Origin of the sequence: Pseudomonas fluvialis, from assembly GCF_014207935.1 — a bacterium.
GTDB lineage: Bacteria > Pseudomonadota > Gammaproteobacteria > Pseudomonadales > Pseudomonadaceae > Aquipseudomonas > Aquipseudomonas fluvialis_A.
This window is the reverse complement of sequence record NZ_JACHLL010000004.1, coordinates 169,340-224,338: the sequence shown is the minus strand read 5'-3', so window position 1 is coordinate 224,338 and position 54,999 is coordinate 169,340. Positions and strand designations below refer to the sequence as shown.

Here is a 54,999-nt window from a genome sequence, read left to right as displayed (position 1 = left end):
TCTTCTCCAGCGGCTTCTACAGCTGGCAGATCGACCCCTACATGCTCGAACGCATCGAAGTGCTCAAGGGCGCCGCCTCCGTGCTTTACGGCCAGACCCCGCCGGGCGGCCTGATCAACCTGCAGAGCAAGCGGCCAACTGCCGAGGGCAAGAACGAGATAGGCCTGCAATATGGCAGTTTCGATCGCAAGCAGCTGAACTTCGATGTCGGCGGCCAGCTCGATAGTGAAGGCAATGTGCTCTACCGCGTGGTCGGCCTGTCCCGCGATACCGGCACCCAGGTCGATGACGTGAATGCCGAGCGACTGCTGCTGGCGCCCTCGATGACCCTCAACTTCAACGAGGACACCTCGCTGACCCTGCTGGCCAGCTACCAGAAGGACAACTCCGATCCACAACTGCAGTTCCTGCCTTCCAGCGGCACCATCGCCGGCAATCCCAATGGCGACATCGACACCGATACCGCCGTGGGTGATCCGGGTTATGAGAAATTCGAGCGCACCCAGCTCACCCTGGGCTATGAGTTGAACCATCGCCTGAACGACACCTGGGACTTCCAGCAGAACCTGCGCTACGGCCACATGGACCTGGAGGTGCGCCAGCTGTACAGCCTGGGCTTCGTCAACGAATACATCCCCGTGCTGGACCCGAACAAGCGCCTGCTGGCGCGTGGCCTGACCTACGACGATGGCCAGGCCGACAGCCTGTCCACCGACAACCGTCTGCTGGGCAGCTGGTTCGGCGACGACTGGGAAAACAACCTGCTGCTGGGCTTCGACTACCAGTTGCTGAACATCGACGCGCAGAGCCCGGCGCGCGACCCGAGCACCTTCACCGGCGCGATCCCGGCGCTGGACATCTACAACCCCAAGCGTTCGACCCTGACCTTCCTGGGAAAGCCCAGCACCTATGGTGCGCCGATCGGCGACTTCGCAGTGCAGGACAAGGACACCCGCGCCGACCAGTTTGGTTACTACCTGCAGAACCAGTACAAGGTGGATAACTGGGTACTGCTGCTGGGCGGTCGTTATGACGAGACGCGCACCGACTTCGACAACCGCACCACTGGCGTGGACTACGACGTCAATGATCAGCAGGTCACCTGGAGCAGCGGCGTGGCCTATGTGCTGGACAACGGCCTGACGCCCTATGCCAGTTACTCGCAGTTCTTCCAGCCGGTGACCGCGCTCAACAGCAGCACCGGCAAACCCTTCGAGCCGGAGGAAGGCGACCAGTACGAGCTGGGCCTGAAGTACCAGCCCATCGGCCTGGACGCCAGCTTCAACGCCGCGCTGTTCGAACTGACCCAGGAAAACGTGCGCAAGACCCTGCCCGACGGCATCCAGACCCAGCTCGGCGAAGTCCGCAGCCGCGGTCTGGAACTGGAGGCCCAGGCCAACCTGACCGAACAGCTCAGCCTGCTGGCCAGCTACACCCTGCTGGACCCGGAAACCACCAAGAGCACCCGCCCGGCCGAGGAAGGCAAGACCCCGGCCAACGTCGCCGACGAAATGGCCTCGCTCTGGGCGCACTACCAGTTCCGCGGCACACTCGATGGGCTCGCCATCGGCGCCGGTGCGCGCCACACCAGCTCCAGCTACGGCGACAACACCGAGACCCTGGAGGTGCCGTCCTACACCCTGCTCGACGCCATGGTCAGCTACCAGCTGCAGGACGTAACCCTGCAGGTGAACGCCAACAACGTCACCGACAAGGAATACATCACCGCCTGCGACTACTACTGCTGGTACGGCAACCGCCGCAATGTCATCGCCAGTGTCAGCTATGAGTTCTGATTCGCTGAAGCTGCTGCCGCTGCCCTCGGGGCAGCGGTTGGTCGGTCGTGACGATGGTGTCAGCCTGGCCCTGCATCTGGACGAACGCGCGCTGTTGCGCGCCCGGCGCCAGGATGGACGGCTGGTGCCACTGGAACTGGCTGTCGAGGAGCAAGCCGAGGCCTTATGGGCTCTCGCCTACTGGTATTTTGCCAGCGACCCGCTGCAGCAAGTCGTGCGCCTGAAGCTGGATACAGTCGCCCCGGCCCTGCTCGCCAGCGGTCTGCTGGTGGGCGAGGGCAGCGAGCTGCGCATCGAACGATCGTTGTTCTGGCAGCTGCCAGGCCCTTTCCTGCGCACTGCCGGCAGTGCCTGCTACCCGCAACTAATGGTCATGCATCCGACGGGCCGCCGTCACCCGCGCCGCGCACCCAAGCCGGTGGGCGAGGTCTACCGGCGTTTCGATGCCACGCTGGGCGCCTGGATATCCCTGCGTACCCTGGATATCGACGCAGACCTGGAGCGCTTCAATCGCTGGCAGAACAGTGCCCGTGTGGCGGCGTTCTGGCAGGAGGAGGGCGATTTGACCAAGCATCGTCGTTACCTCGAGGAGCTGGCCTGTGACCCACGTGTGCTGACCCTGATCGGTTGCTTCGACGACGAGCCGTTCGCTTACTACGAGGTCTATTGGGCCAAGGAAGACCGCATTGCGCCCTTCTATGAAGTGGGCGACTACGATCGTGGCATCCACATGTTGGTCGGCGAGGAAAACCATCGTGGCCCGCATAAGGTGGCCAGCTGGTTGAGCGCGCTGACCCACTACCTGTTCCTCGAGGACCCACGCACCCAGCGCGTGGTTGCCGAACCCCGTGCGGACAACGCGCGGATGATCGGTTACATGCAGGCACAGGGTTACCACAAGGCCAAGGAATTCGATTTCCCGCACAAGCGCGCAGCGCTGATGGTGCAGAGCCGCGAAGTGTTCTTCGAATGCAGTCGCCTGGCATGAAGACAACAGAGCCGTGCGCAACGCGGCCGCCACTGATGAGGTTGGGCAGGGGGCTGTCGCCCCATTTATCACGAGCCACCGCTAGGATGATCGGAGCCTGACATGAGCATTGAAACGCTAGAATACGATGTAATCGGACTGGGATTTGGCCCAGCCAATCTTGCCATCGCCGTTGCACTTGAGGAGGATCGCCGCGTTCGCGAGCAGGGGTTGCGTTACTGCTTCCTCGAGAAGAAGCCGACCTTCGAGTGGCACGGCGGCATGCTGCTGAGCGACAGTCGCATGCAGATTTCCTTCCTCAAGGATCTGGCGACACTGCGCAACCCGGCCAGCCGCTACACCTTCATCAACTATCTGCACCAGAAACGCCGCCTGGAGGCCTTCATCAACGTCAGCACCTTCACGCCCTCCCGACTTGAGTACAACGACTACCTGGGCTGGGCCGCCGGACACTTCGCCGAGCGCGTGCACTACGGCGAGGAAGTGATTGGCGTCGAGCCGGTGCTGGAGACAGGCGATGTACGCAAACTGCGTATCCTCTCGCGCCAGGCCGACGGTCGGGTGCGGACGCGGATTACGCGCAATCTGATCGTCAGCCCCGGCGGCGAAGCGCTGGTGCCGGAACTGTTCCGCGAGCTGCGAGATGATCCGCGCGTGGTGCACTCCTCGGCGTACCTGGCGCGCATCGAGCAGGCCTGCTCTCCCGTCTGCGCCGAGCCGCGACTGGGCGTTATTGGCTCGGGACAGAGCGCTGCGGAAATCTTCACCGACCTGTGCGCCCGTTATGCCGACGCGCGGGTATCGATGATCATGCGCAGCCTGGCCATGCGTCCGGCCGATGACAGCCCCTTCATCAATGAAATCTTTGACCCGGGCTTCACCGACGTGGTCTTCGAACAGTCGGAACAAGCCCGCCGAGCCTTTCTCGCGGCCCACAGCCAGACCAACTATTCGGTGGTTAATCTTGACCTGATCGAAAGCATTTATCAGCGCTTCTACCAGCAGCAGGTTACCGGCCAGGCACCGCACAGCCTGCTCAACCAGCGCGAGATCATCGCGGTGGATGCCAGCGGCGAGCAGCTTGTGTTGACCCTGAAGGGGCCGGGCGGAGAAGAGCGTCACCTGTTCGATGCCCTGGTGCTGGCTACCGGCTACCGCCGTGACGGTTATCGTCACTTGCTGTCGGGTCTGGCGCCCTATCTGCTGGGCGGTGTCGAGCGCGACTACCGCGTGCGTGGCAGTGAGCAGTTGCAGGCAGGCATCTATCTTCAGGGCTGCTGCGAGGACAGTCACGGCCTGAGCGACACCCTGTTGTCCGTGCTGGCCGTCCGCTCCCAGGAGGTGGTGGACTCGCTGCTGCGCTCGCGTAAACGCCAGACGGAGCCAGCCAGCGCATGTGCCTGATCCTGGAGGGGACATGATCCCCGCCCTGGCCCCCCTGTTTCAGGGGCCCTTCGCGCAGTATCGCGAGGTACTGACTCTGCTCGACGACCCGCGCCCGGCCTTGTCCGGGCGAGAGTTCGTCAGCCCTGAACGTCTGGAGCAGCAGATGCTGCGCTTCGCTCCGGAACATGCCGAGGGTGACCGGCGAGCGCTGCTGTCGCTCTGGTCCAAGTACTATTTCCTGCGGCTGATACCGCCGGTGCTGGCGGCAGGATTGATCCTCAACTGGCGGCTGCCGCTGGATTTCGACGAGATCCAGGTGGTGGTCGGCGCTGACGGCCTGCCCGAGGCCTTCAAGCTCCCGCATGGCGGCGAGCGTTGGAACTGCCCACCCCAGGATGGCTTCGAGCGCTTCGGTGACCTGCTGGACGCTAATCTGTTGCCCTTCATTGAGGGATTGCGCGCGCATCGCAAGATCGCCGCGCGGGTGCTTTGGAGCAATGCCGGCAACTACTTCGAATGGTTCATGGCGACGCTGGGTGGCTTGCCCTTTCCCAAGCCGATGTTGGCGCCGGGCTTACAGGTGCTGGAGGCGCGGTTGCGGCCCGATGGCGCGCGCAATCCATTGTTCGACCCCATCCGCTATGTGCCCCAGGGCGAAGGCTGTGCGCCCTGGCGGCAACGCCGGCAGTGTTGCATCCGCAACGAGCTGGGCATGACGATGTGCGACAACTGCTCCTTGCTCGATGCGCCGCCTGTCGAGGCCAGCGGCGCGCCGGACTGAGCCCGTCTGGCTCAGTGTCTGCGCAGGCAGAGCATGAAGTAGGCGCCACCCACTAGCGATGCCAGCAGGCCTGCCGGCAGTTGCGCCGGAAACAGCAGATTGCGTCCCAGCCAGTCGGCTAGCACCATCACCAGCGCCCCCAGCAATGCCGCCCCCAGTAACTGGCTGCGGGCCCGCACCAGGCCGAGCAAACGCGCCAGATGCGGTGCCAGCAGGCCTATAAAGCTGAGTGGGCCTATCACCAGTGTTGCACCGGCGGTCAGCAGGGCCGCCAGTCCGAGCAGCAGCATGCGGCTACGCACCAGTGGGACGCCCAGGCTGCGGCTGCTACCATCGCCCAGCGGCAACAGCTCCAGCCAGCGACATAGCGGCAGCGCCGCGAGCAACAGTACGATCGAGCAGAAACCGACACCCAATGCCTGGCCGGGGCCGACGAAGTAGGTCGAGCCCGACATCCAGCTCAACAGGTTCTGGCCACGAGGATCGCCACCGGCCAGCAGAATCACCTGCAGGGCGTCGAACAGGGCGGTGATGCTGATACCAATCAGCAAGACGCGCTCGGGGGCGAAGCCTGAGCGGTGACTTATCGCTACGATCAGCAATAGCGTCAGGCCGGCCCCCAGTCCGCCGAGCCCCAGCTGCAGCGCTAGGGTCGAAACCGGTAGCAGAAAGAGCAGGGCGATCAGCCCCATGGCCGCACCGGCACTGATGCCCAGCACTTCAGGGCTGGCCATGGGGTTGCCGGTCAGCCGCTGGATCAGGCAGCCCGCCAGCGCCAGCATGCAACCTGCAGCAGCAGCAGCCATGACGCGTGGCCAGCGCCAGTCGAATAGCTGTGCATCACTGACGCGCCAGTCCCAACCGTCGACGCCCTGGCCGATGGCCAGTGCCAGGCCGGTGGCGACCAGAAACGCCGCGAACAGCGCTAGCAGCAGGGGCAGAGGTCGATCACGACGGGGCGCCAGTACCTGGCTACGTGCCGCCGGCTGGCCGGCAGGCAGGTTCAGGCGGGGCAGCAGCCAAAGTAGCAGAGGCGCACCGAGCAGGGCGGTCGCCGCTCCGGTCGGCAGCAGTTCGGCCAGGGGGCCGGCCAGCAGCTGGATGCCCAGGTCGGTGCAGCTCAACAGTCCTGCGCCTAGCAGCGGTGACCACAGCAGGCGCTGGTTGAAGCGCCGCGCGCCGAGCAGCCGCACTAGGGCAGGAGCCGCCAGGCCGATGAAACCGATCACCCCCACTGTGCTCACCACAGCAGCAGCCAGATAGACGGCCAGCGCCAAGGTGATCAGCCGCAGGCTGCGCAGCGGTACGCCCAGGCTGCGCGCTCCGTTGTCATCCAGCTCCAGCAGCGCCAGCGGGCGCAGTAGTGGTGCCAGCAGGAGCAGCACCACTGCCAGGCGCGGCAGCAGGAACTGCAGGCCCTGCCAACTGTTCTGGCTCAGCGAGCCCGAGCCCCAGATGAACACCGCATTCATGTCCTGCTGCTGGATCAGCATCAGGCTGGTGTTGAGCGCGGAGAGATACAGCGTGACCACCAGACCGGCAAGTATCAGGGTGAGTGGCGCCAGGCCCCGTCGCCAGGCGAGGGCGAAAACCAGCGCCGTGGCCAGTGCTCCTCCGACCAGTGCTACCCATTCTCGCCCCAGGTCCAGCAGCCAGGGCGCCCAGAGGGTCGCCACCAGTAGTCCCAATTGGGCTCCGCTTGCCACACCAAGGGTGGTTGGCGAGGCCAGCGGATTGCGCAGTACCTGCTGCATCAGGGTTCCGGCCAGCGCTAGGATGGCGCCGCACAGCAGTGCCATCAGCAGGCGCGGCAGCAGGCTGAAGTGGAACACCAACTGCGGCATGTCATCGGCGGCCGGTTGCCAGGCGGCCTGCATCCATAGGGCCGGCGGCAACCGCTGAGCCAGCAGGATGAGGGCAAGCAACCCGGCGAGCATCAGCAGGCCTAGGGTCAGCGAGGCCGGCGACGATCGACGCGACGGTGTAGTGGCCAGATTGCCGGACAACGGCAGGCGCGCTTCATTCATGGACACCTCCCAGGTGCTGGTCGAGCAGCATGGCAAAGCGTTCTGCGGCCAGCAGACCGTTGAAGCTCCACACCGGTGGCAGCGGCGTCAGCCTGCCATCCCGAACGGCCGGTAGTTGTTGCCACAGCGCACTGGCAGCTAGGTTGCGCTCGACGCCCGGCGGTAGCGGCTCAAGATAGAGCAGGCGAGCCTCAGGCTCGGCCGCCAGTCGGTCGATGCCCTGCTGGGTGAAGCCCCAGTAGTTGGTATGGCCTTGCCAGGCGTTGCGAAGCCCAACTCTGTCGAGCACACCCTGATAGATGCTGCTGCGCCCGAACAGGCGAACATGGCGAGCGTCGAGAAAAGTCATCACGAAGACCGGCGCCTGTGGGCGAGTCGCCAGGCGGGTAGCAACATGCAGCAATGCCTGGTCGACCCGCGCGATCAGCGTCTCTGCCTGACCCTCGCGCTGTAGCAGTTGACCCAGCTCGCGGGTTACCCGTTGGGCACCCAGGTAGGCCTCCTGTTCTTCGCTGTAGATGGCCAGGCTCTTGACCGGCGCGATCCGTTCTAGTTGCGCGCGGCTGGCCTCGAATTGGGGGGTGATCAGGATCAGTTCGGGCTTGAGGCGAGCCAGCAGCTCCAGGTTGGGTTCGACGCGCAGCCCTAGGTCAACGGTGGTATCGGGCAGCGCGGGTTCGACCACCCAGCGCCGGTAACCGCTGGTCTGGGCCACGGCCAGGGGCGCCACGCCCAGACCCAGCAGGGTCTCGGTCAGGCCCCAGTCGATTACGGCGATACGCGTGGGCGCTGCTGCCTGTGCCAGGCCCAGGCAGCAACTCAGGATCACGCCAAGCAGCGCGCGCATCAGGCCACCACCGCAATGCGCTGCTCGCCCTGCGGATGCTGCAGCACGCGCATGGGCACCCCATAAATAGCTTCCAGGCGCTCTTCGCACATTAGCTCATCGGGGCTGCCATCGAACAGCAGGCGTCCACTGCCCAGTGCGATCAGCCGATCGCAGTAGCGGCTGGCCATATTCACGTCATGCAGCACCACCACCACGCCCAGACCCAGTTCGGTGCACAGTCGGCGGACCAGCGCTAGCACCTCCACCTGATGTGCGATATCCAGTGCGGAGGTCGGTTCGTCGAGTAGCAGGAAGCGGCTGTTTTGCGCCAGCAGCATGGCCAGCCAGACACGCTGGCGCTCGCCGCCTGAGAGGCTGTCGACCAGGCGGTCGGCATACTGCAGGGTGTCGGTCAGCAACAGGGCCTGCTCAACCTGACGATGATCCTCGTCGCTGAAGCGTCCCAGCAGTCCGTGCCAGGGATAGCGTCCAAAACCCACCAGTTCGCGCGCCGTCAGGCCCTCGGCCTCAGGCAGTTGCTGTGGCAGGTAGGCCACCTCGCGGGCGAAGGCTCGATCCGCCCAGTGCTCCACGGGTTTGTCGCGCAACAGCAGTTGGCCTGCGCTGGGCGCGTTCTGCCGCGCCAGCAGCTTGATCAGGGTGGACTTGCCTGAACCGTTATGGCCGATCAGACCGACCATGGAACCTTCGCTGAGGCTCAGCGAAAGAGGATGCAGCAGTGGGCGCTGGGTCAGTGAAAAAGACAGCTGATCGAGGGTGAACACGCTACATATCCGTATGCTTTCGAGATGTGGCAATAATACGGATAAGCATTATCATTTGGAAAGGGTGAGATCGTCGATACACTGCTGAACACCCCAGAGTCGAATGTCTTGTGATTTCTCGCGGTATGAGCCTGAGCGGACACTCCCGATTAGCTCTGAGCGCATCAGTTTTTTGCGTAGCGCAGGTACTGTTCAGCTCATGGAGGCTACTTTCAGGGCTAGCTAGAATCATAATGGCCACAATCAACAGGGCGCCTTCAGCTATCTAGCCGCCGAGATGACACAGTTGCGGTTATTGTTTGCGATTCATTCAGGCCTTTTCGGTTTTTGGGGGCAGGTTAGACGCCGCACGGCGTTCAGGCTGGCAGCGCCTACAGTCTGCAGTTGCGGGTGCGACGTCGGGTGTGTAGCGAATGGTCAAAAAAATAAGGCAGCTAAGCGCTGCCTTATTTCGTTTCACTCGAAAGTGAATGCGTAAGCCCCATCATCCGTAGCCACTTCAACCTCTTTGATGTTGCAGTTGGAGGCGTAGGCGTCAATGGTTTGGCCGAAGCCCAGCTGCTTGGGCATGTTATTTCCCCCGGGCTTGCAGTTTCCTCGGTTCACCGTCAGTCCTGTGATGGTCACCTGATCGGTGATTGCGGCCACCGTGATTTTGTATTGGTTGGGGTACATACCGCTGGGCGCGATGTGTACCTCAACGGTTGGCTCGCCCGAACCACAGCCGGCCAGCACAGCACTAGCCAGCAGCATTGCATAGATGCGCATAGGTAATTCCTTGCAGGATGGAGTTATTCGTCAAACAGGTGTGAGCCAGGGGCCACCGGAGTTTCATCTGGGTCGGAGTAGGGGGCTTCCGGGTCTTCTTCGGCGAGCAACGGGTTATACGGCGGAGCACCGTGCTGCGGACCAGTACCGACGCGGTAGGCGACAGCTTTACCCGAGGCATCGGTACCGATGTACCAGCCATAGGTCACCTGGTAGTAACCGGTGGGGGCGTCGCCAATGTACTCACCATCAAAACCCGGAGTGCCGTAGATGGCACAGGTGTTCGACTCGTCGCACTTGATGGTGGCATAACCGTGCGCGCGCTCCACCATGATCCGCCCGGTTTCCGGCTCCCGTACTTTGCGGTTGATGAAGCGTTGGGTGCCGGGGATGCGGCAATCGTGGATGTCGGCCAGGCCACTGGGGTTGTAGGTGTGTTCGTCACAAGGACGGACGGTCTCATTAAGGGCATAACCAGCATGCGCGGCTGCGCTGGCGAGCAACAGGGCTGTTGCTAGTAGTGTGGTTCTCATTGAGCAGATTCCTTTCTGATGGGGGGTTACTTCGCGTATTTGGCGGTGATTTTCATGTTCACGTAGTCCTTCACGATCTCGTAATCCGGGTCGTAGGTGGCAAGCTTGTGCGCTGCGATACCGGCAGCAGTCAGTGCCACAAGCGGTAACGTGCCGAGTGAGATAGCCCCGGCAAGGACTCCGACTGCTCCGGCCTGCGCCATCGTGCCCTTCATGTCGCTCGAGACTCTGCACTTCAGGCCCTGAGCTTCGATCTTCTTCTCAATGGTCCGTACGCTGGCCATGAAGTTTCCGCGCAAGCCAATGACCTCGAAGGACTCCTTGCGGCTGACCAATTGGGTCAGGGTGGATGTGGCCAGGTCTTCGAACTGAATTGTTCTCATGGGGATTCCCTTCGCTGCTGAATTTGAATGGGTCGTAAATGCCGTGGTCGTTTTGGCAGCATATCGGAACGATTCACGGCATGCCAAGAATCTCCGCGACCCACGACAAAGACCTCAGCCTTGTTCGCCTAGGACAGGCAGTGCGTGCACGTCGTAACCTGCAAGGGCTCTCGCAGGAGTCCCTTGCAGATGCAGCTGAGATTGATCGATCCCATATGGGCAAGATCGAGCGAGGGGAGCGCAACGTGACCTTCCTGAATATCGCGCGCATCGCGAGGGCTCTGCAGTGCAAGCCGTCTGACCTGCTGCTGGATGCAGATCTGTAGAACTGCCCTATAGCCCTAGCCTGTCGGGGTAGCAGAAGCCGCGGCCTGCTTGTCGAGTTTCTCGGCCAACGTCATTCCTGTTGGCGTCCCATCTGGTTCGGGGGTAGTGCAACCAGGTAAGGCGCTATAGAACTCCTCGACGATGGCGCCCGCGTCTTCCTCGCTATCCTCGAATGCCCCGTTGCTGAACCCACGGCGTGCCGCTTCATCCAAGGCCACTTGATCGAACCTCGCCGCTTGGCGCTGAGCATCAAGCTCATTTGCCACCTGGAGCGCTTCGGCCATATCCATGCCACTACGCACTGTGAGGTCTGCATAGAAGATCGGTGTGCCATGACTCTGCCGAGTCGACTTGCCGCGCAGACGCAGCTCCAGCGGCAGACACGCCAGACGGTTACCGGAGATGGCCTGGAAGTAGTGCAAGCGAGCCGCCAAGGTGCGGATGCTGTTGAAGCCGGTGGTGCGAAATACGAAGCTGCCCAGCGGATCCTCATCACCAATGACCACATTCAGCCGGCCATAGGGCTTGCAGGCGCCGCCCTTGGCCAGAGGGCAGGCATCCGGTGAGGGACAGGGCAGTGACTGCATACCGTCCTGGGTGATCCGCTTGCAGGTCTCACCATTGCCCACGCAGATGGGCCGCCCGGACTGCCGATCGAACAGCGTGTAGTCGGCGCGGAAATTCAGCTCCGGCTCGTTGAACAGCAGGCGCACCGGAATGCTGCGCAGCTTGTCTTCCTGGCCTTTGCGCAGGTCCTCATTGAGCGGGTGCAACAGCCAGCCGTCTTTGCCTTGCACCTGGGATGTGATGGTGAACTGGTCATCTTTCTCCGGCAGGCGCTTACCGTTCTTCTCAATGACCTTACCGATGGAAATCCGCCCGAGTACCGGCGGGGTGATAGCCAGACCTTTGAGCATGGTGACTCTCCTGGAAATGAAAAAAGGCCAGCCACGCAGCGCGAACTGCATGGGCTGGCCAAAGGGGAAATGGTTGATAAGGGATGGAGTCAGCCGACCAGGAAACGCCGTGCACCGGGTTTCAGTAGCGGGTACTTGGCTTGCAGGTAAGGCTTGTCCTGGAGCATTTGAGCGACATCGAGGCCGATGCTGTCCTTGGCCTTGCGCCAACTGACGTAGCCATTGGAAAACTCCGCGCGGCTGGCATCTCCCATGGCCTGTTGCAGCATCTGCTTGAGCTCGGCCTCACGCTTTTCCTTGTCGGCCATCGACTGACGCAGTGCCTTCAGTTCGATGTAGACGGCAGTCAGCCCCGCATGACTGCTGAAATCAGCCACCTGGCCGTTGTCCTCGGGGTAGAGACAGCGCAGGGCCGCGTCAGCTGATGCTGTGCCATCGGCTGGCGGTGGCGTATCTGTTTCGACGTAGTGCCAGAACTTGCGCTCCAGCTCGATCAGGCGAGTGATCATCTGCTCATCCCGTTCGATACGGTGGATCTCCAGCGTCTGTCCACCGAGCAGTACCGCCACATCCGCAGCCTGCTTACCGGTGACGGCAAGCTGGTGCATCACCTGCAGTTGCACATACTCGGGCACGCCTTCCTTCCACAGGCGTGCGCCGTTTATGCCGGCGGTCTTGCATTCGAGGATCTGCACATCGTCGGCCCCGATCACCTCGCGGTCGATGTTGGCGAGCATCCAGGGCAGCTCCGGGTCCGGGTGCTGCAGCACGGCGTTGATGCGGCGGACCTTATTCTTGGTGCGCTTGCTGTAGTGCCAGGCCACGATGGGCTCCAGGACGTTGCCCCAGTACATCGGGCTTTCCTCATCCTGAGGATCGACCTTGGGCATGCCGGCATCACGGCCGGTTTTCTCCAACCACAGCTCCAGCTGCGACTTGTAGGGATTCAGGCCGACTGCCGCCGCCGCATCCGAACTGCCGATGCCTTGTTTTCGTATCTGCAGCCAGTCCTCGCGCGGCAGCTCCTTGGTGCTAATTAGGCGCAGGGCAGGGCGGTTCTTGCTGGTGCTGCCGTTCAATGACGTTGCTTTCATGCTGTTCACCTGCAGACATAAAAACGCCCGATCAGCACAAGGCTGACCGGGCGCGAGGGTGGATGTGTGGAAAGGGTTAAGCAGCGAGGCGCAGAGCCGCATCCAGGGCGCGTTGTTTGATCTGCGCGCCCTGGCCGAACCAGGCCGAGTCCATGCGGTACTCGTTGCTGCGCGCCCGGCGCTCGTGATCGACGTACTCGGTCACGGAGTTGAGTAGGCCCCAGGCGGTGCCGCGTGCCGAGTCCAGCTGGCTACCGCGGCCACGGCCTTCGTACAGCTCCTGAACCTTGCGCAGAGCGCGCTCGTTAGGCAGTTGCTCGGGCAGAGCACCGGTCGGATTGGTTTCGCACAGCACGTTCATGAAGAAGCCCAGTGCCTCATGCCACTGCACTTTGCGCTCGGCCAGCGCGCGCATGCGGTACATGAAGTCGTCCCATTGCGAGACGGCGATGCCGAGCTGCTTCTTCACCGCCTTCGGATCGAAGCGAGTGTTGTGCGGCACTTTGATCGCGCGGCTGGTGCCATCCAGGGCGATGGTCAGGGTGTTGTTGCACACCACCCGTACCGTGGTCGGCGTTGCCGTGGTGGCCAAAGTGCCGTCGCAGGAGGTGGCCAGCAGCAAATAGCCATTCACCTGATCATTGCCCTTGAGCGCGGCCCCTTGCCCGGTACGCGCCAGCGCCCAGAACTTGCGGCCACCCTTGAGCACACCAGCGGTTTCCAACTCGTAGCCGGAGACCTCGGTGAGATCGCGGTAGAACTCCAGCACCTCGCGAGGCTGTACGGTGTGATAGCGATTGGAGACCACCGACAGTGGCGCCTTGGTGTCGGAGCGGAACAGTACCTTCTGCTCAGGAAAGGAGTGGATGGCGCCTAGGTGGCCGACGGCATCCGACTTGAAATGCACGGGACTTTCCTGGATCTGCCAGTTCATACCGGCCTCTCGCTGCCAGACTTCAATGGGTTGTTTCTGTGTGAGCTGATTGCCCAGGCCGTGCCAGGGAGTAGCGCCAGCGTAGGCCATGGTTTCGACGAGATGTGCCATGAGAGTGATTCCTGTGGGGGCAAGCCGGCATAAAGCACTGCGCGAGACGCAGCACCGACCGGACGAATGAAATGAGAGAGGAGGGCGCCGGTCAGGCCGGCAGGTTGAAGCGGTGACCGCAGAGCAAGCAGAGGTTGTGAGCCAGGACGTGACGATCCAGCTTGTCGCCAAGCTGAGCCCCCAGGGTGCAACCGCCAGCGCCACCGACCAGACCGCCGAGGATCGCGCCTGATACCGAACCGAGCGTGATGCCGACAGGTCCAGCAAAGGTACCGAGCGCTGCGCCGGCCTGACCACCAGCCAGTGCAGCGCTGACGCCGCGCGCCGCACCGCCCACGGTGCCGATGGCGGCGCCGACTTTCATTGCGTGATGGAAGGAGGCGACTTTGGGGGAATGACAGCTAGGGCACTGCAATGACATGGAATGAAGCTCCAGAGTGGGGATGTCATGGCGGTGATGTAGGAGTGAGATTTATTGGAATCGTGAGCCGCCAACGGGGCGAGGTCGGCGTCAGCAATGGCAGAGAGCCTGGCTTTAATCTCGTCGCTGCACTAGTGTCTCGGTACTGGCTTGGATGGCCGCACTCAGAAGGGACTCTGTATGCACCGTTACTTCAAATACCTGCTCATTGCCCTCGCTTCAGCCTTGGGCACCAGTTATGCCGTGTTGTGGCTGGTCCAGCCATCACCTCTTGAAAACACTACGATCCCGCCGTTGCTCCTGAAGGAACAGCAGGGGGAACTTGTACTTTGGGGCGGCTGGAAGACGGTGGAGGGCTACCAGGCTCATGGCGTCAACGCGGTCGAGGTGCGTTGCAATCGTGAACGTGGCACCTGCAGTGAAGCCTTCGCCACGATCCTGCATCACGATGCGGGTGAAGATCTGGAAGCCCAGGCATTTCACTATCAAGTCACTCGCTGGGATGAGACCAGATTGGAAGCGATTGCCGCGCGGGCCATGGAGCAGTGTCTAGACCGGCATCTGGTCATTCACCTGCAGGACAAGTCGGCGGACTTGCGCTGGTCGCCCTCTGCAGGCTGTGAAGCTGACCAGGGCCATGCAGTTCTGGTCGGTGACCCATTGTGAGCCTGTTGAATCAGAGAGCCTGAACAATGCACCTCTACAAAACCTGGATATTCCGACTATTCGTGGTCGTATCGGCAGCATTGGGTGCGCTCCCTCATAGCGCGATGGCGGCCAATACGCCGTGCTCTGGCAGTAAAGGCGGGATCGCCGGTTGCGATGGCGACTTGTTCCTGTGCAATGACGGATCCATCAGTGGTTCAAAGAAGAGCTGCGCTGCCTACATGGGCACGGGCGCTACGTCATCCCAGGCGCGTCCACAGCGGATGCTCGACAGCAGCGGTGACTGCCTCTGCGGTACCGCCACTTTTTGCACGGGGCCCCGGGGCGGTGTCTACTGCCTGACCCCGGCAGGGAAGAAGAGCTATGTCCGACAGTAATGGCTCATCTCAGACCTGAAGCTGCGAGTCATGCAGCCCGGTGCTTTCGTCCGTGAGGGGCACGCAGTACAGTTGCGCAGGCTCCCCACCCTCCTGAACAAAGGTTAATCCATGTCCAAACTTGCTGAATTCAAAGCGCTTGAAGCTCAACTGGCTGCTCAGCTGAAGCAACTCGACGAGCTGAAAAATGATGGTGCGCTGAAGCGCGAAATCGAGTTCGAGCAGAAGCTTCGCGACCTGATGGCTGAGTATGGCTTCAGCTTGAAAAGCATCATTGCTCTTCTGGATCCGCAAACCCGTCCGAGCGTGGCGACCTCGGTGTCTGCACGCGGCCAGCGCCGTCAACGTCAGGCCAAGGTGTACAAGAACCCGGAAACCGGTGAGGTAGTGGAAACCAAGGGCGGCAACCACAAAGTGCTGAAGGCTTGGAAGGAGCAGTACGGTGCTGAGAAAGTAGAGGGTTGGCTACAGTAATCAGCATTCCGCGCTAAAGATTAAGCCAGGCAATGCCTGGCTTTTCTTTTGTGTCTCGGCCCCTTTCGGCCAAAAGCGGACATCGCGTGTCTGCTAAAGCCAAGACGATTCATCGACCGTCCGGTTACGGCCAGCCAGCTTGGCTGCATACAGGGCCCTGTCTGCCGCCTGAATGAGACTTTCGGGAGTTTCAGCTGGCCCTGGAAGCACTGAGCAGAGACCGATGCTGGCGGTTACCTTCACCGCCTCGCCGCGCACTTTGAGGATATCGCTGGACTCGATCGCTTTTCGGATAGCCTCCGCAACGACCAATGCACCACTGGCGTCGGCCCCCGGCAGTACCACTGCGAACTCTTCGCCACCATAACGAAAAGCCATGTCGCCGGGACGTTTGATGGTCTGTCTGATCCTGCTGGCAACAATCTGCAAGCATTCATCACCGGCCAGGTGGCCATGCTGGTCATTGAAGCGCTTGAAGTGATCGACATCGATCATCAGCAACGCCAGCCTCAGCTGTTCCCTTCTGGCTCGCCCCATCTCATCCAGCAGATACTGATCAAACAGGCGTCGATTCGCCAATCCGGTAAGGCCATCCTCCAGCGCCTGAGCCTGGAGTTTCGCGGCATTATCCAGCAACTGTTCTTGAGCCAGAAAAAGGGCAAGTTGCACGTAATTCTGCCGCCTCATCAGACGAATCAGCCGATAGCTCAGGGCTCCGAGAATCGATAGGAGCAGGAGCATCAAGCCGACGCTAAAGAGCGTTTCTTTGCGCCAGGCCGCCAGACTCTCCTCGCGATCCAGTGCCACGAAGGTGATCAGCGGGTATTCATCCACGCGTCGGTAGCCCACGATGCGCTCGACACCATCGACTGCTGATCGGGCAGTAGCTGTCCCATAAGGTGCTTTGGGCAATAGTTCGGTGAACAGCGGTCCATTGGAGAGATCCTTGCCGATGTCGCCTTCATTGAATGGCCTGCGTACTAGAACTCGGGCATCGCCTGAAATGAGGGTAACGGCGCCGTTCGTGCCAGTATTGATGTTCCGGTACAGCGACAGGAAATGCTCAAGCGTGATGGTGGCAACTACCACACCGCCAAATCGCCCATCGGGATGATTAAACCGGCGGGAGATGGTCATCACCCATTCACCGGACGTTCGACTGCGGATTGAGTGCCCGATATGAGGCAGCCGATCATCGTGAGCCCTGTGGTGTTTGAAATATGCGCGATCGGCATAGTTCAAGTTCGCCGGCATATTAGCCACGGTAGTGACCGAGGGGATGCCTTTCGCATCGATGATGAACAACCCCTTCAGTTGTTCCAAGTGAGTCAGTTGCAACTCCAGAAGCTGACGGATTTGCTGAGCGTCGGCGGGGAGCGTACCGGCAGACTCCAGCTCGCTAACCAGCCACAGCAAGCTGGTATCCGTCTGTTTGAAGGTTGCATGTACCTGTGAGGAAAGCGCCTGAGCGAGGTTCGACAAGGCGACTTCGCTTTCATGCAGGCGGTATTGCCTGGAATTCCAGCTTCCCCACAGGGTGAGTGTGACCAACGATCCGCATACAGCCAAAACAAAGCCAATGGCCTGCCAGGTTCTGAGCTTGGCCGCGCGAGTTGGCAGAGATGCAGGTGGAAGGCTGGGATTCATAGAAGGCTGTGGCTTATGGATAGTCGCACTTTCAAATTCCATTTGAGGTTAGTCGAGTCCTTTCAACTCTCGGCTGCACGACTCCAAATGGCAGATCGGCTCGAAAAGACACCGCATCTTCCGCGTGGGCTATTCTGCATGAGTAACATGGCATTCTGCTATCGCCCCGTCGAAGCCAATTACGCTCGGATGTCTGCAATAGAGCGGCACAGGATGTAGTCGCCTGGTTAGAGATGCCGCCATGTCGAAAATCGATCTGCGCAGATTGATCCTGCTGCTGGCCCTGTCGACGGGGGTAGTGACCTTCGCCAATGGGCTCTATTCCAGTTACCTGACGCAACGTGACCTGCTCATGAACCAGGCACTGGCCGCCAATCGCGTCTATGCCGCCAAGCAAGCGCTTAATACCGACAATTTCATCCTTTCGGCACAGGCGCATCTGGCCTTCAGTGCCCAGCAGCTCACCCATCGCATGCGCCAATCCGAACGCCTGAGCGAAGAGGTTGATAGGCTTCGACTGCAATCGAATGACTTCAACTCGGCATTCGTTGTGGGCAATGACGGCCGAGTTCTCGCCACATCCCCCGCCGGTCTGGGGCTGGTCGGTGTAAAGCTCAAAACCGAAGGGGGCCGGGCCATTCTCGGCAAGAGGGAGCCGGTCATCACAGAACCATACGTCGGCAGTACTCGGCACTTGCTGATCGTGATGTCGCACCCGATTCTCGGAGCGAACGGTGAGTATCAGGGCTACATCAGCGCCTCGATCTACCTCCAGGAGCGGAACATCCTGAAAGCACTTCTGGATGAGGACTACAGGAATGACGGTTCCTACGCCTACGTCGTGGATAGGCGCGGACGTCTGATCTACCACCCTGAAGCCTCGCGCATAGGCGAGATGGTGATTGCCAATCCCGCCGTGCAACAACTCATCAAGGGCAAGGAAGGAACCCTGCGACTAATCAACCTTAAGGGTGTGGACATGCTGACGGGCTACGCCATCATGAAGTCTACCGGCTGGGGCATTGTGGCGCAGACGCCCACGGCCTCGACGCTAGCAGTGCTGGACCAATTGATGCTCGATACCCTGTTACAGACGCTGCCACTCTCGTTGCTCACGTTACTGGGTATCTGGTGGCTGTCGCATTGGATTTCACGCCCTCTCAGAAGGCTTGCTCAGAACGTGCAAGCCTGGGAAGAGCCCGAAGCACTCGACCGGCTACGCGAGATAAAGACCTGGTACTTTGAGGCCGACCATCTCAAGTCCGCCATCATTCAGGGTCTAAGCCTGCTCCAACAACGTCTGGGGAAGTTGAACCGTTACAGTCTTACGGACCCACTCACCGGACTCAACAACCGCCGTGGCCTGCGCTTTGAATTGGACAAGATGCTTACTGCCGGCAAAGGCTTCTCGGTCATCTCGCTGGACATTGATCACTTCAAGGAGGTGAATGACCTGCATGGGCACGACGTGGGCGACAGTGTCCTGAAGTTTCTGGCTGAGCAGATGCAGGCGTGCTTCCGATCAGATGACGTCCTGTGCCGTAGTGGCGGGGAAGAATTCGTTGTACTGCTGCCAGGCCTGCCGATAACTGACGCCCACAGGATCGCCGAACGCCTTCGACTCGACATGGCGACTCAGCCCAGTCCATCTGGTCACATAGTCACTATTTCGATCGGTGTAGCCTACATGCCCGCAGGCGGAGCATCGGTGGAGTCGGTGCTAAAAGAGTCCGATGCCGCTCTGTACAAAGCGAAATGCAGCGGAAGGAACTGCGTCATATCTGCTGCTCATCCGTCTACTTAATAAGTCGCCTCTGGCTTGATAGACACCATTGAGCGACAGCTTCTGGCCGGTAGCGACGGCCTAATTTTGACCGTCGCTATTCAAGGTCAAACCTCGGTCTGTTCTGCCATCTCTAGGGCGTCATCTACCTCAATCCCTAGATATCGAACGGTGCTCTCCAGCTTGGTATGGCCAAGCAGCAGTTGAACTGCCCGCAGGTTTTTCGTCCTGCGATAGATCAGTGATGCTTTCGTACGTCTCATTGTGTGGGTGCCATACATGGCAGGATCAAGGCCAATGGCTTTTACCCAGCTCTTGACGATACGAGCGTATTGGCGAGTGGATAGATGGTCTGAGGTATGCAGCCAGCTCGGGAAAAGGCAGTCCTGGCTACGGAGCTGGGCTTGAAGTATCCAGGCCGCGAGAGCAGACCGTGTTTGCTCAGTAATTTCGAACTGCACTGGTCGCTGCGTTTTCTGCTGCATCACTATGGCTCGTGATGAAACATGCTCGCCATGAGCTACGTCGCACACACGAAGCTTGGTTAAGTCGCAGGCTCTTAACTTGCTGTCGATGGCCAGATCGAACAGGGCCAGATCCCGGGTTCGTTCTGCAATTTGAAGCCTTACTCGGATGGCCCAGATATCTCTCAGTCGGAGCGGGGCTTTCTGCCCTACCAACTTTCCTTTGTTCCAGGGCTGGCGGCTGCGGGTAGCAATGTTGTTCATGGCAAGTCCTCCACATGTGGGAGGGGACAAGCATGGCTAGCCGGAACAGTGGTCGCTAACCGGCCATAAACGGGAATTCCTTACCGATGCAAAACCAGTAGTTCTCCAGTGTTTGACTACTTCGACAACTCGTCCGGCTACCATCTAGGGGCAATGAATCAGTGCGGGAACCTGCTCAGTACGCCGCATACACCAAGGCGTGTATCTATGCGCTACTGCTCACCCCGTTTAGCATGCTAGGCAAAGTTGCTTACCCGCGCAGCTGTGAGCCAACCTAGACATAAGGTTCCTGCTACAAACAGGGCTATCCGTTGATGGGGTGCTGAAGAGTTGCTCGTTAGGCTATCCGTGGCACTGCTTGCAAATCACCGTAAGGGCATGGCGCACAATCCGCTAAGTCCGCAATTCACAGGCTGTGATGGCCGCCATCTATTCAAGCCTTGAGGTGATCGAAGTGGATCAATCACTGAGTTTCAATCGCGCGCTGGTCGAGAAGTATGATCGTCCGGGGCCGCGCTATACCTCCTACCCCACGGCGCCGCAGTTCCATCAGGCGTTTGCCCTGGACGATTACCATGCTGCTGCCCAGGCGAGTAATCAGGCAGCCACGCCCAAGGCGCTTTCGCTGTATATCCATATTCCGTTCTGCAAGAGCCTTTGTTACTACTGCGCCTGCAATAAGATCATCACCCAGAAGACACATCGTGCGGTTGAGTACCTCAACTACCTCAAGCGCGAGATCGCCATGCAGGCGGCGCTGTTCGACCGCACTCGCACGCTCAGCCAGTTGCACTTGGGCGGCGGTACGCCGACCTACCTGAGCCGCGAGCAGCTGGCCGATTTGATGAATTGCCTGCACCAGGCGTTCAACCTGGATGACAGCGACGCGCATGAGTTTTCCATCGAGGTTGACCCGCGCACCATCAGCACCGAACAGATCGAGCACCTGCGCCAGCTCGGCTTCAATCGCCTGAGTTTCGGCGTGCAGGACTTTGACCCGGATGTGCAGGCCGCAGTCAATCGCCAGCAGAGTGAGGAGCAGATCTACGCCCTCGTGGCCGCTGCCCGTGCGGCCAAATTCAAGTCGGTGAGTGTCGACCTGATCTACGGCCTGCCGCTGCAGACCGTGGCCAGTTTCGACGTGACCCTGAGCAAGATCATTGCCCTGCGCCCCGACCGTATCGCCGCTTACAGCTATGCGCACCTGCCGGAATTGGTACGCGCACAGCGGCTGATCCGTCGCGAGGACATGCCGCCGCCCGAGCGCAAGATGGAGTTGCTGGAGCTGACCATCAGCCGCCTGACCGCTGCCGGCTATGTGTATATCGGCATGGATCACTTTGCCTTGCCGGATGACGAGCTGACCCTGGCTCGCGCCGACGGCACTTTGCAGCGCAACTTCCAGGGTTACTCGACCTTTGCCGACTGTGACCTGATCGGCCTCGGTGTGTCCTCGATCGGCAAGGTTGGCGACAGCTACAGCCAGAGCGTCAAGGAGCTGTCCCAGTACTACGCCAGGCTCGATCAGGGGCTGCTGCCGGTGCACCGTGGCTATCGCCTGAACGCCGACGACCAGCTACGCCGTGACGTGATTAGCGACCTGATGTGCCACGGCCGTATCGACTTCGCCAGCATCGAGGCGCGTCACAGTATCCGCTTCAAGGAATACTTCGCCGAGGCGCTGGGCCAGCTCGACGAGCACGTGGCCGACCAGTTGGTGGCGATCGACGACGAGGCGCTGGTGCTTTTGCCCCAGGGCCAGTTGATGATGCGCAGCGTGGCCATGGCCTTTGATGCCTATATCGGCGGGGCGCAGAAGGGCAGCTTCTCGCGCACGGTATAAGGAGATAGGGGTGAGCAGTTACGGCTTGCTGCATGTCTTGCATTTGCTTGGCGCCATTGGCTTTATCGGCACGCTGTTCTATGAGGTGGCGATTCTCGCCTGGGTCAAGCCGCAGCTTGATCCTCAGCAGTTGGGTAACTTGGAACGCGCCCTTGGTGCCCGCACACGCACGGTGCTGCATGGCGTCGTGGTGCTGGTGTATGGCGCCGGGTTGGGGCTCGCCTGGCAACATCGGCAGGCCTTGAGTGCGCCGTTGGCCAGCAGTTTTGCCTCGTTGCTGACGCTGAAGATTGCCCTGGCGCTGAGTGTGTTTTTAAGCTTCGGGGCGGTGGCCATGCTGCTGCGCAGCGGGCGCATGACGCCGGCGCTGTATCGCCAGCTGCACTGGGCGGTGCTGGCGCAGATGGTGCTCATCGTGTTGTTGGCCAAGGCGATGTTTTACCTGCACTGGTAGGCCTGGGGTCTCCGCGATCCGACGGATTGCGCAGTGGCTTGACCGCAATCAAGTAGCGCCCGCGAGTGACTTGAGGGGGCTGCCTGCTGGCAGGTAGCGTGTAGGCCTGAACAGTCCCGTGGTGAGGTAGCCGTCGTGAAGGTGCCGGAGAACAGAGTCGTAATCGATACCGAGCGGGCTGCGCCGTTCTATCAGGCGCTGGGCAATGAAGAAGTGTTGTTCCAGCAGGCCTGGCAACATGGCATGCCGGTGTTGATCAAGGGTCCGACCGGCTGTGGCAAGACCCGTTTCGTCCAGCACATGGCCCATCGTCTGAATCTGCCGCTGTTTACCGTGGCCTGCCACGACGACCTGAGTGCCGCCGATCTGGTCGGTCGCCATCTAATCGGCGCCCAGGGTACCTGGTGGCAGGACGGCCCGCTGACCCGTGCGGTGCGCGAGGGCGGTATCTGCTATCTGGATGAAGTGGTCGAGGCGCGCCAGGACACCGCCGTGGTGCTGCACCCGCTGGCCGACGACCGCCGCGAACTCTATCTGGAGCGCACCGGCGAAGTGCTGCGTGCGCCGCCCGGTTTTATGCTCGTGGTGTCGTACAACCCCGGCTACCAGAACCTGCTCAAGGGCATGAAGCCGAGCACCCGCCAGCGTTTTGTGGCCATGCGCTTTGACTACCCGGCAGCCGCCGAGGAGGAGCGCATCGTGGCCAACGAGGCCCAGGTGGATGCAGTGTTGGCAGCCCAGGTGGTCAAGCTCGGCCAGGCATTGCGCCGCCTGGAACAGCATGATCTGGAGGAAGTGGCTTCGACCCGTCTGTTGATTTTTACCGCCCGCATGATCCGCTCCGGCATGACGCCGCGCGAGGCCTGCCTGGCCTGCCTGGCCGAGCCGTTGTCGGATGACCCGCAAACAGTGGCGGCGTTGATGGACGTGGTTGATGTCCACTTCGCCTGAGGCGATGGCAATGCCTGACTGCATGGATGCAGGACGTGGGGTAATGCAGGGAGCTAATGCCGAGGTGCTTTTTCCACGGTCTGCCAAGCGTCTTCCGGGCGACCTGGCCATGTGGTTTTTTATCCTCGCCGAGCTGACGGTTTTTGCCCTGCTGATTATTACCTTCGCGGTGACCCAGGCCCTGCAACCGGCCTTGTTTCACAGCGGTCGCGCGGCGCTGGACAGCTCCACCGGTCTGGCCCTGACCTTGAGTTTGCTCACTGCAGGCCTGCTTGCCGCTCTGGCTCAGGTCCAGGTGGGGCAGGGGCGAGCACGGCACGGTGCCTGGCTGTTGCTCGCTGCGTTGCTGTCGGCCAGCGTGTACGTCTGGCTCAAACTTAGCGAATACGCTCATCTGGTTGCCCAGGGGCTGGGTATGGAGCACAACAGCTTCTACACCCTGTACTGGCTGCTGACCGGTTTTCACTTCCTCCATGTGCTGCTGGGCATGGTTATTCTGGCCTGGCTGGTGGTGCGCTGCTGGCGTCGTCAGCAGGTTGGCGACCATACGGTGCTGGAGTCGGGCGTGCTCTATTGGCACATGGTCGACTTGATCTGGGTACTGCTGTTTCCCCTGGTATATGTGCTCAATTGACGAGGTTGCCATGTCCACTTCGCAGGTATTGATCGGCGCGTGGCTGGCTCTGGTGTTGCTATCGGTTGGCAGTGTGCAGCTGGGCAATGCCGGCGCCGGCCTGGGCCTGGCCGCGGTGGTCTTGCTGGCGGCCCTGGTCAAGGCCTGGCTGATTGCCGACAACTTTATGCACCTGCGCCATGCACCGCCGCTATGGCGTGGATTGCTGCTGGGGTGGCCGTTGCTGGTGGGGGCGCTGGTGCTGCTGAGCTTGTGGTTGCAACGCGCGGTTTAGGCGTCCGTTGCACGTGACGTCGAGCTATTAACGGTTTCACCGCTTCCACCGATTTCACAGGCGCCTCGATCACCAGCCCCTTCAAGATCATCAGCAGTCGTGGCGCCATCCAAACCCTTGGCTCGCTTCGCAACGACTCCTTTCCGCGTGCTGATGAGGCGTTTGCCCTGGCGAGGATTTCTGGGGGTGACGTCAGCGCGTGCGGCGGCGCAGCGCCTGGCCGTTTTGGCAGCTCCCACTCCCACCTCAATGCCCGAGCCGAATCATCGGATGTTCTTGATTGCCATCAAGCGGGTTTCGCTGGGGGGCTTTTTACAATGGACGCGCCAAGTAATGAGGAAGCGGCCATGTCAGAGACCTTCACGAAGAGCATGGCCAGGAATATCTACTTTGGGGGGAGCGTGTTCTTCCTCCTGGTATTCCTGGCTTTGACTTACCACACAGAGCAGACCTTTCCCGAGCGCTCCAATGCTGCACAGATGAGTGAGGCGGTGGTGCGCGGCAAGCTGGTCTGGGAGCAAAACAACTGCATCGGCTGCCACAGCCTGTTGGGTGAGGGCGCGTACTTCGCTCCCGAGCTGGGCAATGTGTTTGTCCGCCGCGGTGAGGATGCCGGCTTCAAGCCGTTCCTGCAGGCCTGGATGAAGGTTCAGCCGCTGGGCGTGCCGGGGCGTCGTTCGATGCCGCAGTTTCATTTGAGCGAACAGGAGGTCGACGACATCGCCGAGTTCCTCAAATGGACCTCGAAGATCAACACCAACCAATGGCCGCCAAACAAGGAGGGTTGAGAGATGACTATTGCAAATCCACATCTGAAATTCGACTCGCAAGCCGTGGCTAAGCCTTACTTCGTGTTTGCCCTGATGCTGTTCCTCGGGCAGATCCTGTTCGGTTTGATCATGGGCCTGCAATACGTGGTGGGTGACTTCCTGTTCCCACTGATCCCCTTCAACGTGGCGCGGATGGTGCACACCAACCTGCTGATCGTCTGGCTGCTGTTTGGCTTTATGGGGGCGGCTTACTACCTGATCCCGGAAGAGGCCGATCGCGAACTGCACAGCCCGCTACTGGCGAAAATCCTGTTCTGGGTATTTGCCACCGCTGGCGTGCTGACCATCCTCGGCTACCTGCTTGTGCCTTATGCGGGCCTGGCAAGACTGACCGGCAACGAGTTGCTGCCGACCATGGGCCGGGAGTTCCTTGAGCAGCCGACCATCACCAAGATGGGCATTGTGGTGGTAGCCCTGGGCTTCCTCTACAACATCGGCATGACCCTGCTCAAAGGCCGCAAGACCACCATCAGCATGGTCATGATGACCGGCCTGATCGGCCTGGCGGTGTTCTTCCTGTTCTCCTTCTATAACCCGGAGAACCTGGCGCGCGACAAATACTACTGGTGGTTTGTCGTACACCTGTGGGTGGAAGGCGTGTGGGAACTGATCATGGGCGCGATGCTGGCCTTCGTGCTGGTGAAAATCACCGGCGTGGACCGCGAAGTGGTCGAGAAGTGGCTGTATGTGATCATCGCCATGGCGCTGATTACCGGCATCCTCGGCACCGGTCACCACTTCTTCTGGATTGGTGCGCCTGAAATGTGGCTGTGGATTGGCTCGATCTTCTCGGCGATGGAACCCATTCCCTTCTTCGCCATGGTGCTGTTCGCCTTCACCATGATCGGCAAGCGCCGTCGCCAGCATCCGAACCGCGCCGCAACTCTGTGGGCCAAGGGCACTACCGTGACTGCGTTCCTCGGTGCCGGCGTATGGGGGTTCCTGCATACCCTGGCTCCGGTGAACTATTACACCCACGGTTCGCAGCTCACTGCCGCCCACGGTCACCTGGCCTTCTACGGCGCCTACGCGATGATCGTCATGACGCTGATCAGCTATGCCATGCCGCGTCTGCGCGGGATCGGTGAAGCGCCCGACGAGCGCTCGCAAACCTTGGAAATCTGGGGCTTCTGGTTGATGACCATGTCCATGGTGCTGATCACCCTGTTCCTCACCGCTGCCGGTGTGATGCAGGTGATTCTGCAGCGCTTGCCGAGCGATATTGACGGTACGGCGCTGTCGTTCATGAATACCGTCGACCAGTTGCAGGTGTTCTTCTGGCTGCGCCTGGCGGCCGGGGTGGGCTTCTTCATCGGCCTGGCGTGCTACCTGTTCAGCTTCAAGCGCCGTGGTCAGGAAGTGCTGACCGGTGCAACGGCTGCCAGCCGTTAAGGCAGTCGCGGGCTAAGCAAAACTCGGCCCGGCTGGTACAGCGGGCCGTTGTTGTTTGTACACCGTCACGAGGGCAGGCGCATGGCCTTTACCGTCGAACTGGAAGAGTGGGTGGGCAGCGTCTGGCACCGCTTTATCACCCGCCGTGCCAGCCCGGATTTTCCCGAGGCGCGGGTTGACCTGGCCAGTCTGCAGCGCCCGCTGGCACTGCTGTTTCGTGCCATGGGCGGTGCCAGCGGGGTTGCCCTGGAGGCCGCCAGCCCGCGCCAATTGCTGTTGCGACGCAACCTGCTGCAGCAAGTGGCCGGCACCTGCAAGCAACTGCCGGTTGCCTGGTGCGATAGCAGCAACCTGCGTTTGCCGCCGAGCCTGGCGGTGTACCCGGATGTGGGCCTGAACCAGGAGCTGTATCGCTGGCTGGCCCTGCTCGCCGCGCAGGCCGGCGACATGCGTCACTGGGCGCTGGACAACCAGCGCTGGACGGCGGAGTTGCTGCAGCGCTATCCGGCCATGCGCCCACGTTATCAGCGGCTGGTCGAGGCGCACCTGCAATTGCGCCCCGATCCGAGTCAGTTGGCTGGCGGCGAGGCAGCGCTGGAGCGGGCCTTATGCCAAGCCCTGCGCGAACCAGGCAGCGTCCACCAATTTCCACGCAGCGAGCGAGCACCATGGCCTTTGCCGCTGTGGCTGTATCCGGCGCAAAACCTCGGTGAGCCGCAGGCTTGCCAGTTGGGCGAGGAGAGCGACGGCCAGCTGGTGAATGCCTCCGAGCAGCAGCAACTGGCGCGCAAGCAGGCCAAGCGTGTCGAGGAAAGCACCAGCAAGGGCGGCCTGTTGATCTTCCGCCTGGAAAACCTGTTCAGTTGGTCCGAGCATATCGAGCTGGACCGTTGCAGCGATGACAGCGAAGACCTGGACGCCGCGCGGGTCGCCGAAGACCTCGACGAGCTGGCGCTGTCCAAGCAGCGCCTGCGCAAGGGCGGAGGTCTGAAGCTGGACCTCGACCTGCCGCCGGCGGATGTCGACGACATTCCCCTTGGTGACGGCATCAGATTGCCGGAGTGGGATTATCGCAAGCAGTCCCTGAACAAGGACTTCGTCAACCTGCAGATGTATCTGCCGCGCGGCAGCGAGGCGCAACACTTGCCAGCGCGCCTGGCGCCGCTGGCCAAGCGCCTGCGGCGGCAGTTTGAACACCTGCGCAATGATCGCCAGTGGCTGCGCCAGCAAACCCAGGGCAGCGAACTGGACCTGCAGGCCTGGCTGGATTTTCACGTCGAGCGCCAGCACGGCCATTGCGTCGAGCGCGGCCTGTTCATGCAGCAGCGTACCACCCGTCGCGACCTGGCCTGCCTGCTGCTGGCCGACCTGTCGATGTCCACCGATGCGCACCTGGACGATGAGCACCGGGTCATCGACGTGGTTATCGACAGCCTGCTGCTGTTTGGTGAAACCCTTTCGACCCTGGGCGATCCGTTTGCCCTGTACGGGTTCTCGTCCCTGCGCCGGCAACAGGTACGCATGCAGGAGCTCAAGTCCTTCAGTCAGCGCTATGACGACCAGACCCGCGGGCGCATTCAGGCGCTCAAGCCCGGCTACTACACGCGCATGGGCGCGGCCATTCGCCAGGCCACGCAACTGATGAGTGGGTGCAGGCAAAAGCGCAAATTGCTCTTGCTGGTCACCGATGGCAAGCCCAACGACCTGGACCTGTACGAGGGCCGTTACGGCGTAGAAGACACCCGCGAGGCCGTGCTGGAAGCGCGTCGCGCCGGGTTGTTGCCGTTCTGCATCACCATCGACCAGCAGGGCGGCGATTACCTGCCCTATATGTTTGGTGCCAACGGCTACACCCTGATTCGCCAGCCGCAGCAACTACCCATGCGCCTGCCGCAGCTGTACCGGCAACTGACCCAGCGGTGAGGCGGGGCGTGGCCCGGATTCCCTCCGTCACAGGCGCGCACGAATAACCGCGCCCGGATGTTGTCCGGGCTACGGCTTGGCGGTTGCGTGGGTGGGGCTTGGCGCTAAGCCAGGCTACGTGGCAGCCAGACGCTCATTGCCGCGCAGAACAGGGCCAGGACAATGCAAAACCACATAAAGCGTTGCTGGCGACGCAGGTTGATGTTGTCGACCTGAGTCGGCAGTGGCATGCCGCAATGGACGCAATTGGCTTGCGGATGCTGGTTATCGCGTTGGCAGTACAGACACTGAGACATGATAGGTCCTCGCGGGTGGTGTCTGCGCCAATACGGCCAGGCCGCTGTCGCAGAACTCTGGCTCACTCGAATTTTTGTAGCCGCTGTGGATCGAGAACGCTGATCAGGCGGCCGTCCTGGCTGATGATGTGTTCGTCGGTGAGACGCCGGATGATCCGCGAGAAGGTTTCAGGCTGGATCGACAGATGCCCGGCAATCAATTGCTTGGCCATCGGCAGTTCGAAGCTGCTGGCGGCGTTGTGCAGCGGCGCCATCTGGGTCAGCAGGTAGCGCACCACGCGGTGGGTGGCGTTCTTCAGCGACAGCGTTTCGATTTCGTTGAGGCGCTGGTGCAGGCGCACCGACAGCCGGCCTAGCAGGGCAAAGGCCAGGCGGTTGTTGTTCTGCAGCAACTGCATATAGGTGTGGCTGCACAGCTGATAGAGCTGGGTGGGGCCGATCGCTTCGGCGCAGGCCACATAGTTGGGGGTGTCCATCAGCATCATGGCTTCGGCGAAGGCTTGCCGCTCGCCGATTACGTCGAAGACCTTTTCCTGGCCGTCGGGGGTTATGCGGTAGATTTTTACCGAGCCGGAGATCACGAAGTAAAAAGCGCTGGCCGGTTCGCCCTGGCGGAACAGCGGCGAGCCTTTGTCGACATTGAGCAGTTGGCTGGTGCTCATCAGCTCGTCCATCTGCTCCTCGTTCAGGGGTTCGAACAAGTGATGGCTGCGAAGAATCTGGTGATGTACGCGGTGCAACACCATGAGAGGCATCCCTGTGGTTGATGGTGCGGTGGTCTGATGCTGTCAGGTCTATCGGGTGGTCTGGCAGTGCAGCTGGGGCGTGATGCTGGCGGCGCTGAGTGCCAGGCCGCTGGCCAGGGCCAGGGTCGAGCTCAGCAGGCAAAACCAGAGCAGTGGCTGCAGGGTGTGTTTGAACATAGCGGTAGCTCCTGAGGGCTGTGCGCCCGTTGCCGGGCGCGGCTTGCTTTATGCTGGGCACGGGGCCGGTGCATGCAGGGCGTTGGCGAACAGCACGTTGTTTTCCAGATGAATGTGCTGCATCAGGTCGTTACGCAGCTCATCCAGGCCGCGATAGAGGGCGCGCCAGGTGTTGCAGGCGTTGCTCGGCGGAGTGATGTTGTCGGTCAGATCGAGAATGCGCTGCAGGGCTTCGCCGTGCTGGTCATGTTCCATGCGCATCACCGAGATGGGCGCGGCAGCAGATGCGCCGAGACCGTCGAGCAGCACCGGAAAGAGAATCTGCTCTTCTTTGAGCATGTGGCTTTCCAGCTCCTGCTGCATCTCGCGCAGGTGATCGGCCAGGCCATTGGGGCAGTTGTCGCGCTCGCCATGCACCTGTTCGACACGGCTGGCCAGGCGGATCAGCTCCGGCAGCTGTTCGCGGTGGCGGGCGTGGAAGCGGCTGAGAATATGAGCAATCAATTGCTCGGCGGGGGCCTGACGCCAGTCCTCGCCGTTGCCGGGTTGGCCGCGCAGGGCCTGCAGTTCGGCGGCGACTTTTTCTGCCGCGATACCACGGCGTTTGGCGGCCTCGCTCAGGCTCAGCTGGCCACCGCAGCAGAAGTCCAGATTGAAGGCGTGGAATACCCGCGTGGCGCCGGGAATCTCGCAGGCCAGGGTGCCGAGTGACTGGTTCAGCAGCTGTTGAATCATGGCAATGTCCTTGGGAATTGATCAGTGATGAAGGGTTACCGATCAATAGCAGCACTTGTGCCAATTTCAACTAATTGAAATTAAAGGATTATTTATAATTCGTGGTTATTTGTACCTTTATCGAATAAGGTTCTTTTAACCATGCAGAGTAAAAATGACCATGCTTGAAGCCAGTCTGCTTGCCGACCTGATCGTCGAACTGCCCAACGCCGTGCGTCTGCAGCGTCTGGTGCATACCTTGCGCGAGCATTTTCGCTGCGGCGCGGTGTGTCTGTTGCGCCTGGATAGCGACAGCCTACGGCCGCTGGCGACAGTGGGGCTGGTGCATGAAGCGTTGGGGCGGCGTTTTGTGGTGGCCCAGCATCCGCGACTGGCGGCGATCATGGCGACGCGCGAGCCGACCTGGTTCGAGCCTGATAGCCGCCTGCCGGACCCGTACGATGGACTGCTCGATCAGCATGTCGGCGAGCCTTTGCCCGTGCATGACTGCATGGGCATGAGCCTGTTTGTCGACGGTCAGCCGTGGGGTGCCCTGACCCTGGACGCACTGCATCCCGGCACCTTCGACAGCAACGCCCGGCGCGATTTGCAGCGTTACGGCCTGCTGATCGAGGCGGCGGTGCGGATTACCCGCCTGGAGCAGGAAAACCGCAGTCTGCGCCTGTCGCGCAGCGATGTGCAGCATCCCCAGGCGCTCGCCGACGAGGGTGAAATCCTCGGTCAGAGCCAGGCCTTGCGACAGATTCTCAGTGAGTTGGAGGTGGTCGCCGACTCCGAGTTGCCGGTGCTCTTGCTGGGAGAGACCGGTGTTGGCAAGGAGCTGTTCGCCCGCCGCCTGCATGGCCTGTCGCGGCGCCGCAACAAGCCGCTGATTCAGGTCAACTGCGCGGCGCTGCCCGAGTCGCTGGCCGAGAGCGAGTTGTTCGGCCATGTCAAAGGCGCGTTTTCCGGTGCCACCAGCGACCGCCCGGGGCGGTTCGACGCGGCCAATGGCGGCACCCTGTTGCTCGATGAAGTGGGCGAGCTGTCACTGAGCGTGCAGGCCAAATTACTGCGGGTGCTGCAGAACGGCGAGATCCAGCGTCTGGGCGCCGACAAACCACTGCATGTGGATGTGCGCATCATCGCTGCCACTAACCGGCACTTGCCCGACAGCATCCGCGACGGGCATTTTCGTGCTGATCTCTACCATCGTCTGTCTGTGTATCCGGTGCCGATCCCGCCACTGCGCGAGCGTGACCAGGACGTGCTGCTGCTGGCCGGGCATTTTCTCGAACTCAACCGTGCGCGCCTGGGCCTACGCAGCATGCGCCTGTCACCGGCAGCGGAGCGGGCCATGCTCGCGTACCCCTGGCCGGGCAATGTGCGCGAGCTGGAGCATGTGATCAGCCGGGCGGCGGTCAAGCTGCTAAGCCGTGGCGCCAGCCGCACGCAGATACTCACCCTAGAGCCGGAGCTGCTCGACCTGGAAGGTCTGAGCGGTTTTGCCAGTCCGTCTGGACTACAGCCCCTCAGCGAGCAAGAGCCAGCTCTGGGTGGTTCGCTGCGCGAGGCGGTGGAGGCCTGCCAGCGGCAGAACATACTCAAGGCTCTGGAACTGTGCGCGGACAACTGGGCCAGTGCGGCTCGCCTGCTCGACCTCGACCCGAGCAACCTGCACAAACTGGCGCGACGACTGGGCTTGAAGTAGGCCGGCGGCAGGCGTTCGAGTTGACGGTGATCAATAGGCTGTTCTCGACGTGCCCTGAGACTGCAACCTGAAGCTCCGTCAGGATCGTGACATGTGCGCAGCCATTGAATGGAACAGCCCCCTGATCAAGCGCTACGGACACGCCGCGCTGGCCGGTGGCAGCTACCCGGAGAACACCCAGTTCCATCGCGGCATTGCCGCCTTGGATCTATTGCGTGCCATGCGCAGCAGCCGTCTGGCACAGCGCCCGCTGTCTCTGGCCGTGCAGTTGCCGATGGCCGGTGATCTTGGCGTGTACCTGGAGCACCTGGCGCTTGAGATCGATATGCTTGGCTGCCACCTTGGGGCGAGCCAGCGGGTCGTGCAGTTTCATCTCGCCGGCCGCTTGCCCAATGCCGTCGAGCTCAATCGCCTGATGGAGCATCTGCAGCGACGCTTCAACTTCCAGTCCTATGCCGGTGGCGACAACAGCATCGACATCGCTCTGCCCCATAGCTCCTGGGCGACCATGGGCCTGCTGCGCGAGCAGGGCTTCAATCACGTCAATATCGGCGTGCCGGACATCAACCCGGCCAATGGTAAGGCTCAGGTGGATTTCCAGAGCCCGCGGCAGACGCGCTCGCTGATCGAGGCGGCGCGCACTCTGGGTTATCGTTCGGTGAACATCGACCTCGGCTATGGTCGGGCCTGGCAGACCACCAGCAGCTTCGCTCGCAAGGTGGCGGCCATCATCGAGTTGCAACCCAGCCGTGTGCGGGTCTTCGACTATGCCCATCCACCGCGTCGCTACAGAGTCCTGCAGCGTCTGGTGGCCAGCGGCTTTGCCGCCCAGGCTGACAAGTGGATCATGCGTCGTCATGCGGTGGAGCAACTGCTGGCGGCCGGCTATGGCTATATCGGTCTGGGACAGTTCGTTCTGCCCGATGATGACCTGGCGGTCGCTCAGGAAAACGGCCACTTGCATTACAACTGCCAGGGCTTCAGTCGTCACGAGTGTGATCACCTTGGCCTTGGACTGGCGGCCAGCAGCCAGTTCGGCGAGCTGCATGCGCAGAACATCGGTGATGCGCAGCACTACCAGAAACAGCTGGCCATCGGGCAGTTGGCATTGTTCCGCGGTCTGCGCTGCAGCCTCGATGAGCAGCTGTTGCGGGTGGTCAGTGAACACCTGCTGTGTAATTTTCAGCTGGATTTTGCCGCCCTGAAGGCGCGCTTCGGCGTCGATCTGCGCGCGCAGTTCGCCGGTGCCTGGCCACGTCTGGAGCAGATGGACCGCGATGGTCTGATCGTCCTCGGCCCCAACTCCCTAGAGGTGCCGGTGGCTGGGCGCTTGCTGGTCGGTGCCGTGTGCAAAGCGCTGGAATACGGCCACGCGGCGCACCGCGACCACGGCTTACAACGCTCCCTGCGATAGGGCCACTGGCCCAGTCCTGCACGCCCTGAAGTTTTTTTTACGCCGAATGATTTTGGTCAAGCGCGGATGCGCGGCTGTGGGCGCTTAATCGGCTCAGGCTTAAAAAAACATGAGTGTTGCAACCCGTAATGGATGAGGGCAGGGCGATGAAAGAGCGCAATTACACACGGGCAAAACAGCTATTGGTGGCGGCTTCCTGCGCCTGGGCGTTTACCTCGGTAAGCGCGGTTTATGCGGCAGAGGCGGCCTTGCCGGTGATCGTGCAGGAGCTGGTGGCGCCGCCGGCGGTGCCGGCACCGATCACCCGTAAGAGTGCGGCGCGGGTGGTGGTCAACCTGACGGTGGAGGAGGTCGAGAAAGAGATCGCTCCCGGCACCCGCTATATGTTCTGGACCTTTGGCGGCACAGTGCCGGGCAAGATGATCCGTGTGCGTGAAGGCGATACGGTGGAGCTGCACCTGCAGAACCTGGCCAGCAACAAGCTACCGCACAACATCGATCTGCATGCGGTGACCGGGCCGGGTGGTGGCGCGGCACAGACCCTGATTGCGCCGGGCAATGAAGCCACCTTCACCTTCAAGGCGCTGGCGTCGGGGCTGTATGTGTATCACTGCGCCACCGCGCCGGTGGGTATGCATGTGGCCAACGGCATGTACGGGATGATCCTGGTCGAGCCCAAGGAGGGCATGAGCAAGGTTGACCGTGAGTACTATGTAATGCAGGGCGACTTCTACACCAACGGTGCCTACCGTGCCGAGGGGCTGCAGGGTTTCGACATGCAGAAAGCCGTCGATGAGAAGCCCACTTATGTGCTGTTCAACGGCGCCGATGGAGCCCTCACCGGCAAAGGTTCGCTGACCGCCAAAACCGATGAGAAGGTGCGCATGTTCTTCGGTGTCGGTGGCCCCAACCTGGTGTCCAGCTTCCATGTCATCGGCGCGATCTTCGACCGCGTGTACGGCGATGGCGGCAGCCGTTATCAGGAAAATGTGCAGACCACCCTGGTGCCGCCAGGCGGCTCGACCATTGTCGAGTTCGTGCCCAAGGTGCCGGGCAATCTGACCCTGGTCGACCACTCCCTGACCCGCGCCTTCAACAAGGGGGCCGTCGGTCTGCTGGCCGTCAGCGGCGAGGCGCGGCCGGAGATCTACAGCAAGGGCATCAAGACGCCATTGCCGGCTGTGGCCGGGGCTCCGGTCAAGGCCGTGGCCCCGCCTGTGGCTGTGGCTGATGCTCCCCTGGCCCGAGGCAAGGGGGTATTCGAGCGGGTGTGCGCGGCCTGTCACCTGCCTGATGGCTCCGGTGTGGCCGGGGTGTTTCCGCCACTGGCCAACTCCGACTTCTTCCAGGAGCGGCCTTATGAAATGGCCCACATCGTGTTGCACGGCCGCAGTGGCGAACTGGTGGTCAACGGCCAGCACTACAACGGCGTGATGCCGGCCCAGGATCTGAACGACGAGGATGTAGCCGCCGTGATCAACTACATCAATGTGGCCATGAATGGCGGCAAGCCGGTGCTCAATGCCGAGCAGGTCAAAGCCATGCGGCAGATCAAGCAGCAGTGAAGATGACCTGGCGGCGGAGCGGTGCAGCGCTGTGTTGCTGCGCCGCGCTGTTCGGCAATTCCTGGGCGGCAGAGTACAAGCTGCTGCCGGGCGGTGAGTTTCGCAGTGTGCTGCCCGCAGATGGTGTAAGCGCGGCGGCACGCATCCGTCCGTTCTGGCTGCGCACCCAGCCGGTGAGCAATGCCGAGTACCTGGCGTTTGTGCGCAACCAGCCGCAATGGCAGCGTGGCGTGCCGGCGCAGGTGTTGGCCGGCGCGGATTATCTGGCGCTGTGGGCAGGGCCGTTGAGCTTTGCGCCCTTGCAGGCCAACGCGCCGGTTACTCAGATCAGCTGGCATGCTGCCCAGGCGTTTTGTGCCAGTGAGCAGGCGCGCCTGCCGCGCTGGTACGAGTGGGAGTTTGCTGCCGCCGCCGATGAGCAGCGTGCCGATGCCCGCCAGGACCCGCAGTGGCTGGCGCGGATTCTCGGCTGGTATTCGCGTCCGGCTAATCAGCCGCCCCAGGCGATTGGCCTGGAACCGGCCAACTACTACGGCATTCAGGACTTGCATGGCCTGACCTGGGAATGGGTCGAGGACTTCAACGGCCTGTTCGTCAGCTCTGACAGTCGTACCCAGGATGAGCAGAAGCAGCTGGAGTTTTGCGGCGGTGCGGCCCTGTCGTTGGGCGACAAAAGCAATTACGCGGTATTGATTCGTCTGGCCTTGCTGGCCGCCATGCAGGCCAACCAGGGTGGCAACTATCTGGGTTTTCGCTGTGTTCGCGAGCCCGAGCAAACATCAGGAGCTACACCATGAAAGGTTTCAAACGTTGCAGCCTGGCCTTGCGCCAGGTGCTGCTTTCCAGCGCCTTGCTGCTGGTCCCGGGGATGGCTACCTGGGCCGCACCCGCAGCGCCCAGTGCCGCCTCGGCAAGCATTCCGGCCGACTCGCTGTACGGCTTGCCGGTGGCTCTGGTGGATGCCCAGGGCGTCAAGTTCGAATGGCGGGAAATGGCCGGCAAGCCCTTGCTGGTAACCATGTTCTATGGCGATTGCGCCTCGGCCTGCCCGGTGCTGATCGAAAGCTTGAAACGCACCATTGCCCAGCTGCAGCCAGTGCCTGGCAGCCTCAGGGTACTGATGGTCAGCCTCAATCCACTGCACGACACTCCGGCATCCCTGAGTCATCTGTTGCACATGCACAAGATCGACGGGGATATTTTCCGTCTCGCGGTGGCGGCCGACGAGGGCCAGACCCGCGCTCTGGCGGCGGCCTTGCAGATCAAGTATCGGCAGCTGGATAACGGCGAAATCACCCACAACACCAGGGTCAGTCTGCTCAATGCTGGCGGCCAGGAAATCGCCAGCAGCACGTTGCTGAAATCCACCGCCGACCAGGCCTTGCTAGCCGAGTTGCGCAAGGCCCTGCAGTAAACCTGGCAGATACTCGCGCGGCAGTCAGCAACGGGCTGTCGCGCGTGGCACTTTACGGTTACTCCGGCGTCGCCACGGGATCATGCTTTTGAAGGTGCCGATTTCCGCTACCTCACCGATAAGCCGCTTTGTACTGCTGGGCTATCCACTTCGTCATTCGTCATTTGTTGCGCCAGACGCCAAGCTCTAGGTGTGCTGCCTGTCCAGCGCCTTACTGCACGGTTGAACACGCTGGGTTCGGCATAGCCCAGAGCCTGGCCGATCTCCGCCAGGGAGCGCTGCGAGTGGGCCAACGCCTGCAGCGCCGCTTCGCGCCGTGCCTCATCAAGCAAGCCGGAAAAGCTCAGTCCTTGCGCTTGCAGGCGCCGCGCCAACGTGCGCTCGGTCAGGCCGAGCACCCGCGCCGCCTGTGCGCGCGTGGGTAGGTGAGCGTGTAGCTGACCGGCGATCCAGGCCCGCAAAGCCGGCCCCAGTTCGGTGCGCGTGGCCAGGGCCGCCAGGCGTTCGCGTGCGTGCTCGTGCAGTACCTGAGCCAACTGCGCATCGGCCTGCGGTAGAGGAGTGTCGAGCAGCGCGTTCGTCACTAGCACGCCGCTGAACGCCTGTTCGAAGGTCACCGGGCAGCGGAACACTTCGCGGTAGCCCGTCAGCGGCCCCAGTCGTGCCTGGCTGAACTGTACGGCCAGCGGCCGCAGCGAGGTCCCTGTAACCCAGCGGGTGAACACCACCACGGCCGCCAGCACCGCCTCAATCTGGTGCGGGCTGAAGGCCAGCTCGCCCTGGCTCGGGTGATAAACCACCCAGCAGGAATCCGCGCCGGCAATGGTCTGAAAACGCCCGCCGTCACTGATCAGGCTCTGGCACTGCTGCACCAGGGCAAAGGCCTCGCGCAGCGTGGGCGCCGATTGCAGCAGGAAGCTGACCACGTTGAAGCTGGCAGGCCCCACGCCGGCGCCGACCTTCAGGCCAAAGCCCGCGTCCTTCGTGCAACGCGCGGCAGCGCACCACAAACGAGTGATGTGGTCGATCGGCCAGCGCTCGGCATCCAGCTCCTGGGCGGCAATACCGGCCTGGGCCAGCAGGACTTCCCGCGCCACGCCTTGCTGCTCGGCGGCAGCCAGCACGGTGTTGACCCAGCTAATGGAAACAGTGGCCTGCAGAGTCATTGTCGATGGCCTATGAAGTCAATTCGAAAAGTACGTTAGCGAGTATCGTGGTTAACAACAAGGCAACGCACGAGGCTTTCTCGCGTCGCCATTGACGGAGGCAAGCCGATGGCAGCGTTGCAGACCGATGCGGTGGTGGTAGGGGGAGGGCTGGCAGGCATCGTCACGGCATTGGAGTTGCTGCGCTCCGGCCAGCGGGTTGTGCTGATCGACCGCGATACTCCTGAGCGTCTCGGCGGCCTGGCGCTCTGGGCTTTTGGCGGTATGGCCCTGGTGGGTACGCCATTGCAGGAGGCTATGGGCATTCCGGACACGCCTGAGCGAGCCCTGCACGACTGGCTGCAGTTTGGCGAGCTGGAGCCGGAGGACGAATGGCCGCGGCAATGGGCGCGCTACTACGTCGAGCATTCGCGCAGCGAAGTGTACGACTGGCTGAAGACCGAAGGCATCAGGTTCATGCCGGCGGTGAACTGGGTGGAGCGTGGCCTGAATGGAGACGGTAATAGTCTGCCGCGCTACCACGTGGTGTGGGGTACCTCGCGTGAGCTGGTGCGCTGCCTGGTGGCGGCTCTGCACCGCGCCAACCACGATGGGCGCCTGACCCTGTTGCACCGGCATCGGGTGACCGGACTAGAGCACACGGCCGGCAAGCTGAGTGGTGCCAGCGCGATCAATGAGGCGAGCGGTGAGATCGTGTATTGCCGAGCGCCGGTGGTGGTACTGGCCATGGGCGGTATCAATGGCAGTCACGCCGAATGCCGGGCCAACTGGCCGAAAGAGCGCCCCCTGCCAGAGACCATGCTCAATGGCGCGCATCCACTGGCCGATGGCCAGTTGCACCACTGGGCCGCTGAAAAACTCGGTGCGCAGATTAGCCATGTCGGCGAGATGTGGAACTACGCCGCGGGCTTTCCACACCCGTATCCGCATTTTGCCGGCCATGGCTTGTCGACCATTCCCTGCAAGTCGGCGCTATGGCTTAACCACCGAGGTGAGCGCATCGGGCCGCAGCCTTTGGTCACCGGGTTTGACACCCACTGGATGTGCCAGCGCGTGGCACAGCAGGAAAAGCCCTGGACCTGGCATCTGCTCAACTGGCGGATTGCCGCCAAGGAGTTCGCCATTTCCGGGGCGGAGCATAACCAGCGCATTCGCGACAAGCAGTTCATCCGCTTCCTCACGGAGACTCTACTGGGCAACCATCGTCTGGTGCGCCAGATGCAGAGGGAAAGCCCGTACTTCATCGTGGACGACAGCCTGACCGGGCTGGCCGCCAAGATGAATGCGCTCACCGCCTCGCACGACATCGACCCTGCCAGGCTGCAGGCCACTGCCGATGCCTTTGACGCCAACTTCAGCAACGGCCAGCGCCTGCACAACGACGACCAGATTCGCCGCATCCTGCATGCGCGGCAGTGGGGACCGGACCGCTTGCGTACCTGCAAGCCGGCTCCCCTGCAAAAGCCCGGTGCCGGCCCCTTCATCGCCATTCATATGCAACTGATCACCCGCAAGAGCCTCGGGGGCCTGAAGACCGATCTGCACAGCCGGGTACTGGATGCTCGCCAGCAGCCGGTGCCAGGTCTTTACTGCGTTGGCGAGGCGGCCGGTTTTGGTGGCGGTGGAGCCAGCGGCAAGCGCTCACTGGAAGGCACCTTCCTGCCTGCTTGCATCATGACCGCCCGTGCGGCAGCGCGCGCCATTATCCGTGCCGCTGCAAACAGTTAGGGAGTCGCCCATGTACCCAGCCACTGCTGCCGACTGGCGCCTTCTGGCGCAACGCCGCTTACCGCGCTTTCTGTTCGACTATGTGGAGGGCGGCGCGGGCGACGAGGTCACGCTGGCCGCCAATGTCGCCGACTTTGCCGACATCCGGCTGCGCCAGCGTGTGCTGGTCGATGTGTCAGACGTTGATACCCGCAGCCAGCTCGCCGGACAGGCTTGTGCAATGCCTGTGGCCCTGGCTCCGGTGGGCTTGGCGGGCCTGATGGCGCGCCGGGGGGAGGTTCAGGCTGCGCGCGCTGCGTTGGCCGCTGGCGTACCGTTCACACTGTCCACTGTCGGCATCTGTCCGCTGGTCGAGGTGGTGGCCGCCACCGGGCAAGCCCCCTGGTTCCAGCTCTACATGCTGCGCGACCGTGGTGCCGTTCGCGCCTTGCTCGATGCAGCCTGGGCCGGCGGTTGTCGCACCCTGGTGTTCACCGTCGATCTGCCCTTGCCCGGCATGCGCTGGCGCGATGTGCGCAACGGCATGGCCGCCAGCGGTGCGCGGGCCGCGCTGCTGCGCGCTCGGCAAGTGCTGGCGAGCCCCGGCTGGGTGCGTGAGGTGGTCATCGGCGGCCGGCCGCTGAGCTTTGGCAATTTGCACCAGCAGGTGCCCGACGGACGCGACCTGAATGCCTTCAAGGCCTGGATCGACGCGCAGTTCGACCCCGGCGTGACCTGGCGCGACATCGACTGGCTGCGCGGCCAATGGCCGGGAAAACTGCTGCTCAAGGGCATCCTGGAGGTGGACGACGCCCGTGCCGCCGTGGCCAGCGGGGCCGATGGCATCGTTGTTTCCAATCATGGCGGCCGCCAGCTCGACACGGCCCCTGCCAGTATTGCCGCGCTGCCCGCCATCGCCCGTGCGGTCGGCAGCCAGACCGAACTACTGATGGACGGCGGTGTGCGCAGTGGCGTGGATGTCTTCAAGGCCCTCGCGCTTGGCGCGCGCGGCGTACTCGTTGGTCGGCCCTGGATCTGGGCCCTGGCCGCGCAGGGGCAGGCCGGCGTGACCCAGCTCCTCGCCCATTGGCAGCGTGAGCTGCTGTTGACCATGACGCTAGCCGGCGTCACCCGCATTGCCGACATCAATCCCAGTCATCTGATCACCCCACAGGAGCGCCCATGAACGGAGCCCAAGCCTTGCTGCAGACCCTGGCCGATGCCGGCATCGAGGTCTGCTTCACCAACCCCGGCACCAGTGAAATGCACTTCGTCGCCGCACTCGACAGTGAGCCGCGCATGCGTGCCGTACTCGCCCTGTTCGAAGGGGTGGCCACCGGCGCTGCCGATGGTTATGCACGGATGGCCGACAAACCGGCCGCCACGCTGTTGCACCTGGGCTGCGGCCTGGGCAATGGCCTGGCCAACCTGCACAACGCGCGCAAGGGCCGGGTGCCGGTGGTCAACATCGTTGGCGACCATGCCAGCTACCACACTCAGTACGATGCGCAGTTGCAGTCAGACATTGAAACCGTGGCGCGTAACGTCTCGCCGGGTTTCGTGCGTACCAGCGCCAGTACCGCGCAGCTGAGCCAGGACGCGGTGGACGCGGTGCAGGCGGCCCAGGGCTTGCCGGGCCAGGTGGCCACGCTGATCCTGCCGGCCGACGTGTCTTGGGGCGAAGGAGGGCAGCCTTGCGCCATGCCCGCTCGGCGCGCCGCACCGGAGGCCGATGACGCCGTTGTGCAGGCAATCGCCCGGGCCATTCAAACTGGCGGCAAGACCGCGCTGCTACTTGGCGGCCAGGCGCTGCGCGAACCGGGCCTACTGGCCGCCGCGCGAATTGCCGCCCATGCCGGGGTCAAGTTGCTCGCCGAAGTCTTCCCCACTCGCCTGACGCGTGGTGCCGGTTTGCCGTCGGTCGAGCGTATCGCCTACCTGGCGGAGATGGCCGGAGTGCAGCTGGCAGACATTCAGCAGCTGATTCTGGTCGATGCGAAGGCGCCGGTGTCCTTCTTTGCCTACCCCGGAAAACCGAGCTATCTGGTGCCCTCCAGCTGCACCGTACATACCCTGACGACACCCGAGCAGGACGCAGCGGCCAGCCTGTCGAAGCTGGCTGCCGCCCTGGGGGCAAACCAGGCTCAGCCACAACTGCAAACTGTCCAGCGCCCCGGTCGGCCACGGGGCAAACTGACCGCGCCCAAGGTGTGCAAGGCAGTCGGCCATCTGCTGCCGGAAAATGCCATCCTGATCGACGAAGCCATCACCTCAGGGCTGATGCTCGGCGCGATGACTGCAGGCTGCCCGCGTCACGACCTGATCACTCTGACAGGGGGAGCCATCGGCCAGGGGCTGCCCAATGCTGTCGGTGCAGCCGTGGCCTGCCCGGACCGGCCGGTGGTCGCTCTTATTGGTGACGGCACCGCGATGTACACCATCCAGGCGCTGTGGAGTATGGCCCGCGAGAATCTGCACGTGATCAGCATCATCTTCAACAACGCCAGCTATTCGGTGCTCAACGTCGAGTTGGAGCGCGTGGGGGCAGGCGGTGGCGGCGACAAGGCACGTGCGCAACTGGATCTGGACGGGCCGCGCCTGAACTTTGCCCAGCTGGCCCAGGGCATGGGCGTGCACGCGGTACGCACCAACAGCGCCGAGGACTTCACCAAGGCGCTGGAATATGCCTTGGCCACCCCCGGCCCGCACTTGATCGAAGCGCTGGTGCCCGAGTCGCTCAGCGGCGCCAAGCGCCGTGTGTTGCCCTGGCTGCTGCGTTCGCTGCCGAGCCTGCCGCGGCCATTGGCGCAAGCGCTCAAGCGCAAGCTTGCGCCTTAGTCGTTAGCGGAACACCGCTGGCGTGCGAACCAGTTGGTCAGTAGATGCCTGAGAGCACGCTTGCTGGCAAGAACATGGCAATTGCGAGTTTCAGTCTCAGGGGGCATTGCTGCGGGCAGCGTCTTGCAGCTGATCTATGCCTAAAGATCATGCGGGAGCGACCTTAACCCATTGCGCTATTGCCTGCCCCAAGACCCATTGCAAGGCCTATGCAGGCCTTGCAATTTCTCAAGGGATCACATGTTGCTTGGCTATCAACGCCCGGCGTAAGAGGTTCTTCTGAACTCTTCCGCTCAGTGGGTCAGAGTGACAACTGGTAGCCAATCGGTTGAAGGTGGAGAAATAGCAGGAAGGTCGAAATCAGCACGGCATTGATCGACCACGCCACGGTTAGAAAACGTGCGATCTCACCGTAGATGACTTGATTGACATTGCCAGAGTTGCGCCAAACCGCATTTAACACCCAGGCTGTATATCCGACGAAAGCAAGCAGCAACAGGCCCAGGGAGAATGTGTCGATGCGCTCGTAGAGCAGCAGAATGCCACCGAACAGCAGATGGCTGAGCAGTACGCCTTGAAGCCAGAAAACCTTCCAGAGTGGGGTCGTACCGGGGGTATCGAGTCGAGTGAGTATCTTCTGCGCGTGCATGGCGATGACTCCAGTGTAGGGGGGCACTTTTGACTCTAGACAAGCACGCAAGGGTCCGCAAATGCCCCCGTCGCCAGCTTCCCATCCCCTGCTGAACGGCTTTGTTGTGATCTACGAAGCTTGGGTGCTGGTTTATTTTTCTGCGAGTGACTCGGTTTCAGTCTGCGCTTTGCATTAACAGTAACTATATGGCCGCTTTTGGCTGTAGCCGATGCTCACAGACGGCTACTGCCGGCCAGGAGTGGTCATCGAGTGCCTAGGAAATTCGGGGCGATTCACTACACAACGCGTTGACCTAAGGTGATTGAGGGGCGGGGCTGACTTAGGTTGCTGTCGACCCAACGCGGGCATCTAGTATCCAGGTGGGTGAAAGTGTTCCCATACGAGAGGGATAAAATGGAAGACTTGCCCAAAAATCTCTTTGAAGTGAGGCGACATGGACGTTGAACCGACATCTGCAGAGTTGATTGGATTATTCGAGCGCGGAGAGTTCGCCCGCCGAATGGCACATCGATTTGGGATCGACGGCAGGACAGACTCCCGTGTGATCGAAGAGCGTTGCATCGCATTGCACAACGCAGGAACCATCGATTTGTTGACTCTTGTTGAAGCTAACGCCCTGCAGGAGCTCCCAGGAACCGATTTCTTTATGGCGGCATACTTTTTCTGCCGCCTCTTGCCTGAGCTGGATGCGACCCCCGACCGAATGATGCGTTGCGTTACTGAATTGGTAACTCGCGGAGGACAAGACGGGGCTGCCAATGAGCCCAATGCTGCATTCCGCAAATGGTGTGCAAATGCTCCCATGCGTGCTAGTGAGATTATTGCCGCAGCACATAAAGGTGATGAGCTTGCTGGTCACCATCTTTCGTTCGCGCTGGAGGCCATCGGCGATCTGACCGAGGCGCGCCGCGTGGCACTGGAATATGAGGATGATCGCCGCCAAGCAGCTATTACTGCTCTAGGGCGCATTGAACACTCCAATTCAGAGTCATGCGCCGAGACGATTGCAGTTTTCAATGCACTTCTAGACAGCGGGATTAACGACGCAATAAGGGCAAATGTGCTGCATTCGGCAATGGGCATTTTGGCGCGTGGTAGCGACATCTCACCTGTAGATGCGAACGCGCTAATAAGTCGGCTAGTGATGAATCCTGGCAAATTCACCATACATCAGTGTGCACGTGCGCTTTGGGCGTGCAGGGAGGCACTTACCCAAGACATCGTCACTTTCCTGCTGGATGCATTAGGCCATCTGGAGTCGACCAACAAGGGGACTGTAGAAGAGTTAGATCTTGGCTTGCAGGTGCTGCTGGAACTCGGATATGACGATGAGGCTGTTTGTTTCGTAACAAAGCTGCTCTCGCGACCAGATGATGAGCTTGAACTTGAGACGCTGGATAGTTTCACTCGGACGCTGCTGTCCGGTCCCCCGGACCTCTTTAGCAGAGCCGTAGTTCGATGGCTAGAGCTTGGCGCCCCCCGTCTCTGTGGTGGTCTTGCTAACGTTATACAAGGTAAGGGGCTGGACGGTGCGCCGTTAAATCTTAAGGCGGCAGACTTGGCTATTTCTCCAGTCGCACAATTGTTCATCTGCCGAAAGGCAGTTGGATGGTTCTTCTTCAAGCCAACGACGGCTGCCTCCGTTTTAGTCTCGGTGCTGCGGGTCTGTGATGCAGAGACTGCCGAGGAGGTGCAAAAGCTGCTGGTTGATCCCTTACTCCAAAACTATGGCTGTGTGCGGGAGTATCTCGAAGGCCTTGCTCCGGATGATGCTGCGAACAATGCTATTACTTGGGCTCTTGCTCAGAACCGGGACTATCTCGATGCGCAACGTTCGATTCCTCTTATCGTCGAACTTCAGCCATCAGAGCACCATCGTCGCATAGAGCACCTGCGCATTTCGGATCAAATGCGAGATGCCCATAAAGAGGCGGAAAGCAGGTCTGTACTCTTGAGTTTGGTGAGCCGCTCCGTGCTGCTTTATGGCAATCGCTCACTAAGCTTTGTAGACGATGGCCATGACAAACTTCGTCCCATGGAAATCGACCTTCACTCCCATGGTATTTCCTACGAGATGCCTCGAATGGAGGTCGTTGACCCTGTTGGTCTTGATTACATCCTCCGAGTTTTTCGCAACGAGAGGATGGAAAAATGAAACTATTGATTCGAGACTATTTGGCATCTCTCAGAGAGAGGGATGAACTAGATGCCATCCTCCCTGATCTTTTGAGTGAGCTGGGCTTTAACGTCTATTCACGCCCCCAAAGAGGAACAAGTCAGCTTGGTGTGGACATCGCCGCAGTGGGAAAGGACGAGGATGGGGAGAAGAAGCTATTTCTGTTTTCCGTCAAGCAGGGGGACCTTACCCGTCAAGACTGGGACGGCAATCCTCAGGCCCTGCGATCATCGTTGGATGAAATTCTAGATGCTTACATCCCTCACAGGATCCCGACCAGATACAAAGATCTGAAGATTGTTATCTGCCTAGCATTTGGAGGGGATGTGAATGAGCAAGTACGAGAAAAACTAACAGGTTTTATCGGCAATAACACCACAGCGAGAATTACCTTCGATGAATGGAATGGCGACAAAATTGCCGGAATGATTCTGAATGGGATATTGCGGGAGGAGATTCTTCCAAAGCCGTTGCGCAGCAGTTTCCAGAAAGCTGTTGCTATGGTCGATGAGCCAGACGTTTCCTATGAGCACTTTCGCCGCCTGGCAGGGAATCTTTGTAAGGCTGGTATGGCGTCGGGAAAAGCTCGTGTACGTGCTGCCCGGCAATTAAACATCTGTCTGTGGATCCTGTTTGTTTGGGCCCGCAGTGCTGGCAACATTGAATCACCGTATCGTTCTAGCGAGCTAGCACTGCTGACGACTTGGGAATTACTCCGGCCGACCCTGGGTAGCAACGGGCGCGAATTAAAAGCACTCAGCATCGTAGTTCGACAGATGATCGAACTACATCTCACCATATCCATGGAGTTCATCGAGCAGCGGGTGTTGCCGTATGCCGAGATATGCCATGGGATATCAATGGCTACAGGTTCTCGAAGCTCGCTTGATGTGAACCTAGCCCTGTTTGAGGTTCTGGGCCGCATCGGCTTGGCAGGTTTATGGCTCCACTGGATCGGAGAGCGGAGCGATGCGGCACATAAAGAGCATGTCCAAAACAGCGTTGTGAAACTCACGCAAACGGGCCTAGCGCTAATCCGAAATAACCCCGCTCTGTGTTTGCCAATAACAGATCGGCAGGGAACCAGTATTGCGCTGTTCCTTCAGCTTTGGCTGGCCAGTGGCCTTGATGCAACAGGGGTGACTTCTTGGCTCCAGGAAATGGTTTACCGCCTCACTTTCTCCATCCACACCCGAGGCCGTTACACGAGTTCCCTCTCAGACTACCGTGACCTCGCCGAACACCCGCGTGATAAATCCGACGAGTATTTCAAAGAAGCAACGGCGGGCAGCACGATAGTTCCAATGCTTGCTGCTTGGCTGCATGCGCTTGGTGCAACCGAGGCGGTCGAGGCGCTAAGTCGCCTCGCTCAGAAAGAGTTGAAACACTGTACCTTGCAGCTTTGGCTACCGGATGCCACGTCGGAAGAGAAAATCTATACAGGTGACAGTTTCCATGGGCGAGCCCTTTGTGGGTTGCCGTTAAAAAAAGGTGGACGCCAACTCATTGCAACCATCGCTGAGGCATGCCGTATGGATGCGGAGTCGCAGAATCTTTCGCCTATCCAGTCGGGTTTCTGGCCTGTGATTATGGTCGCCTGCCACCATCATCAGTTACCAATACCTCCGTGGTTTTGGATTCAGTCTCTAATGGAGCCAGAATTTGAGGCTGAGCAAGGTTGACTCTCGTTAGTCATTGCATACACCCATCGAACAGATATGTCTGCTTCTGGCCGATAGCTGCCTTCGCAAGGTGAGCCTCTCCGCCAGTTATCCTGATGCCGCCGCGCAAACTGAATGGGGTAACCTTGCGCAACGAATCAACCTTGAGACTGCGAACTGAAAGATGGGTTTTGAGCAACTAGCTGAGCTACGCGACCGCCTGCGAGCTGAAAAAGTGCAGGAAAAGACTGAGGCCACTAAGCCGAGTAGGCGCAAGCCTTCCTCGCAAAGGCAGCCTCGCGAGCAAGATCCTGCGGTTGAGGCGATCTGGCGCTTGCAGAAGCACTTTTCATTGGCCTTTCCGGTCAATCCGGCGCCCAAGCTTCCGCTCAAGGAAGGCATCCTCAAAGATGCTGAACAACACCTTGAGCTGCTCGGGATTTCCAGCGAGCAGCTCAAGCTGGGCATCGCTGCCTGGTGTCAGGGAAGTCGTTACTGGTCGAGCATGACTGAAAATGCCACGCGCGTGGACCTGGGCGGCCAGCCCGCCGGAGTGGTAACGGCGGGGCAGGCTCTGTATGCGAAGCAGCAGGCAAAGCGCCAGCGCGTCCAAGCACGACGTAGTCAGTCGAAGGCCAAAAGGCCTGTGCACGAATCCATATCTGACCAAGACTCCGTATCCGATATCGCTGCCGGTTAATCACTGCGCTGTCGACGGCGGTGATGCCGGGTGTTTTAACCCGTGAGGCACTGGGGCTCAGTCGGATATAGGTTGTGCAGTCGCTCTACTGAGCAGACGACCTCTTCCTTTTCGTTGTCAGTGGGTCACTGTGCAGTCATGCAGAATGTGGCCCAGTCCGTCATGAGTGCTCTGCGCTTCTCCAGCAGATCTGATCGCGAATAGGCGGCCTCGGTTTGATCGCGCTCATCGTGAGCGAGTGCAAGCTCGCAAACCTCTCGCGGGTAGTGGGTGCATTCATTTGCCCAGTCCCTGAAGGTTGAGCGAAATCCGTGTCTCGTAATGTCTGCATGTCCCAGCTTATGGAGGAGGTTGCGCACGGCGTTGTTATGCATCACGCCGCTTTTGCCCTGACCAGGGAACAGGTATGTCGAGTCGGTCGAGCTTAGCCCCTGCAGCATTTCTATACCCTGGGGTGCAAGAGGAATGACGAAAGGCTTTCGCATCTTCATGCGCTCGGCTGGGAGTGCCCAGGTGCCAGCGATAAGGTCAAACTCGAACCATTGAGCATGGCGGATCATGTGGTACCGAGCGCCGGTCAAAATCAGCAGCCTGGTGGCGATGGCGTCTCGTGTTTGGATGCTGGCCAGAGTCGACATCAGCTTGGGGGTGTCTTTCCAATGCAGTGCAGGGAAGTGCTGGCGCTGCCTGGCCTTCTTTTTCTCTGCTTTGCTCAATAGGTTGTCCAGGTGACCACGCCAGCGGGCAGGGTTGTCCCCATTGCGTAGGCGCCGTGCTTTGGCTGCATCCAGTACTTGCTCGATCTGACCACGAACCTCATCAGCAGTGCGGGTCTTGGTGACCCATATCGGTTGCAAGACAGTCAGCACATGTTCGGTTTCGATGATGTCAGCCGCGAGCTTTCCCATGGTGGGGAACGCGTAAAGCTCCAGTTTGCGTAGCCAGCCTTTGCGCCACTTCTCAGACCAGCTACCGCCATGAGCTTGTAGGTATTCGCGAGTGAGATCCTCGAACGTTTTGCGACGAGCTGCCGCTTGGCGTTCGGCTTCGCGTTTTGCCTCCCTGGCAGCGTCTCGGCTCGCCAGGGGATCACTCCCGGATGCGAGGACTTTTCGTTGGTCAGCTGCCTGCTGGCGAGCTTCGCTTAGCGTGACAGCAGGGAAGGGGCCCAGTCCCATTTCACGGGATCGGCCGTCCAGCTTGTATCGGAAGATCCAGCTTGTGCCGCCGCTTTTGGATATCTGGAAGTACAGTCCGTCGCCGTCAATGGTTTTTCCTGGCTCGGCAGCCTTGGCCAGTGCTTCCACCTTCTTGCTGGTCAGCTTGCCCATTACTCGCTCCTGCTCTCATTCACATCTCCCGACCCACACTCTGACCCACACCTTGGTCGTGGATTTTATTGATGGCTACTGGATGTCTTAGGACGGATGCTAAGCTGAAAGCCCCGTATTTACTAGGGTTTGTGGATCTTGCTGGATTTCTTTGGGCAATAAAAAAGCCGGCTTGTGGCCGGCTTTTAGGGGGTGGTTCAGGCTTATTTTTGGTAAGCCGCAACCGCCTTGGTAATTGCTGCGCGGGCTTCGTCGGCGTTGCCCCAGCCTTCGACCTTGACCCACTTGCCCTTCTCGAGATCCTTGTAGTTCTCGAAGAAGTGCTTGATCTGCTCCAGCAGCAGCGGAGGCAGGTCGGTGTATTCGTGTACGTCTTTGTAGATCTGGGTCAGCTTGTCGTGCGGTACGGCGACCAGCTTGGCGTCGCCGCCGGCTTCGTCGGTCATGTTCAGCACGCCTACCGGACGGCAGCGGATGACCGAGCCCGGGGCAACCGGATACGGAGTCACGACCAGCACGTCGAGGGGGTCGCCGTCGTCAGCCAGGGTGTGCGGGATGAAACCGTAGTTGGCCGGGTAGAACATCGGGGTGGCCATGAAACGATCGACGAACAGGCAGTCGGTGTCGTGATCGATTTCGTATTTGATCGGCGCGTGGTTGGCCGGGATTTCGATGGCCACGTAGATGTCGTTCGGCAGGTCTTTGCCGGCCGGGATCTTGCTGAAGCTCATGGGGCGTCTCCTGAGAGGCTGGCCAAAAAAGTGGCGCGATTATAGGCACATTGCCTGGGAGCGGCTAGTCAGACTTTCGTGGGCTGGCGTAGGCCGGATGGGCGGCCTGCAGTTGCCGCAGACGCTGCAGCGGGTCCTGGCGGTAGAACAGGCTGAGCTGCTGGTAGACCTCGGCGAAGGCCTGATGCAGGAGGTCGGGTGCGCTGAAGAAATATTCGCTGGTGACGGCGAAAAACTCGGCCGGGTCTTCCGCAGCGTAGGGATCGATGGCCGTGTGCGAGTGCGGATGGGCGTCGAGCTGGGCATTGAGGCGGTCATAGGCGTGCTGCATGGCGCTGGCCCAGTCGCCGATGCGCATGTCGGCGTGCAGCGGGGGCAGGCCGTTGGCCGAGCCGTTGAGCATGTCCAGCTTGTGCGCCAGTTCGTGGATCACCAGGTTGTAGGCATCCCAGCCGCCGCTGCTGGTGACGCCCGGCCAGGCCAGGATCACCGGCCCCTGCAGCCAGGCTTCGCCGCTGTGCTCGGCATCCCACTGGTGCTCGACGCCACTGGCATCGCGGTGGCGCTGCGGGCTGACGAAGTCGTCCGGGTACAGGACGATCTCATGGAAACCCTGGTACCAGTCCAGCTCCGGCAGTTCCAGCAGTGGCAGCTCGGCCATGGCAGCCAGGCAGAGGCGGTCCAGCGGATCGATCTGCAGGTCGCCGAGGCAGGTCAGGTGTTTATCCAGCAGGAACAGAGCACTGCGTTCGCGCAGGCGTTGCAGGGCTTGCTGCTGCAGTCCGTCGAGTATCGGCAGGCGCTGCAGGACGGCCTGCCAGTCGGCGTCACTGACCGGGTAGCGGCGCAGGCGCCGCTGCCGCCACCAGTGACGCAGGGTGCGGAGCATGTCAGACGGCCTTGGCCTGCTGGCGACGGTGCTGCAGCCAGCCGATCAGCATGGGCAGCAGGGAGAAACCGATCACGCCGAGGATCATCAGGGTCAGGTTGTCGCGGATGATGGGCAGGTTGCCGAAGAAGTAGCCCAGGGTGCACAGGCCGCCAACCCACAGCAGCGTGCCGGCCACGCTGAAGAACACGAAGCGGCGATAGGGCATGTGGCCCAGGCCGGCGACGAAGGGGGCGAAGGTGCGCACGATTGGCAGGAAGCGGGCGATGGTCACGGTCTTGCCGCCGTGGCGGGCATAGAAGGCCTCGGTGTAGATCAGGTACTCGCGGCGGAAGATTTTCGAGTCGGGATTGGCAAACAGGCGCTTGCCCAGCTTGCGGCCTATCCAGTAGTTGGTGCTGTCACCGAGGATGGCGGCGACGCAAAGGCTGCCAATCAGGATGTTGATGTCCAGGCCGCCCATGGCACCCAGCGCGCCGGCGAGGAACAGCAGCGAGTCGCCGGGCAGGAAGGGAGTCACCACCAGGCCGGTTTCACAGAAGATAACCGCAAAAAGGATGAAGTAGATCCAGGTGCCGTACTGGGCGACCAGCATCTCCAGGTAGGTGTCCAGGTGCAGGATCAGGTCGATGGGGTTGAATTCCATATCTATTCCAGGTGAGAGGTCGGCGCGATAAAGCGCGCGAGTATAGCGGCAGCGGGCCGCTGAGCGGCTAGGCACAAAGGATGCAAAGTTTTACCAGCATCGCTGAGCCGGAGGGCGCCGCCATGACTATTCACTGCCTGGATCATTCCGCCCTGCAAGCGGCGGTGGGGCATGGGCCGGACCTTCCGGAGCAGGCGGCGCGCATCGAGGCGCGCTGGTTGCCAGGGCGGGGTGGGCGACCTGCCGTGTTGCTGCTGGCGCTGCTCTGGGGGCGTCGCTGCCCTGAAGTGGTGCGTTTTCTCGAGCGCAGCCTGGCCGCGCTGTTTGCCGATTATCAGGCCACCCCGCAGGCCTGGAGTGAAACCCAGGCGTTGCGTCAGGTTCTGGCCGCGCTCAACCAGCAACTGTTCGGCCAGCGCGGCAGCGGTGCCCTGCTTCCGGAGGTCAGTGCCGGTGTTTTGCTGCTGCAGGGCGATGAGGCAACCTTCATGCAGGTGGGCGACTGCGGCCTGCTGCGCTGGCGCGAGGGCGTTCTGCAGAGCCTGAATGGGCGGGAAAGTGCACCTTTGGGCGTGCAGGCCGAGCTGGGCCTGATCCAGCACAGCCTGCCGCTCAGCCCGGGTGAGTTTCTCCTGCTGGCGCCGCAGCCGTTGTTGGCGGTGGCCGATCTGGAACTGTTCAGTGCCGGCTGCCGGGCGGCTACCCCGGCCGGTTTGTCTGCATTGCTGCAGCCCTTGCTGGTGGCTCCCGGCGCGGCTGGTGTGATGCGTGCTGGCTCGTTGGCTTCGGTGCAGCTGCCGGCGCCCGTTGAAACCCTGCCGGTGCTGGCGACGCTGGCCGCTGGCGAACACGTCGAGGGATGGGCGGTGCAGGCGCCTGCGGATTTCGGCCCGTCTGGCCGTTTCTGGTGGGCCGAGCAGGAGGGCGAGCAGGCCTGGCTGTGGCTGGCTGATCGCCCGGTGGATGAGTTGTTCCGTCAGCGAGAGTGGGTGTTGCGTCGCGCGCCTTGTCCTGGCTTGCCATTGTTGCGCCCGCGTGCCGAACCGCGCCGGCATGCCCTGCAGGTGCTGCGACCGCTGCCCGGACGAGTGCTGTCGCTGGCACAATGGCGCCGCGAGAACCCGCGCCCATCAGCGGCTCAGGCGCTGGCCCTGCTACGTCCGCTGCTCACGGCGGTGCGCGCCCTGCAGCGGCGTGGCGTGCTTGGGCTGGTGCTGGACCCGCAGCTGATCCTGCTCAATGAGCAGGGGCAGGTGTGTCTGCTGCCGGAGCAGGCAGCTTGCTGGCCAGGTGTGCCGCGGCAGAACGTGACGCCGGCGCAGTTGCCGCTGGCGCCGGAGGTGCGCGCCGGGCAGCCGCTGGATGGGCGTTGCGATCAGTTCTCCCTGGCCTCCCTGTGCTATTGGCTGCTGGGTGGCGAGTGGCCGGCGCTGGCGCTGGGGGACGGGTCGCAGCAGGCTCGTTATGACCCGCTGGCGAGCGCCGGGCGACAACTGCCCAATGGCTGGGACGGCGTGCTGGCACGTGCCCTGGCGCCGCAGGCGCGGGCGCGCTTCGATGCCTTGTCGGAGTTTCAGCAGGCGCTGGAGCGGCCGCTGAGCGATGCGGCCCGGCTCAAGCCTCAGGCCTGGCCGCAACCCTGGCGTTTTGCCCTGCTGGGGGCGCTGATGGCGCAGCTGCTGCTGGCCCTGCTGGTGACGCTGATATGACGCGGATGTGAAAAAGGCGGGGCCTCAGCCCCGCCTTTGATGTTCCACCGCTCAGGCTCAGTCGCCCAGTTCCAGGGTGTAGTTCTTGAACACGGTGTCTTCGCGAAAACCGATCGACTCGTAGGTCTTCTGCGCCGCCAGGTTGTTCTCGCTGGTGGCAACACGCAGGCGGATGGCGTTGGTGTCCTTGGCCATTTTCTTGGCAGTCTGCAGCAGGCGGTCGGCCACCAGCTGGCGGCGAGCGTCTTCGGCCACGTAGATGTCGTTGAGAATCCACACGCGCTTGAGCGACAGCGAGGAGAAGCTCGGGTACAGCTGGCAATAGCCGAGCAGGCGGTCTTCCTCGTCGGCCAGGGCCATGTAGATCACCGACTCCTTGCGCTTGAGACGGTTTTCCAGAAACTTGCGCGAGGAGTCCGGCAGCGGCAGCTCGCCATAGAACTCGCGGTATTTGATAAACATCGGCGTAAGCAGGTCCAGATGTTCCAGGGTGGCTTGGACTATGCGCATGGCTACCTCGTTGTAGGGTTATCCGCTTTTGACCAAGCATGGCCTATGCCAGCTTTGGCGCGATTGATCTTGCTAGATACTTGCTGGAAAAGGCAATCCAAGCAAGCGTTTGATTCGCTTGGCCTTCGCGCCTTTCGCTGCAGGCCCTGTGATAACCTGCCGCGAGCATCTGGGGCCGCGGCGGCCCGCCCTGCGAGGACATTCATGCATATCCACATTCTCGGCATCTGCGGTACCTTCATGGGCTCGCTGGCGGTGCTGGCCAAAGAACTCGGTCATCGTGTTACCGGCTCCGACGCTAACGTCTATCCGCCCATGAGCACCCAGCTCGAAGCTCAGGGCATCGAGCTGATGCAGGGCTATGAGCCTGCCCATCTGCAGCCGGCGCCGGACCTGGTGGTGGTCGGCAATGCCCTGAGCCGCGGCAATCCTGCCGTGGAATATGTGCTCAACCAGGGGCTGCCCTATGTCTCGGGCCCACAGTGGCTGGCCGACCATGTGCTGCAGGGTCGCTGGGTGCTGGGCGTGGCCGGTACACACGGCAAGACCACCACCACCAGCATGCTGGCCTGGGTGCTGGAGCATGCCGGCATGAGCCCGGGCTTTCTGATCGGCGGCGTGCCGCAGAACTTCGGTGTATCGGCTCGGCTGGGCGGCACGCCGTTCTTCGTGGTCGAGGCCGACGAATATGACAGCGCCTTCTTCGACAAGCGCAGCAAGTTCGTCCACTACCGCCCACGCACGGCGATCCTCAACAACCTGGAGTTCGACCACGCAGACATCTTCCCGGACCTGGCCGCCATCGAGCGGCAGTTCCACCATCTGGTGCGCACCGTGCCGGGCGATGGCCTGATCATTCATCCCCAGGCCGAAGAGGCGCTGGCGCGGGTGATCGGCATGGGCTGCTGGACGCCGGTACAGACCACCGGCGCAGGCGGCCAGTGGCAGGCTCGCCTGCTCAGCGAGGACGGCTCGCGTTTCGAGGTGTACTTCGACGAGGCCCTGCTGGGCGTGGTCGAGTGGTCCCTGACCGGCCAGCACAACGTCGCCAACGCCCTGGCCACGATGGCTGCGGCCCGCCATGTGGGTGTGGTGCCGGAAGTGGCAATTGCCGGGCTGTCCAGCTTCAAGAGCGTCAAGCGGCGCATGGAGAAGGTCGCCGAGGTCAACGGCGTGACCATCTATGACGACTTCGCTCATCATCCGACGGCGATTGCTACCACTCTGGATGGCCTGCGCAAGCAGATCGGCGATGCACCGCTGATTGCGGTGATCGAGCCGCGCTCCAATTCGATGAAGCTCGGCGCCCATCGCGATGGTCTGCCCGGTTCGGTGACCCAGGCCGACCGCGTGTTCTGGTACGCACCGGCCAATCTTGGCTGGGACCTGGCCGCCTCCGTGGCCTCGTCCAGCGTGCCGACCGAGGTCTGTGATTCGCTGGAGGCCATCATCGCCGGGGTCAAGGCCCACGCGGTGCCCGGCACCCAGGTGGTGGTCATGAGCAACGGCGGTTTCGGCGGCCTGCACGGCAAGCTGGCCAAGGCACTGGAGGGCTGACATGCAGGGTCCCGAACGCATCACTTTGGCCATGACCGGCGCCTCCGGCGCCCAGTATGGCCTGCGCCTGCTCGACTGCCTGGTGCAGGAGGAGCGCGAGGTGCATTTCCTCATCTCCAAGGCGGCGCAGCTGGTGATGGCCACCGAGACCGACGTGGCCCTGCCGGCCAAGCCGCAGGCCATGCAGGCCTTTCTCAGCGAATACACTGGCGCGGCTGCCGGGCAGATCCGCGTGTACGGCAAGGAAGACTGGATGGCGCCGCCGGCCTCCGGCTCCGGCGCGCCGAGTGCCATGGTGGTGGTGCCGTGTTCGACCGGCACTCTCTCGGCCATCGCCAGCGGTGCCTGCAACAATCTGATCGAGCGCGCCGCCGACGTGGTGCTCAAGGAGCGTCGTCAGCTGATTCTGGTGCCGCGCGAGGCACCGTTCTCCAGCATTCATCTGGAGAACATGCTCAAGCTGTCCAACCTTGGCGTGACCATCCTGCCGGCCGCGCCGGGCTTCTACCATCAGCCGCAGACGATCGATGACCTGGTCGACTTCGTGGTCGCGCGCATCCTCAACTGCCTGAACATCCCCCAGGACATGCTGCCGCGCTGGGGTGAGCATCACCTGGCCAGCGATGAATAAGG

At 61.5% G+C, this 54,999-nt stretch carries 55 protein-coding genes (2 of these 55 only partly in view); 32 read left to right on the top strand and 23 right to left on the bottom strand.

The features are described from left to right. The 4 genes from HNP49_RS12740 to fhuF form a co-directional block, all read left to right on the top strand. Positions 1-1,796 carry the 3' portion of a TonB-dependent siderophore receptor gene (locus HNP49_RS12740; RefSeq protein ID WP_184683780.1) on the top strand. Its footprint begins 415 nt before the window's first position, so only the last 1,796 of its 2,211 coding nucleotides appear in the window; its start codon lies beyond the left edge, outside the window; it ends in the stop codon at positions 1,794-1,796. After that, entirely contained in the window at positions 1,786-2,784 is a 999-nt protein-coding gene (locus HNP49_RS12735; RefSeq protein WP_184683779.1) for a GNAT family N-acetyltransferase, read from the top strand. Before HNP49_RS12740 ends, HNP49_RS12735 begins: the two co-directional genes overlap by 11 nt. A gap of 102 nt (positions 2,785-2,886) precedes the next feature. After that, positions 2,887-4,188: a lysine N(6)-hydroxylase/L-ornithine N(5)-oxygenase family protein gene (locus HNP49_RS12730; protein ID WP_184683777.1), complete on the top strand. Its 1,302-nt coding sequence runs from the start codon at positions 2,887-2,889 to the stop codon at positions 4,186-4,188. A 13-nt stretch (positions 4,189-4,201) separates the two neighbouring features. Next, complete coding sequence (gene fhuF / locus HNP49_RS12725) at positions 4,202-4,951, top strand: siderophore-iron reductase FhuF (protein WP_184683776.1); 750 nt, start codon at positions 4,202-4,204, stop codon at positions 4,949-4,951. An 11-nt stretch (positions 4,952-4,962) separates the two neighbouring features. On the opposite strand, the gene fhuB is transcribed toward fhuF, so the two are convergent. From fhuB to HNP49_RS12695, 6 genes are all read right to left on the bottom strand, one after another. Continuing rightward, positions 4,963-6,978 (bottom strand): Fe(3+)-hydroxamate ABC transporter permease FhuB, encoded by a 2,016-nt coding sequence (fhuB, locus tag HNP49_RS12720; RefSeq protein ID WP_184683774.1) that lies wholly within the window; start codon positions 6,976-6,978, stop codon positions 4,963-4,965. Continuing rightward, positions 6,971-7,825 carry an ABC transporter substrate-binding protein gene (locus tag HNP49_RS12715; protein WP_184683773.1) on the bottom strand — a complete coding sequence of 285 codons (855 nt, stop codon included), beginning with the start codon at positions 7,823-7,825 and terminating at the stop codon, positions 6,971-6,973. Before HNP49_RS12715 ends, fhuB begins: the two co-directional genes overlap by 8 nt. Next, positions 7,825-8,592, bottom strand: a complete 768-nt coding sequence (locus HNP49_RS12710; protein ID WP_184683771.1) for an ATP-binding cassette domain-containing protein — start codon at positions 8,590-8,592, stop codon at positions 7,825-7,827. Before HNP49_RS12710 ends, HNP49_RS12715 begins: the two co-directional genes overlap by 1 nt. A gap of 456 nt (positions 8,593-9,048) precedes the next feature. Continuing rightward, positions 9,049-9,360 (bottom strand): hypothetical protein, encoded by a 312-nt coding sequence (locus HNP49_RS12705; RefSeq protein ID WP_184683769.1) that lies wholly within the window; start codon positions 9,358-9,360, stop codon positions 9,049-9,051. A 23-nt stretch (positions 9,361-9,383) separates the two neighbouring features. After that, on the bottom strand, positions 9,384-9,893 hold the full coding sequence (locus tag HNP49_RS12700; RefSeq protein ID WP_184683768.1) for a hypothetical protein: 510 nt from the start codon (positions 9,891-9,893) through the stop codon (positions 9,384-9,386). Positions 9,894-9,919: 26 nt separating this feature from the next. Further along, complete coding sequence (locus tag HNP49_RS12695; protein WP_184683766.1) at positions 9,920-10,276, bottom strand: hypothetical protein; 357 nt, start codon at positions 10,274-10,276, stop codon at positions 9,920-9,922. Positions 10,277-10,356: 80 nt separating this feature from the next. Here HNP49_RS12695 and HNP49_RS12690 point away from each other — a divergent pair, with 80 nt between their 5' ends. Further along, positions 10,357-10,602 (top strand): helix-turn-helix domain-containing protein, encoded by a 246-nt coding sequence (locus HNP49_RS12690; RefSeq protein ID WP_184684120.1) that lies wholly within the window; start codon positions 10,357-10,359, stop codon positions 10,600-10,602. Between the two features lie 15 nt (positions 10,603-10,617). Here the strand turns inward: HNP49_RS12690 and HNP49_RS12685 are convergent, their stop codons facing one another. From HNP49_RS12685 to HNP49_RS12670, 4 genes are all read right to left on the bottom strand, one after another. Then, complete coding sequence (locus HNP49_RS12685; protein WP_184683765.1) at positions 10,618-11,520, bottom strand: hydrolase or metal-binding protein; 903 nt, start codon at positions 11,518-11,520, stop codon at positions 10,618-10,620. 89 nt (positions 11,521-11,609) lie between these two features. Then, positions 11,610-12,614: a YqaJ viral recombinase family protein gene (locus tag HNP49_RS12680; RefSeq protein ID WP_184683763.1), complete on the bottom strand. Its 1,005-nt coding sequence runs from the start codon at positions 12,612-12,614 to the stop codon at positions 11,610-11,612. Positions 12,615-12,690: 76 nt separating this feature from the next. Next, complete coding sequence (locus HNP49_RS12675; protein WP_184683760.1) at positions 12,691-13,659, bottom strand: DUF932 domain-containing protein; 969 nt, start codon at positions 13,657-13,659, stop codon at positions 12,691-12,693. A 91-nt stretch (positions 13,660-13,750) separates the two neighbouring features. Beyond that, a complete protein-coding gene (locus HNP49_RS12670) occupies positions 13,751-14,080 on the bottom strand; it encodes a hypothetical protein (protein WP_184683758.1) in 330 nt (109 codons plus the stop codon). Positions 14,081-14,260: 180 nt separating this feature from the next. Between HNP49_RS12670 and HNP49_RS12665 the strand changes: the two genes are divergently transcribed. The 3 genes from HNP49_RS12665 (at position 14,261) to HNP49_RS12660 (ending at position 15,597) form a co-directional block, all read left to right on the top strand. Continuing rightward, positions 14,261-14,746: a hypothetical protein gene (locus tag HNP49_RS12665; protein ID WP_260407164.1), complete on the top strand. Its 486-nt coding sequence runs from the start codon at positions 14,261-14,263 to the stop codon at positions 14,744-14,746. Positions 14,747-14,850: 104 nt separating this feature from the next. Further along, positions 14,851-15,123, top strand: a complete 273-nt coding sequence (locus HNP49_RS18675) for a hypothetical protein (protein ID WP_260407185.1) — start codon at positions 14,851-14,853, stop codon at positions 15,121-15,123. A 111-nt stretch (positions 15,124-15,234) separates the two neighbouring features. After that, positions 15,235-15,597, top strand: a complete 363-nt coding sequence (locus HNP49_RS12660; RefSeq protein WP_184683756.1) for a histone-like nucleoid-structuring protein, MvaT/MvaU family — start codon at positions 15,235-15,237, stop codon at positions 15,595-15,597. 93 nt (positions 15,598-15,690) lie between these two features. Here the strand turns inward: HNP49_RS12660 and HNP49_RS12655 are convergent, their stop codons facing one another. Continuing rightward, positions 15,691-17,286: a sensor domain-containing diguanylate cyclase gene (locus HNP49_RS12655; RefSeq protein ID WP_260407163.1), complete on the bottom strand. Its 1,596-nt coding sequence runs from the start codon at positions 17,284-17,286 to the stop codon at positions 15,691-15,693. Between the two features lie 199 nt (positions 17,287-17,485). Here HNP49_RS12655 and HNP49_RS12650 point away from each other — a divergent pair, with 199 nt between their 5' ends. Beyond that, the gene (locus tag HNP49_RS12650) at positions 17,486-19,048 is read left to right on the top strand and encodes a sensor domain-containing diguanylate cyclase (RefSeq protein ID WP_184683754.1); all 1,563 of its coding nucleotides are present in this window, start codon (positions 17,486-17,488) and stop codon (positions 19,046-19,048) included. A gap of 86 nt (positions 19,049-19,134) precedes the next feature. Here the strand turns inward: HNP49_RS12650 and HNP49_RS12645 are convergent, their stop codons facing one another. After that, on the bottom strand, positions 19,135-19,755 hold the full coding sequence (locus HNP49_RS12645; RefSeq protein WP_184683752.1) for a tyrosine-type recombinase/integrase: 621 nt from the start codon (positions 19,753-19,755) through the stop codon (positions 19,135-19,137). Between the two features lie 454 nt (positions 19,756-20,209). On the opposite strand from HNP49_RS12645, the gene hemN reads away from it, so the two are divergent. The 8 genes from hemN (at position 20,210) to HNP49_RS12605 (ending at position 28,056) form a co-directional block, all read left to right on the top strand. Next, positions 20,210-21,598 carry an oxygen-independent coproporphyrinogen III oxidase gene (gene hemN, locus HNP49_RS12640; RefSeq protein ID WP_184683750.1) on the top strand — a complete coding sequence of 463 codons (1,389 nt, stop codon included), beginning with the start codon at positions 20,210-20,212 and terminating at the stop codon, positions 21,596-21,598. Positions 21,599-21,608: 10 nt separating this feature from the next. Beyond that, positions 21,609-22,052, top strand: a complete 444-nt coding sequence (locus tag HNP49_RS12635) for a CopD family copper resistance protein (RefSeq protein WP_184683748.1) — start codon at positions 21,609-21,611, stop codon at positions 22,050-22,052. Positions 22,053-22,214: 162 nt separating this feature from the next. Beyond that, positions 22,215-23,003 carry a CbbQ/NirQ/NorQ/GpvN family protein gene (locus HNP49_RS12630; RefSeq protein ID WP_184684114.1) on the top strand — a complete coding sequence of 263 codons (789 nt, stop codon included), beginning with the start codon at positions 22,215-22,217 and terminating at the stop codon, positions 23,001-23,003. Positions 23,004-23,046: 43 nt separating this feature from the next. Then, positions 23,047-23,637 (top strand): cytochrome c oxidase subunit 3, encoded by a 591-nt coding sequence (locus HNP49_RS12625; RefSeq protein ID WP_409372550.1) that lies wholly within the window; start codon positions 23,047-23,049, stop codon positions 23,635-23,637. A gap of 10 nt (positions 23,638-23,647) precedes the next feature. Continuing rightward, positions 23,648-23,911, top strand: coding sequence for a cytochrome C oxidase subunit IV family protein (locus HNP49_RS12620; RefSeq protein ID WP_184683744.1), 264 nt, complete (start codon positions 23,648-23,650; stop codon positions 23,909-23,911). Between the two features lie 347 nt (positions 23,912-24,258). After that, a complete protein-coding gene (locus tag HNP49_RS12615; protein WP_184683742.1) occupies positions 24,259-24,699 on the top strand; it encodes a cytochrome c in 441 nt (146 codons plus the stop codon). 3 nt (positions 24,700-24,702) lie between these two features. Further along, positions 24,703-26,133, top strand: a complete 1,431-nt coding sequence (locus HNP49_RS12610) for a cbb3-type cytochrome c oxidase subunit I (protein WP_184683741.1) — start codon at positions 24,703-24,705, stop codon at positions 26,131-26,133. An 81-nt stretch (positions 26,134-26,214) separates the two neighbouring features. Next, the gene (locus HNP49_RS12605; protein ID WP_184683739.1) at positions 26,215-28,056 is read left to right on the top strand and encodes a nitric oxide reductase activation protein NorD; all 1,842 of its coding nucleotides are present in this window, start codon (positions 26,215-26,217) and stop codon (positions 28,054-28,056) included. A gap of 104 nt (positions 28,057-28,160) precedes the next feature. Here the strand turns inward: HNP49_RS12605 and HNP49_RS12600 are convergent, their stop codons facing one another. The 4 genes from HNP49_RS12600 to ytfE form a co-directional block, all read right to left on the bottom strand. Further along, the gene (locus HNP49_RS12600) at positions 28,161-28,352 is read right to left on the bottom strand and encodes a DnrP protein (RefSeq protein ID WP_184683738.1); all 192 of its coding nucleotides are present in this window, start codon (positions 28,350-28,352) and stop codon (positions 28,161-28,163) included. Between the two features lie 62 nt (positions 28,353-28,414). Then, entirely contained in the window at positions 28,415-29,098 is a 684-nt protein-coding gene (locus tag HNP49_RS12595) for a Crp/Fnr family transcriptional regulator (RefSeq protein WP_184683736.1), read from the bottom strand. Between the two features lie 48 nt (positions 29,099-29,146). Continuing rightward, positions 29,147-29,275, bottom strand: a complete 129-nt coding sequence (locus HNP49_RS18670) for a hypothetical protein (RefSeq protein ID WP_260407162.1) — start codon at positions 29,273-29,275, stop codon at positions 29,147-29,149. 48 nt (positions 29,276-29,323) lie between these two features. Beyond that, positions 29,324-30,010, bottom strand: coding sequence for an iron-sulfur cluster repair protein YtfE (gene ytfE, locus HNP49_RS12590; protein WP_184683734.1), 687 nt, complete (start codon positions 30,008-30,010; stop codon positions 29,324-29,326). A 160-nt stretch (positions 30,011-30,170) separates the two neighbouring features. Between ytfE and norR the strand changes: the two genes are divergently transcribed. The 5 genes from norR to HNP49_RS12565 all read left to right on the top strand — a co-directional run bounded on the left by norR (position 30,171) and on the right by HNP49_RS12565 (position 36,093). After that, positions 30,171-31,700 carry a nitric oxide reductase transcriptional regulator NorR gene (gene norR / locus HNP49_RS12585; RefSeq protein WP_184684112.1) on the top strand — a complete coding sequence of 510 codons (1,530 nt, stop codon included), beginning with the start codon at positions 30,171-30,173 and terminating at the stop codon, positions 31,698-31,700. 91 nt (positions 31,701-31,791) lie between these two features. Further along, positions 31,792-33,114, top strand: coding sequence for a coproporphyrinogen III oxidase (locus HNP49_RS12580; RefSeq protein WP_184683732.1), 1,323 nt, complete (start codon positions 31,792-31,794; stop codon positions 33,112-33,114). Between the two features lie 146 nt (positions 33,115-33,260). Then, positions 33,261-34,679 (top strand): copper-containing nitrite reductase, encoded by a 1,419-nt coding sequence (gene nirK / locus HNP49_RS12575; RefSeq protein ID WP_184683731.1) that lies wholly within the window; start codon positions 33,261-33,263, stop codon positions 34,677-34,679. Between the two features lie 2 nt (positions 34,680-34,681). Further along, complete coding sequence (locus HNP49_RS12570) at positions 34,682-35,476, top strand: formylglycine-generating enzyme family protein (RefSeq protein ID WP_184683729.1); 795 nt, start codon at positions 34,682-34,684, stop codon at positions 35,474-35,476. Then, a complete protein-coding gene (locus HNP49_RS12565) occupies positions 35,473-36,093 on the top strand; it encodes an SCO family protein (protein WP_184683727.1) in 621 nt (206 codons plus the stop codon). Before HNP49_RS12570 ends, HNP49_RS12565 begins: the two co-directional genes overlap by 4 nt. Positions 36,094-36,200: 107 nt before the next feature. Here the strand turns inward: HNP49_RS12565 and HNP49_RS12560 are convergent, their stop codons facing one another. After that, the gene (locus HNP49_RS12560; protein WP_184683726.1) at positions 36,201-37,259 is read right to left on the bottom strand and encodes an AraC family transcriptional regulator; all 1,059 of its coding nucleotides are present in this window, start codon (positions 37,257-37,259) and stop codon (positions 36,201-36,203) included. Between the two features lie 108 nt (positions 37,260-37,367). Between HNP49_RS12560 and HNP49_RS12555 the strand changes: the two genes are divergently transcribed. From HNP49_RS12555 to HNP49_RS12545, 3 genes are read left to right on the top strand one after another with little or no spacing between them, the layout of a single operon-like run. Further along, positions 37,368-38,987 (top strand): FAD-dependent oxidoreductase, encoded by a 1,620-nt coding sequence (locus HNP49_RS12555; protein ID WP_184683724.1) that lies wholly within the window; start codon positions 37,368-37,370, stop codon positions 38,985-38,987. Between the two features lie 10 nt (positions 38,988-38,997). Beyond that, positions 38,998-40,152, top strand: coding sequence for an L-lactate dehydrogenase (locus tag HNP49_RS12550; RefSeq protein WP_184683723.1), 1,155 nt, complete (start codon positions 38,998-39,000; stop codon positions 40,150-40,152). Further along, positions 40,149-41,804 (top strand): acetolactate synthase large subunit, encoded by a 1,656-nt coding sequence (locus HNP49_RS12545; protein ID WP_184683721.1) that lies wholly within the window; start codon positions 40,149-40,151, stop codon positions 41,802-41,804. The genes HNP49_RS12550 and HNP49_RS12545 overlap by 4 nt, the downstream gene beginning before the upstream one ends. Positions 41,805-42,105: 301 nt before the next feature. Here the strand turns inward: HNP49_RS12545 and HNP49_RS12540 are convergent, their stop codons facing one another. Continuing rightward, positions 42,106-42,453, bottom strand: coding sequence for a hypothetical protein (locus HNP49_RS12540; RefSeq protein WP_184683719.1), 348 nt, complete (start codon positions 42,451-42,453; stop codon positions 42,106-42,108). 436 nt (positions 42,454-42,889) lie between these two features. Between HNP49_RS12540 and HNP49_RS12535 the strand changes: the two genes are divergently transcribed. The 3 genes from HNP49_RS12535 to HNP49_RS12525 all read left to right on the top strand — a co-directional run bounded on the left by HNP49_RS12535 (position 42,890) and on the right by HNP49_RS12525 (position 46,993). Continuing rightward, the gene (locus tag HNP49_RS12535; protein ID WP_184683717.1) at positions 42,890-44,611 is read left to right on the top strand and encodes a hypothetical protein; all 1,722 of its coding nucleotides are present in this window, start codon (positions 42,890-42,892) and stop codon (positions 44,609-44,611) included. Then, a complete protein-coding gene (locus tag HNP49_RS12530; RefSeq protein WP_184683716.1) occupies positions 44,608-46,314 on the top strand; it encodes a chemotaxis protein in 1,707 nt (568 codons plus the stop codon). Before HNP49_RS12535 ends, HNP49_RS12530 begins: the two co-directional genes overlap by 4 nt. A 163-nt stretch (positions 46,315-46,477) precedes the next feature. Beyond that, on the top strand, positions 46,478-46,993 hold the full coding sequence (locus tag HNP49_RS12525; protein WP_184683715.1) for a ProQ/FINO family protein: 516 nt from the start codon (positions 46,478-46,480) through the stop codon (positions 46,991-46,993). A gap of 125 nt (positions 46,994-47,118) precedes the next feature. Here the strand turns inward: HNP49_RS12525 and HNP49_RS12520 are convergent, their stop codons facing one another. The 4 genes from HNP49_RS12520 to HNP49_RS12505 all read right to left on the bottom strand — a co-directional run bounded on the left by HNP49_RS12520 (position 47,119) and on the right by HNP49_RS12505 (position 50,590). Next, positions 47,119-48,324: a phage integrase central domain-containing protein gene (locus HNP49_RS12520; protein WP_184683713.1), complete on the bottom strand. Its 1,206-nt coding sequence runs from the start codon at positions 48,322-48,324 to the stop codon at positions 47,119-47,121. Between the two features lie 203 nt (positions 48,325-48,527). Next, entirely contained in the window at positions 48,528-49,055 is a 528-nt protein-coding gene (gene ppa, locus HNP49_RS12515) for an inorganic diphosphatase (RefSeq protein ID WP_184683712.1), read from the bottom strand. A gap of 64 nt (positions 49,056-49,119) precedes the next feature. Next, on the bottom strand, positions 49,120-49,944 hold the full coding sequence (locus tag HNP49_RS12510; RefSeq protein WP_184683710.1) for a zinc-dependent peptidase: 825 nt from the start codon (positions 49,942-49,944) through the stop codon (positions 49,120-49,122). Between the two features lies 1 nt (position 49,945). Continuing rightward, positions 49,946-50,590 (bottom strand): DedA family protein, encoded by a 645-nt coding sequence (locus HNP49_RS12505; protein ID WP_184683708.1) that lies wholly within the window; start codon positions 50,588-50,590, stop codon positions 49,946-49,948. Between the two features lie 122 nt (positions 50,591-50,712). Between HNP49_RS12505 and HNP49_RS12500 the strand changes: the two genes are divergently transcribed. Further along, on the top strand, positions 50,713-52,299 hold the full coding sequence (locus tag HNP49_RS12500; RefSeq protein ID WP_184683706.1) for a protein kinase: 1,587 nt from the start codon (positions 50,713-50,715) through the stop codon (positions 52,297-52,299). Between the two features lie 57 nt (positions 52,300-52,356). Here HNP49_RS12500 and HNP49_RS12495 read toward each other — a convergent pair whose 3' ends face one another. Then, positions 52,357-52,809, bottom strand: a complete 453-nt coding sequence (locus tag HNP49_RS12495) for a GNAT family N-acetyltransferase (RefSeq protein ID WP_184683704.1) — start codon at positions 52,807-52,809, stop codon at positions 52,357-52,359. Between the two features lie 204 nt (positions 52,810-53,013). Between HNP49_RS12495 and mpl the strand changes: the two genes are divergently transcribed. The 3 genes in view from mpl to HNP49_RS12480 are tightly spaced (at most 1 nt apart) and all read left to right on the top strand, a layout consistent with a single transcriptional unit that may run on beyond the window. After that, the gene (gene mpl, locus HNP49_RS12490; protein ID WP_184683703.1) at positions 53,014-54,366 is read left to right on the top strand and encodes a UDP-N-acetylmuramate:L-alanyl-gamma-D-glutamyl-meso-diaminopimelate ligase; all 1,353 of its coding nucleotides are present in this window, start codon (positions 53,014-53,016) and stop codon (positions 54,364-54,366) included. 1 nt (position 54,367) lies between these two features. Further along, positions 54,368-54,997 (top strand): flavin prenyltransferase UbiX, encoded by a 630-nt coding sequence (ubiX, locus tag HNP49_RS12485; RefSeq protein ID WP_184683702.1) that lies wholly within the window; start codon positions 54,368-54,370, stop codon positions 54,995-54,997. Beyond that, positions 54,990-54,999 carry the beginning of a YceK/YidQ family lipoprotein gene (locus HNP49_RS12480; RefSeq protein WP_184683701.1) on the top strand. 281 nt of this gene lie beyond the right edge of the window, so 10 of the gene's 291 nt are visible here — the first part of the coding sequence; it begins with the start codon at positions 54,990-54,992; its stop codon lies beyond the right edge, outside the window. The genes ubiX and HNP49_RS12480 overlap by 8 nt, the downstream gene beginning before the upstream one ends.

What these genes read in the sequence shown, in the direction of transcription:
- HNP49_RS12675 (WP_184683760.1), bottom strand. Translation starts at nt 13,659, where the DNA reads ATGGCACATCTCGTCGAAACCATGGCCTACGCTGGCGCTACTCCCTGG.
- HNP49_RS18675 (WP_260407185.1), top strand. Translation starts at nt 14,851, where the DNA reads ATGGCGGCCAATACGCCGTGCTCTGGCAGTAAAGGCGGGATCGCCGGT.
- HNP49_RS12555 (WP_184683724.1), top strand. Translation starts at nt 37,368, where the DNA reads ATGGCAGCGTTGCAGACCGATGCGGTGGTGGTAGGGGGAGGGCTGGCA.
- HNP49_RS12525 (WP_184683715.1), top strand. Translation starts at nt 46,478, where the DNA reads ATGGGTTTTGAGCAACTAGCTGAGCTACGCGACCGCCTGCGAGCTGAA.
- ytfE (WP_184683734.1), bottom strand. Translation starts at nt 30,010, where the DNA reads ATGATTCAACAGCTGCTGAACCAGTCACTCGGCACCCTGGCCTGCGAG.
- norR (WP_184684112.1), top strand. Translation starts at nt 30,171, where the DNA reads ATGCTTGAAGCCAGTCTGCTTGCCGACCTGATCGTCGAACTGCCCAAC.
- HNP49_RS12645 (WP_184683752.1), bottom strand. Translation starts at nt 19,755, where the DNA reads ATGAACAACATTGCTACCCGCAGCCGCCAGCCCTGGAACAAAGGAAAG.
- HNP49_RS12650 (WP_184683754.1), top strand. Translation starts at nt 17,486, where the DNA reads ATGTCGAAAATCGATCTGCGCAGATTGATCCTGCTGCTGGCCCTGTCG.
- HNP49_RS12615 (WP_184683742.1), top strand. Translation starts at nt 24,259, where the DNA reads ATGTCAGAGACCTTCACGAAGAGCATGGCCAGGAATATCTACTTTGGG.
- HNP49_RS12730 (WP_184683777.1), top strand. Translation starts at nt 2,887, where the DNA reads ATGAGCATTGAAACGCTAGAATACGATGTAATCGGACTGGGATTTGGC.
- HNP49_RS12495 (WP_184683704.1), bottom strand. Translation starts at nt 52,809, where the DNA reads ATGCGCATAGTCCAAGCCACCCTGGAACATCTGGACCTGCTTACGCCG.
- HNP49_RS12510 (WP_184683710.1), bottom strand. Translation starts at nt 49,944, where the DNA reads ATGCTCCGCACCCTGCGTCACTGGTGGCGGCAGCGGCGCCTGCGCCGC.
- HNP49_RS12535 (WP_184683717.1), top strand. Translation starts at nt 42,890, where the DNA reads ATGGACGTTGAACCGACATCTGCAGAGTTGATTGGATTATTCGAGCGC.
- HNP49_RS12545 (WP_184683721.1), top strand. Translation starts at nt 40,149, where the DNA reads ATGAACGGAGCCCAAGCCTTGCTGCAGACCCTGGCCGATGCCGGCATC.
- ubiX (WP_184683702.1), top strand. Translation starts at nt 54,368, where the DNA reads ATGCAGGGTCCCGAACGCATCACTTTGGCCATGACCGGCGCCTCCGGC.
- HNP49_RS12550 (WP_184683723.1), top strand. Translation starts at nt 38,998, where the DNA reads ATGTACCCAGCCACTGCTGCCGACTGGCGCCTTCTGGCGCAACGCCGC.
- HNP49_RS12540 (WP_184683719.1), bottom strand. Translation starts at nt 42,453, where the DNA reads ATGCACGCGCAGAAGATACTCACTCGACTCGATACCCCCGGTACGACC.
- HNP49_RS12705 (WP_184683769.1), bottom strand. Translation starts at nt 9,360, where the DNA reads ATGCGCATCTATGCAATGCTGCTGGCTAGTGCTGTGCTGGCCGGCTGT.
- HNP49_RS12505 (WP_184683708.1), bottom strand. Translation starts at nt 50,590, where the DNA reads ATGGAATTCAACCCCATCGACCTGATCCTGCACCTGGACACCTACCTG.
- HNP49_RS12560 (WP_184683726.1), bottom strand. Translation starts at nt 37,259, where the DNA reads ATGACTCTGCAGGCCACTGTTTCCATTAGCTGGGTCAACACCGTGCTG.
- HNP49_RS12735 (WP_184683779.1), top strand. Translation starts at nt 1,786, where the DNA reads ATGAGTTCTGATTCGCTGAAGCTGCTGCCGCTGCCCTCGGGGCAGCGG.
- HNP49_RS12610 (WP_184683741.1), top strand. Translation starts at nt 24,703, where the DNA reads ATGACTATTGCAAATCCACATCTGAAATTCGACTCGCAAGCCGTGGCT.
- HNP49_RS12700 (WP_184683768.1), bottom strand. Translation starts at nt 9,893, where the DNA reads ATGAGAACCACACTACTAGCAACAGCCCTGTTGCTCGCCAGCGCAGCC.
- ppa (WP_184683712.1), bottom strand. Translation starts at nt 49,055, where the DNA reads ATGAGCTTCAGCAAGATCCCGGCCGGCAAAGACCTGCCGAACGACATC.
- HNP49_RS12670 (WP_184683758.1), bottom strand. Translation starts at nt 14,080, where the DNA reads ATGTCATTGCAGTGCCCTAGCTGTCATTCCCCCAAAGTCGCCTCCTTC.
- fhuB (WP_184683774.1), bottom strand. Translation starts at nt 6,978, where the DNA reads ATGAATGAAGCGCGCCTGCCGTTGTCCGGCAATCTGGCCACTACACCG.
- HNP49_RS12660 (WP_184683756.1), top strand. Translation starts at nt 15,235, where the DNA reads ATGTCCAAACTTGCTGAATTCAAAGCGCTTGAAGCTCAACTGGCTGCT.
- HNP49_RS12620 (WP_184683744.1), top strand. Translation starts at nt 23,648, where the DNA reads ATGTCCACTTCGCAGGTATTGATCGGCGCGTGGCTGGCTCTGGTGTTG.
- HNP49_RS12680 (WP_184683763.1), bottom strand. Translation starts at nt 12,614, where the DNA reads ATGAAAGCAACGTCATTGAACGGCAGCACCAGCAAGAACCGCCCTGCC.
- HNP49_RS12500 (WP_184683706.1), top strand. Translation starts at nt 50,713, where the DNA reads ATGACTATTCACTGCCTGGATCATTCCGCCCTGCAAGCGGCGGTGGGG.
- HNP49_RS12665 (WP_260407164.1), top strand. Translation starts at nt 14,261, where the DNA reads ATGCACCGTTACTTCAAATACCTGCTCATTGCCCTCGCTTCAGCCTTG.
- HNP49_RS12685 (WP_184683765.1), bottom strand. Translation starts at nt 11,520, where the DNA reads ATGCTCAAAGGTCTGGCTATCACCCCGCCGGTACTCGGGCGGATTTCC.
- HNP49_RS12520 (WP_184683713.1), bottom strand. Translation starts at nt 48,324, where the DNA reads ATGGGCAAGCTGACCAGCAAGAAGGTGGAAGCACTGGCCAAGGCTGCC.
- HNP49_RS12690 (WP_184684120.1), top strand. Translation starts at nt 10,357, where the DNA reads ATGCCAAGAATCTCCGCGACCCACGACAAAGACCTCAGCCTTGTTCGC.
- HNP49_RS12605 (WP_184683739.1), top strand. Translation starts at nt 26,215, where the DNA reads ATGGCCTTTACCGTCGAACTGGAAGAGTGGGTGGGCAGCGTCTGGCAC.
- HNP49_RS12530 (WP_184683716.1), top strand. Translation starts at nt 44,608, where the DNA reads ATGAAACTATTGATTCGAGACTATTTGGCATCTCTCAGAGAGAGGGAT.
- HNP49_RS12715 (WP_184683773.1), bottom strand. Translation starts at nt 7,825, where the DNA reads ATGCGCGCGCTGCTTGGCGTGATCCTGAGTTGCTGCCTGGGCCTGGCA.
- HNP49_RS12625 (WP_409372550.1), top strand. Translation starts at nt 23,047, where the DNA reads ATGCAGGGAGCTAATGCCGAGGTGCTTTTTCCACGGTCTGCCAAGCGT.
- nirK (WP_184683731.1), top strand. Translation starts at nt 33,261, where the DNA reads ATGAAAGAGCGCAATTACACACGGGCAAAACAGCTATTGGTGGCGGCT.
- HNP49_RS12655 (WP_260407163.1), bottom strand. Translation starts at nt 17,286, where the DNA reads ATGGAATTTGAAAGTGCGACTATCCATAAGCCACAGCCTTCTATGAAT.
- HNP49_RS12580 (WP_184683732.1), top strand. Translation starts at nt 31,792, where the DNA reads ATGTGCGCAGCCATTGAATGGAACAGCCCCCTGATCAAGCGCTACGGA.
- HNP49_RS12565 (WP_184683727.1), top strand. Translation starts at nt 35,473, where the DNA reads ATGAAAGGTTTCAAACGTTGCAGCCTGGCCTTGCGCCAGGTGCTGCTT.
- HNP49_RS12695 (WP_184683766.1), bottom strand. Translation starts at nt 10,276, where the DNA reads ATGAGAACAATTCAGTTCGAAGACCTGGCCACATCCACCCTGACCCAA.
- mpl (WP_184683703.1), top strand. Translation starts at nt 53,014, where the DNA reads ATGCATATCCACATTCTCGGCATCTGCGGTACCTTCATGGGCTCGCTG.
- HNP49_RS12570 (WP_184683729.1), top strand. Translation starts at nt 34,682, where the DNA reads ATGACCTGGCGGCGGAGCGGTGCAGCGCTGTGTTGCTGCGCCGCGCTG.
- HNP49_RS18670 (WP_260407162.1), bottom strand. Translation starts at nt 29,275, where the DNA reads ATGTTCAAACACACCCTGCAGCCACTGCTCTGGTTTTGCCTGCTGAGC.
- HNP49_RS12600 (WP_184683738.1), bottom strand. Translation starts at nt 28,352, where the DNA reads ATGTCTCAGTGTCTGTACTGCCAACGCGATAACCAGCATCCGCAAGCC.
- HNP49_RS12595 (WP_184683736.1), bottom strand. Translation starts at nt 29,098, where the DNA reads ATGGTGTTGCACCGCGTACATCACCAGATTCTTCGCAGCCATCACTTG.
- fhuF (WP_184683776.1), top strand. Translation starts at nt 4,202, where the DNA reads ATGATCCCCGCCCTGGCCCCCCTGTTTCAGGGGCCCTTCGCGCAGTAT.